This is a genomic window from Kerstersia gyiorum (genome assembly GCF_004216755.1).
Taxonomy (GTDB): domain Bacteria; phylum Pseudomonadota; class Gammaproteobacteria; order Burkholderiales; family Burkholderiaceae_B; genus Kerstersia; species Kerstersia gyiorum.
The window spans coordinates 171045-228715 of sequence record NZ_SGWZ01000001.1 but is presented as its reverse complement, the minus strand read 5'-3'; the positions used below and the strand labels follow the sequence as shown (position 1 = coordinate 228715).

At 63.9% G+C, this 57671-nt stretch carries 47 protein-coding genes (2 of these 47 cut by a window edge); 26 read left to right on the top strand and 21 right to left on the bottom strand.

Features of this window, described 5'->3' with window-relative positions; all coding sequences use genetic code 11:
* Positions 1-1102 carry the 5' portion of a DUF4139 domain-containing protein gene (locus EV679_RS01005; RefSeq protein ID WP_130486329.1) on the bottom strand. It extends 950 nt beyond the left edge of the window, so only the first 1102 of its 2052 coding nucleotides appear in the window; its start codon is at positions 1100-1102; its stop codon lies off the left edge, out of view.
* Between the two features lie 464 nt (positions 1103-1566).
* Entirely contained in the window at positions 1567-2517 is a 951-nt protein-coding gene (locus EV679_RS01000; protein WP_240733270.1) for a LysR family transcriptional regulator, read from the bottom strand.
* A 90-nt stretch (positions 2518-2607) separates the two neighbouring features.
* Between EV679_RS01000 and mdlC the strand changes: the two genes are divergently transcribed.
* The 7 genes from mdlC to EV679_RS00965 all read left to right on the top strand — a co-directional run bounded on the left by mdlC (position 2608) and on the right by EV679_RS00965 (position 10530).
* On the top strand, positions 2608-4221 hold the full coding sequence (gene mdlC / locus EV679_RS00995; protein ID WP_068373751.1) for a benzoylformate decarboxylase: 1614 nt from the start codon (positions 2608-2610) through the stop codon (positions 4219-4221).
* A 72-nt stretch (positions 4222-4293) separates the two neighbouring features.
* The gene (locus tag EV679_RS00990; protein WP_130486328.1) at positions 4294-5235 is read left to right on the top strand and encodes a ketopantoate reductase family protein; all 942 of its coding nucleotides are present in this window, start codon (positions 4294-4296) and stop codon (positions 5233-5235) included.
* Between the two features lie 40 nt (positions 5236-5275).
* The gene (locus tag EV679_RS00985; RefSeq protein WP_068373579.1) at positions 5276-5824 is read left to right on the top strand and encodes a TRAP transporter small permease; all 549 of its coding nucleotides are present in this window, start codon (positions 5276-5278) and stop codon (positions 5822-5824) included.
* Positions 5821-7149, top strand: a complete 1329-nt coding sequence (locus tag EV679_RS00980) for a TRAP transporter large permease (protein WP_068373582.1) — start codon at positions 5821-5823, stop codon at positions 7147-7149. Before EV679_RS00985 ends, EV679_RS00980 begins: the two co-directional genes overlap by 4 nt.
* Positions 7150-7202: 53 nt before the next feature.
* A complete protein-coding gene (locus EV679_RS00975; RefSeq protein WP_068373585.1) occupies positions 7203-8255 on the top strand; it encodes a TRAP transporter substrate-binding protein in 1053 nt (350 codons plus the stop codon).
* Between the two features lie 110 nt (positions 8256-8365).
* Positions 8366-9412, top strand: a complete 1047-nt coding sequence (locus tag EV679_RS00970; RefSeq protein ID WP_068373589.1) for a TRAP transporter substrate-binding protein — start codon at positions 8366-8368, stop codon at positions 9410-9412.
* The gene (locus EV679_RS00965) at positions 9409-10530 is read left to right on the top strand and encodes an alpha-hydroxy-acid oxidizing protein (protein ID WP_068373592.1); all 1122 of its coding nucleotides are present in this window, start codon (positions 9409-9411) and stop codon (positions 10528-10530) included. Before EV679_RS00970 ends, EV679_RS00965 begins: the two co-directional genes overlap by 4 nt.
* A gap of 88 nt (positions 10531-10618) precedes the next feature.
* Here EV679_RS00965 and EV679_RS00960 read toward each other — a convergent pair whose 3' ends face one another.
* The 5 genes from EV679_RS00960 to EV679_RS00940 all read right to left on the bottom strand — a co-directional run bounded on the left by EV679_RS00960 (position 10619) and on the right by EV679_RS00940 (position 14753).
* Complete coding sequence (locus EV679_RS00960) at positions 10619-11290, bottom strand: YiiX/YebB-like N1pC/P60 family cysteine hydrolase (protein ID WP_068373595.1); 672 nt, start codon at positions 11288-11290, stop codon at positions 10619-10621.
* A gap of 4 nt (positions 11291-11294) precedes the next feature.
* Positions 11295-11693, bottom strand: coding sequence for a DUF4878 domain-containing protein (locus EV679_RS00955; RefSeq protein WP_068373598.1), 399 nt, complete (start codon positions 11691-11693; stop codon positions 11295-11297).
* A 224-nt stretch (positions 11694-11917) separates the two neighbouring features.
* On the bottom strand, positions 11918-12340 hold the full coding sequence (locus EV679_RS00950; protein WP_068373601.1) for a nuclear transport factor 2 family protein: 423 nt from the start codon (positions 12338-12340) through the stop codon (positions 11918-11920).
* A gap of 251 nt (positions 12341-12591) precedes the next feature.
* Positions 12592-13758, bottom strand: a complete 1167-nt coding sequence (locus tag EV679_RS00945; RefSeq protein ID WP_068373754.1) for a methionine aminotransferase — start codon at positions 13756-13758, stop codon at positions 12592-12594.
* 191 nt (positions 13759-13949) lie between these two features.
* Positions 13950-14753, bottom strand: coding sequence for a helix-turn-helix transcriptional regulator (locus EV679_RS00940; RefSeq protein ID WP_130486327.1), 804 nt, complete (start codon positions 14751-14753; stop codon positions 13950-13952).
* Positions 14754-14985: 232 nt separating this feature from the next.
* On the opposite strand from EV679_RS00940, the gene EV679_RS00935 reads away from it, so the two are divergent.
* The 3 genes from EV679_RS00935 to EV679_RS00925 all read left to right on the top strand — a co-directional run bounded on the left by EV679_RS00935 (position 14986) and on the right by EV679_RS00925 (position 18532).
* Entirely contained in the window at positions 14986-15999 is a 1014-nt protein-coding gene (locus EV679_RS00935; RefSeq protein ID WP_130486326.1) for a PDR/VanB family oxidoreductase, read from the top strand.
* Between the two features lie 149 nt (positions 16000-16148).
* Complete coding sequence (locus EV679_RS00930; protein ID WP_068373610.1) at positions 16149-17270, top strand: aromatic ring-hydroxylating oxygenase subunit alpha; 1122 nt, start codon at positions 16149-16151, stop codon at positions 17268-17270.
* A 212-nt stretch (positions 17271-17482) separates the two neighbouring features.
* A complete protein-coding gene (locus EV679_RS00925) occupies positions 17483-18532 on the top strand; it encodes a TRAP transporter substrate-binding protein (protein WP_068373613.1) in 1050 nt (349 codons plus the stop codon).
* Between the two features lie 60 nt (positions 18533-18592).
* On the opposite strand, the gene bioD is transcribed toward EV679_RS00925, so the two are convergent.
* Positions 18593-19975: a dethiobiotin synthase gene (bioD, locus tag EV679_RS00920; RefSeq protein WP_242611430.1), complete on the bottom strand. Its 1383-nt coding sequence runs from the start codon at positions 19973-19975 to the stop codon at positions 18593-18595.
* Positions 19976-20778: 803 nt separating this feature from the next.
* The gene (gene bioF, locus EV679_RS00910) at positions 20779-21969 is read right to left on the bottom strand and encodes an 8-amino-7-oxononanoate synthase (protein WP_130486325.1); all 1191 of its coding nucleotides are present in this window, start codon (positions 21967-21969) and stop codon (positions 20779-20781) included.
* Between the two features lie 196 nt (positions 21970-22165).
* On the opposite strand from bioF, the gene EV679_RS00905 reads away from it, so the two are divergent.
* Entirely contained in the window at positions 22166-23440 is a 1275-nt protein-coding gene (locus EV679_RS00905; RefSeq protein WP_068373620.1) for an adenosylmethionine--8-amino-7-oxononanoate transaminase, read from the top strand.
* A gap of 42 nt (positions 23441-23482) precedes the next feature.
* On the opposite strand, the gene soxR is transcribed toward EV679_RS00905, so the two are convergent.
* The gene (gene soxR, locus EV679_RS00900; protein ID WP_068373623.1) at positions 23483-23944 is read right to left on the bottom strand and encodes a redox-sensitive transcriptional activator SoxR; all 462 of its coding nucleotides are present in this window, start codon (positions 23942-23944) and stop codon (positions 23483-23485) included.
* Positions 23945-24077: 133 nt separating this feature from the next.
* Between soxR and EV679_RS00895 the strand changes: the two genes are divergently transcribed.
* Genes EV679_RS00895 through EV679_RS00880 form a run of 4 tightly spaced genes read left to right on the top strand, consistent with a single transcriptional unit; the run spans position 24078 to position 30161 of the window.
* The gene (locus EV679_RS00895) at positions 24078-24509 is read left to right on the top strand and encodes a DoxX family protein (RefSeq protein WP_068373626.1); all 432 of its coding nucleotides are present in this window, start codon (positions 24078-24080) and stop codon (positions 24507-24509) included.
* A 26-nt stretch (positions 24510-24535) separates the two neighbouring features.
* A complete protein-coding gene (locus EV679_RS00890; protein WP_068373629.1) occupies positions 24536-25672 on the top strand; it encodes an efflux RND transporter periplasmic adaptor subunit in 1137 nt (378 codons plus the stop codon).
* Entirely contained in the window at positions 25669-28749 is a 3081-nt protein-coding gene (locus EV679_RS00885; RefSeq protein ID WP_068373631.1) for a MexW/MexI family multidrug efflux RND transporter permease subunit, read from the top strand. Before EV679_RS00890 ends, EV679_RS00885 begins: the two co-directional genes overlap by 4 nt.
* Positions 28750-28751: 2 nt before the next feature.
* Positions 28752-30161, top strand: a complete 1410-nt coding sequence (locus EV679_RS00880) for an efflux transporter outer membrane subunit (protein WP_278043804.1) — start codon at positions 28752-28754, stop codon at positions 30159-30161.
* 38 nt (positions 30162-30199) lie between these two features.
* Here EV679_RS00880 and EV679_RS00875 read toward each other — a convergent pair whose 3' ends face one another.
* Positions 30200-30991, bottom strand: coding sequence for a TetR/AcrR family transcriptional regulator (locus EV679_RS00875; RefSeq protein WP_130486323.1), 792 nt, complete (start codon positions 30989-30991; stop codon positions 30200-30202).
* A 295-nt stretch (positions 30992-31286) separates the two neighbouring features.
* Between EV679_RS00875 and EV679_RS00870 the strand changes: the two genes are divergently transcribed.
* Complete coding sequence (locus EV679_RS00870; protein WP_130486322.1) at positions 31287-32552, top strand: MFS transporter; 1266 nt, start codon at positions 31287-31289, stop codon at positions 32550-32552.
* Between the two features lie 133 nt (positions 32553-32685).
* Here EV679_RS00870 and mnmE read toward each other — a convergent pair whose 3' ends face one another.
* The 3 genes from mnmE to EV679_RS00855 form a co-directional block, all read right to left on the bottom strand.
* On the bottom strand, positions 32686-34113 hold the full coding sequence (gene mnmE, locus EV679_RS00865; RefSeq protein ID WP_130486321.1) for a tRNA uridine-5-carboxymethylaminomethyl(34) synthesis GTPase MnmE: 1428 nt from the start codon (positions 34111-34113) through the stop codon (positions 32686-32688).
* Positions 34114-34604: 491 nt separating this feature from the next.
* Positions 34605-35096, bottom strand: a complete 492-nt coding sequence (locus EV679_RS00860; protein ID WP_242611429.1) for an SET domain-containing protein — start codon at positions 35094-35096, stop codon at positions 34605-34607.
* A 533-nt stretch (positions 35097-35629) separates the two neighbouring features.
* Positions 35630-38284 carry a DNA topoisomerase III gene (locus EV679_RS00855; protein ID WP_130486320.1) on the bottom strand — a complete coding sequence of 885 codons (2655 nt, stop codon included), beginning with the start codon at positions 38282-38284 and terminating at the stop codon, positions 35630-35632.
* A gap of 61 nt (positions 38285-38345) precedes the next feature.
* Between EV679_RS00855 and EV679_RS00850 the strand changes: the two genes are divergently transcribed.
* Positions 38346-41150: a GDYXXLXY domain-containing protein gene (locus tag EV679_RS00850; RefSeq protein ID WP_165389923.1), complete on the top strand. Its 2805-nt coding sequence runs from the start codon at positions 38346-38348 to the stop codon at positions 41148-41150.
* Between the two features lie 25 nt (positions 41151-41175).
* Here the strand turns inward: EV679_RS00850 and EV679_RS00845 are convergent, their stop codons facing one another.
* Positions 41176-42009 (bottom strand): bestrophin-like domain, encoded by an 834-nt coding sequence (locus EV679_RS00845; RefSeq protein ID WP_242611409.1) that lies wholly within the window; start codon positions 42007-42009, stop codon positions 41176-41178.
* 167 nt (positions 42010-42176) lie between these two features.
* Positions 42177-43163 carry a sugar-binding transcriptional regulator gene (locus tag EV679_RS00840; protein WP_130486318.1) on the bottom strand — a complete coding sequence of 329 codons (987 nt, stop codon included), beginning with the start codon at positions 43161-43163 and terminating at the stop codon, positions 42177-42179.
* Positions 43164-43346: 183 nt separating this feature from the next.
* Between EV679_RS00840 and EV679_RS00835 the strand changes: the two genes are divergently transcribed.
* The 6 genes from EV679_RS00835 to EV679_RS00810 all read left to right on the top strand — a co-directional run bounded on the left by EV679_RS00835 (position 43347) and on the right by EV679_RS00810 (position 49345).
* Positions 43347-44108 (top strand): 5'/3'-nucleotidase SurE, encoded by a 762-nt coding sequence (locus EV679_RS00835; protein WP_127772890.1) that lies wholly within the window; start codon positions 43347-43349, stop codon positions 44106-44108.
* Positions 44105-45190: an ABC transporter ATP-binding protein gene (locus tag EV679_RS00830; RefSeq protein WP_130486317.1), complete on the top strand. Its 1086-nt coding sequence runs from the start codon at positions 44105-44107 to the stop codon at positions 45188-45190. Before EV679_RS00835 ends, EV679_RS00830 begins: the two co-directional genes overlap by 4 nt.
* A gap of 56 nt (positions 45191-45246) precedes the next feature.
* Positions 45247-46545, top strand: a complete 1299-nt coding sequence (locus EV679_RS00825; RefSeq protein ID WP_130486316.1) for an ABC transporter substrate-binding protein — start codon at positions 45247-45249, stop codon at positions 46543-46545.
* A 123-nt stretch (positions 46546-46668) separates the two neighbouring features.
* On the top strand, positions 46669-47544 hold the full coding sequence (locus EV679_RS00820; protein WP_130486315.1) for a carbohydrate ABC transporter permease: 876 nt from the start codon (positions 46669-46671) through the stop codon (positions 47542-47544).
* Between the two features lie 2 nt (positions 47545-47546).
* On the top strand, positions 47547-48440 hold the full coding sequence (locus tag EV679_RS00815) for a carbohydrate ABC transporter permease (protein ID WP_130486314.1): 894 nt from the start codon (positions 47547-47549) through the stop codon (positions 48438-48440).
* 44 nt (positions 48441-48484) lie between these two features.
* A complete protein-coding gene (locus tag EV679_RS00810) occupies positions 48485-49345 on the top strand; it encodes a metallophosphoesterase (protein WP_130486313.1) in 861 nt (286 codons plus the stop codon).
* A gap of 105 nt (positions 49346-49450) precedes the next feature.
* On the opposite strand, the gene gluQRS is transcribed toward EV679_RS00810, so the two are convergent.
* Both gluQRS and EV679_RS00800 read right to left on the bottom strand, forming a co-directional pair.
* Positions 49451-50356, bottom strand: coding sequence for a tRNA glutamyl-Q(34) synthetase GluQRS (gene gluQRS, locus EV679_RS00805; protein WP_130486312.1), 906 nt, complete (start codon positions 50354-50356; stop codon positions 49451-49453).
* 88 nt (positions 50357-50444) lie between these two features.
* On the bottom strand, positions 50445-50903 hold the full coding sequence (locus tag EV679_RS00800) for a Smg family protein (protein ID WP_068373711.1): 459 nt from the start codon (positions 50901-50903) through the stop codon (positions 50445-50447).
* Positions 50904-51238: 335 nt separating this feature from the next.
* On the opposite strand from EV679_RS00800, the gene EV679_RS00795 reads away from it, so the two are divergent.
* The gene (locus tag EV679_RS00795) at positions 51239-52432 is read left to right on the top strand and encodes an acetylornithine transaminase (RefSeq protein ID WP_068373780.1); all 1194 of its coding nucleotides are present in this window, start codon (positions 51239-51241) and stop codon (positions 52430-52432) included.
* 290 nt (positions 52433-52722) lie between these two features.
* Here the strand turns inward: EV679_RS00795 and aceK are convergent, their stop codons facing one another.
* Complete coding sequence (aceK, locus tag EV679_RS00790; protein WP_130486311.1) at positions 52723-54570, bottom strand: bifunctional isocitrate dehydrogenase kinase/phosphatase; 1848 nt, start codon at positions 54568-54570, stop codon at positions 52723-52725.
* A 240-nt stretch (positions 54571-54810) separates the two neighbouring features.
* Positions 54811-55191, bottom strand: coding sequence for a MerR family transcriptional regulator (locus EV679_RS00785; protein ID WP_068373717.1), 381 nt, complete (start codon positions 55189-55191; stop codon positions 54811-54813).
* A gap of 223 nt (positions 55192-55414) precedes the next feature.
* Here EV679_RS00785 and EV679_RS00780 point away from each other — a divergent pair, with 223 nt between their 5' ends.
* Positions 55415-56479, top strand: a complete 1065-nt coding sequence (locus EV679_RS00780) for an MBL fold metallo-hydrolase (RefSeq protein WP_068373720.1) — start codon at positions 55415-55417, stop codon at positions 56477-56479.
* A gap of 63 nt (positions 56480-56542) precedes the next feature.
* Here the strand turns inward: EV679_RS00780 and EV679_RS00775 are convergent, their stop codons facing one another.
* Positions 56543-56932: a helix-turn-helix domain-containing protein gene (locus EV679_RS00775; protein WP_068373723.1), complete on the bottom strand. Its 390-nt coding sequence runs from the start codon at positions 56930-56932 to the stop codon at positions 56543-56545.
* A gap of 310 nt (positions 56933-57242) precedes the next feature.
* Here EV679_RS00775 and metC point away from each other — a divergent pair, with 310 nt between their 5' ends.
* Positions 57243-57671 carry the 5' portion of a cystathionine beta-lyase gene (gene metC, locus EV679_RS00770; RefSeq protein WP_068373783.1) on the top strand. It continues 732 nt past the right edge of the window, so the window shows 429 of its 1161 coding nt (coding positions 1-429); the start codon lies at positions 57243-57245; its stop codon lies beyond the right edge, outside the window.

The following is a 57671-nucleotide window of genomic DNA, read 5'->3' as shown; positions in this document are numbered from 1 at the left end:
CCTCATCGGCCTGCGACCCCATGGCCTCCATGGCGATCGGGGCAGGCATGGGTGGCGCGGCGCGGCGCTTTGCGCTGGCTGATGCCGGCGAGCCCATTGTCGCCATGGCTTCAAACGGGCGGACTGCCAGGTTATCCACAACCGGCCTGTCGCTGGCGCCAACCATGACCGGCACGTCAGGCCGTTGATTCCAGTACTGCTCGTGCAGGCGCTGGCTCAGCACCACCGGCGCTCCGGAAGTCAGCGTCACCTGGACTTGCTTCCAGTCTTCTCCGGTGGCATTTTCAAGAATGGCCCATCCTTGCAGGCGTGCCTGTTTGCCACCGTCCGATTGCAGGCGGTACGAGGTTTTCCAAACAGGCGCGGCCACCACATAGGACAGATCGATAACGCGTGCCTGACCAGGTTTCAGCGCCAGGGAAAGCGTTCGGTTATCGTCCAGTTTCTGCCGCGCCATGACCTGGCTGACCTGCTGCAGTTGCGCTCGCACCTTGTCATCCTGAACCGCCAGGACGCTGTCTGCACCGAGTTTCAGGCTTTGCACCTGCCCGCGGCTGTCCAGGACCGACAGCAGGTATTCCTGTTGCCGCCGGGAATCATCCCCCGAATCAGCAGGTTCGGTGGCCACGCCCAGCACTGTGCCTTCCACACTGCGTCCACCAGACGTCGCCTGCACCGGAATGCCTTGCAAGGCCGCAGCCAGGCGTGGAATGGAACTCAGATCGTCCGCGCTGAAGGGCAAGGAACGGAATGTTTCCTCGCTGGCGCTCAGGCCGTCGAGCGCAATACTGGACAAACCGCCCTGGCTATCCTTGACCAGCAGGCTTTTCAGGATGTCATTGACCTGCGACAGGGGGACTTCCATGCTGGCACGGCCTTGCTCATCGACCGGAATCCGGCGCTGTATTTCGGCAACGCCGCCAGAAGACAGGGTAATGGCGTGGATGCCATCGGTCACGCTGCCTTGTTCCTGCGCATGGACGCCTGCCGTGCAGAAGGTTGCCAGCAGCACCAGCCAGACGCTTCTTGTCCAGGTGGACGGCTGGGCGGTCATGGGTGCGGTGCCAGCACCGGAGGCAACAGGGTGCGCGGGTTTGATCATGGCTTAGGGCTCCATTTGAGCGATATCCGTCAAGCAAGACGGCAGGCAACGCTGAAAACCGCTAAACATTACCACCGATGGATATCAACGATGAGTAAGGGCTTGCAACGTCTGTGTCCGGGAATCAGAAGGCCGGTAACAAAAGCAGGGAGACCGGGTACATCAATGCCTGGGGGAAAACCGCCGGACGGACCCAACGGTTTTTTTTCAGTGTGTTTATATCTTTTATATATATAAAGACTGGTAATGGATAAGCCCTGTGGGTAAGTCCCTGTTTCCGGGAAAACCCTTATCCGTCAATCGATTGCCGTGTATTTTTGCTGTGCACAGTTTTTGTACGGAGCAAGGATGAAAAGTGGACAGAAATGCAATGCCGCCGGGATCGATGGCTTGTGCACCATCGATTCACAGCTTATGCACTGGCATTTCACCGGTAACGAAGGCGTTTCGGCCCGGTACCGGCATCATGGCTCCCTGGCGTCGGCGCCGTTGCGCTGGCGCGCCGAGTTCGAGGGCGTCAATTCCATGTTCAGCAGCAGATGGCGGGCCCAGGCCAGCATGGGTTTGTGGGCGTGGCGGCGGCTCCAGTGCAGGGCGACATTGAAATGCCGCAAGGGCAGTTTCGGATCGATGATGGCGCAGTGATCGTATTCCGACAGGGCACGGGCGATTTCGTGCGGCATGATGACGGCCAGATCGGTATTGCGCATGATGCCGGGCAGCGCCAGGAAGTTCGAGGCCATCAGCCTTACCCGGTGGGTAAGCTTTAGGACCTGGAGGATGCGCAGGGTTTCCGTATGTGACCGGACGGCGACGAATTCCAGGTTGGGCAGGCGTTCCTGCCAGTCGGCCGGGCTGTGGCACACGTTGCACAGCGGGTGATTGCGGCGCAGCAACAGGCGATAGCGGTCTACCAGGAAGTCCTGGGTCTCGGTGCCAGATACCTCGGGCAGGAAGCCGAGTGCGAAATGCAGGCGTCCGTCATCCAGCGCTTCGGTGATGCTGGCCTGTGGATACGTCCGGGCTTCGACGCGCATTCCTGGCGCATGCCGGTGCAGGCTGGCCATGATGGAAGGCAGGAAACGGGCCTCGCCGATATCGGTCAGGTGCAGGTTCAGGCATTCGGTGGAGGATGCCGGATCAAAGCTTTCGCCGTCGCGGACGGCGGCTTCCAGCAGTGCCAGGCCGCTTTGTACCGATTGTGCCAGCCGGTTGGCGCGTTCCGTCGGTCGGACGCCGCCGCTGATGCGTTCGAACAGCGGGTCGCGCAGCAGCAAGCGCAGACGAGTGAGCGCCTGGCTGGTGGAGGGTTGCGACAGGCCTAGCTGCAGGGCTGCGCGGCTGACGCTGCGTGTGCGGTAAATGGCGTCGAAGACGCGCAGCAGGTTCAGGTCTATGTCGTTGATATTGGGCATACCAATATTAGATATTAGTCTCATGTTATTGAGCAATAAGTATCTGCTGCCTAGACTGGCTTCAATCAACCTATGGAGCGACTGATTGCCATGCACAGCCATTCATCCCCCGATTCCCCGCGTCCCACGGTCCGTGATGCGGTGTTTCGCCTGTTCCGCGAATTCGGCATAGACACTGTATTCGGTAATCCCGGTTCCACCGAGCTGGCGATGTTCCGGGATTTCCCCGAGGATTTCCGTTATGTCCTGGGCTTGCAGGAATCCGTGGTGGTCGGCATGGCGGATGGCTATGCCCAGGCCAGCGGCAATGCGGCGCTGGTCAACCTGCATTCGGCTGTCGGTGTCGGCCATGCCATGGGCAATATCTTCACTGCATTCCGCAACCAGACGCCCATGGTGATCACCGTGGGGCAGCAGGCCCGTTCCATGTTGCCCTTTGATCCCTTCCTGGGTTCCACGCAACCGACGCTATTGCCGCAGCCGTATGTGAAATGGGCGTGTGAACCGGCCCGGGGCGAGGATGTGCCCTGGGCCATGGCGCGCGCCTATCGTATCGCCATGCAGGCGCCACGTGGCCCGGTGCTGGTGTCGGTGCCGGCCGATGATTGGGACCTGCCCTCCGAATGGGTGCCGCCGCGGCATGTATCGCCTTCGCGCGCGCCGGTCGAGGGAGACATCGACCGCCTGGCACAGGCCCTGGACGCCGCACGCTGTGTGAAGATCGTCGTGGGCGCAGGCGTGGACAGGGACCGTGCGGTGGAAAAGCTGGTGTCACTGGCCGAGCGCCATCAGGCGCAAGTCTATGTGGCGCCGATGTCCGCGCGTTGCAGCTTCCCTGAGCGCCACCCGTTGTTTGCCGGGTTTCTGCCGGCCATCCGCGAACAGATCGTCGAACGCCTCGATGGGGCCGATCTGGTGCTGGTACTGGGCGCCCCGGCGTTCAGCTACCACGTGGAAGGCAACGGCCCGCACGTGCCGGAAGGCGCCGCGTTGTGGCAGGTAGTGGACAATCCCGACGTATCGGCCTGGACGCCGCTGGGCAATGCGATTGTCTCCAGCCTGGATCTGGCCCTGGACGCCCTGCTGGCCCGCTCGGCGCCTCCCGCCCGCAGCGTGCCGGCCCCCTTCCCGTCCGCACCGGCAGTCGAGCCCAGCTTGCCGCTGTCCACCGCCTATGCCCTGCAGGCCCTGGACCGCGTGCGGCCGCAAGGCATTGCGGTGGTTGAGGAAGCGCCCGGCGCCCGCAGCCTGATCCAGCGTTATTTGCCCATGTCGGGCGCCAATAGCTTTTACACCATGGCCAGCGGCGGCCTGGGCTACAGCATGCCAGCCAGCGTCGGCGTGGCGCTGGCGCAGCGCAAGGCGGGCCGCAATGACCGTGTGATTGCCCTGATTGGGGACGGCTCCAGCATGTACTCGATCCAGGCGCTTTGGACCGCTGCACAGTTGCAGCTGCCGATCAGCTTCATCATTCTCAATAACCGCCGCTATGCCGCGTTGCAGGACTTCGCGCCGGTATTTGCCTATCCGCCGGGCGTGAAGCCCGAGGGTACCGATTTGCCCGACCTGGATTTCGTGCGCCTGGCGCAAGGCCAGGGCCTGACGCAGGCCAGCCGTGTCGAAACCGCAGAAGCGCTGGAGCAGGCCCTGCCCGGCCTGCTCTCGGCTGAAGGACCGAACTTGCTGGAAATCGTGGTGAAGTAGGCCTGGCGGGCGGTAGTCATACCGCCCTGCTGCCGGGAGCGAGGAGAGGAAGACAAAAATGGGAAGACAAAAATGAAAATAACCATATTGGGCGCCGGTGCCATGGGCGCGCTGTTCGGCGGGCAACTGGCCGAGGCCGGCCATGAGGTCGTGTTGCTGGACGTCGATGAATCCCGTATCCAGGCCATCCAGACCGACGGTCTGGTGCTGGAAACTGGCAGCGGCAGACGCACCGTCCGTCTGCCCATTATGCGTCCCGAGCAGGCCAGCGGCGCCCCTGATTGGCTCCTGGTGTTTACCAAATCCCTGCATACCGAGGCCGCGCTGGCCGGTGTCCGTCACTTGATCGGACAGCAGACGCACCTGCTCAGTTTGCAGAATGGCCTGGGCAACGCCGAAAAGCTGGCGCAGGCCGCTGATGCCGGCCGCGTCGCGCATGGCATGACGACCGTGCCCGCCGATGTGGCCGCGCCGGGCGTGGTGCGCTCGCACGGGCGCGGCTATGTGCGCTGCATGATGGCGGACGGCCATGCCAGTGCGGAGCTGGAAGCCCTGGCGGAAGCCATGCGCGGCGCTGGCCTGGATTGCAGCGTGACGCCGGACGTGCTGGTGGATATCTGGGAAAAAGTGGCCTTCAATGCCGCCATGAACAGCATGTGTGCGCTGGCGGGCTGCCCGGTGGATGGCCTGGCCGCACTGCCCGAAGGCGTGGCGCTGGTACACGATACGGCCGCCGAGGTACTGGCCGTGGCGCGGGCGCAGGGAGTGGCCGTCAACGAACCGCGCGTGGCGGCCCTGATGGACCATGCCATGGCCCACCACACGGGGCACCAGCCATCCATGCTGCAGGACCGCCTGGCGGGCCGCCCCACGGAAATCGACGCGATCAACGGCGCGGTCTGCCGAGTGGCGCGCAAGCTCGATATCCCCGTGCCTCGCAATGAAACCCTGTGGACACTGGTGCGGCTGGCTGACCAGCACGGCATCCTGCAGGCGGAGAAGGCACAGGCCTGATCTTCGCCGGTGCTGAAAAATAAAAACAGAGGAGACAGGCATGGCTGAAACCATGGTGGACGACGACAGCGGCGTTGCTGTCGAAATGGGCAGGGCTGGCAAGGCGCTGCTTTGGGTGTGCAAGCTGGCGGCGGCGATCGGCGGGTTGCTGTTCGTGGTGCTGGTGGTTGTATCGGTGATCTCCATCGTCGGGCGCAAACTGTTTTCCGCACCGGTGCCGGGCGACATGGAAATCCTGCAACTGGTAGCGGCGGCTGCGGCCGCGAATTTCTTTGCCTATTGCCATCTGATCCATGGCGACCTGAAGGTGGACCTCTTCACCGCTGCGCTGCCGCGCCGCTGGATACACCTGCTTGAAACCCTGGGCTCGCTGGCGGTGGCGGCGTTTGGCGCGATCCTGGCCTGGCGCATAGGCGCGGGCGCGGCGTCCACGCTGGAATCTGGCGAAACCTCGGCCATCCTGGCCTGGCCGGTGGGCTGGTTCCAGGCCGCCATGGTGCCGGGTTTTGCGTTGCTGGCGTTGTCCGGGTTGTATCTGGCGGGCCGCAACCTGTCCGCCTGCCTGTCGTCGCAAGGGGAAGGAAAATGAGCGGTATCAGCATAGGCATGTGGATTTTCGCGGGCGTGTTCCTGTTGATGGGCCTGCGTATCCCTATCGGCGTTGCCATGTTCATTGGCGGTTCGGTCGGCTATGTGTACCTGCTCGACTGGAATACGCTGCCCTGGCTCAACATGCTGAAGTCGATTCCGTTCGCCAGGCTGTCCAACTACGATCTGGTCGTGATTCCGCTGTTCCTGCTGATGGGGCAGTTCGCCATTCATGGCGGCCTGAGCCGGAATCTGTTCAGCTGTGTGGCTGCCTTCATCGGGCACCGGCGTGGCGGCATGGCCATGGCGGCACTGGGCGCGAGCACCGGTTTCGGCGCAATCTGCGGGTCTTCGGTGGCGACGGCTGCCACCATGAGCCAGGTGGCCCTGCCTGAACTGCGCCGCTACGGCTACGACGGCGGTTTCGCCACCGGTACGCTTGCCGCCGGCGGCACGCTGGGCATCCTGATCCCGCCTTCGGTGCCGCTGATCATCTACGCCATCCTGACCCAGGAATCCATAGGCAAGCTATTCGTTGCCAGTGTCATGCCAGCCGTGGTGGCATTGGCTGGCTATTTCCTGGTCATTCTGCTGCAAGTCTATCGCCGCCCTGAAATCGGCCCGGCCGGTCCGCGCGTACCCTGGACCAGCCGCCTGCGCGCGCTGCTGGACGTGTTGCCGGTGGCCCTGGTTTTCCTGGTGGTGATCGTCGGCATCTATGGCGGTTGGGCGACGCCTACCGAAGCGGCGGCCATCGGCGCCGGCGCCTGCGGCATCCTGGCCGTGTTGCTGGGTGGCTTGCGCTGGCGCGGGCTGTTGCACTGCGTGCTGGGCACCGCATCCGGTTCAGCCATGATCCTGCTGGTATTGCTGGGGGCCGATGTGCTCAATACGGCGCTGGCGCTGTCGCAGATGCCGGCCGAGCTGGCCGATTGGGTATTGAGCAGCGGCGCCCAGCCCTGGGTGGTACTGGCCATGATCCTGTTGATCTACGTGGTGCTGGGTTGCGTCATGGATTCGCTGGCGATGATCCTGCTGACCGTGCCTATTTTCTATCCCATCATCATGGGTCTGGATTTCGGCATGCCTGACGCGGACAAGTCCATCTGGTTCGGGATACTGGCCCTGATGGTGGTCGAGATCGGGCTGGTGACGCCACCCGTAGGCATGAACGTATTCATTGTCAACCGTATGGCCAAGGGCGTATCGCTGATGGAAACCTATCGGGGCGTCATGCCGTTCCTGATGACTGACTTGTTGCGCATCATCCTGCTGGCTGCGGTGCCTGGCATTACCCTGGCCCTGGTGCATGGCATGAGCGGCTAGCCGGTGCCGGGCACGATGAGACGGAAAAAAATTATTCACAGAGGAGACCTACCATGAAGACCTTGCATTGCCTGCTTGCCGCCGCCGCGCTGGCGACCGCACTGCCGGCCGCTGCTGCCAAGCCCGTTGTGTTGCGCGTGCATCACTTCCTGGCTGCGAATTCCAATGCCCAGGTAAACATCATCGAGCCCTGGTGCAAGCGTATCGAGGAGCAGTCACAGCAGCGCATGCGCTGCCAGATCTACCCGGCCGCGCAGTTGGGCGGCACGCCCGCGCAGTTCTTCGACCAGGCTCGCGACGGCGTGGTGGATATCGTGTGGGCGATCCCGACTTACGCCTCGGGCCGTTTCACCAAGACCGAAGTCTTCGAGCTGCCCTGGATCACTGATAACGCCGAAGCCGGCAGCAAGGCATTCTGGCGCTATGTCGATGAGTATGCCCAGGACGAATACAAGGGTGTCAAACCCCTGTTCGTTCACCTGCATGACGGCACCCTGCTGCACTTTGCCGGCAAGGAACCCAAGACCCTGGAGGAACTCAAGGGCCTGAAGGTGCGTGTTCCTACCCGCATCAATTCCACCATGATCGGCCTGTTGGGCGCGGTGCCGGTGCAAATGCCGTTGCCGCAGGTGCCGGAATCGGTGGCCAAGGGGGTGATCGATGGCGCCACCGTGCCATGGGAAGGTATGCCCGCCATCAAGCTGAGCGAAATTGCCAAGTGGCACCTGGATGTTCCGGAAGGCATGCCGCGCATGTCGAATACCACCTTTCTGTTTGGCATGAACCAGGCGAAGTACGACAGCCTGCCGGATGACCTGAAGGCGGTCATCGATGCCAACAGCGGCCTGGAGGCATCAGGCTGGGCCGGCCGCGCCGGTTTCGACGAGCAGCTCCAGCGCTTCCAGGACGAAGCGATCGGCTATGGCGGCACGATCTATCACATCACGCCGGAAGAGTACCAGCGCTGGGTTGAGGCTACCGCGCCCATCGTCGATGAATGGAAGAAGGAAGTCGCGGCCAAGGGCGCTGACGGACAGCAGCTGTACGAAGCCGCGCGCGCCCTGGTGGCGGAGTATGCGAAGGCCCCGGCGGCAGGCCAGCAGTAGGCAGCTTGACGGCGGCTGGCAATCAACGGCGCTGGCAGCGATGCCTGCCGGCGCCGTGCAGGAAAACCAAATAAAAAATACATGCCTGGAGACAGGCCGAGGAGACAAGAATGCGTATTTCAACCCTGGCGTTGCTGTTCCCCGCCCTGCTGGCCGCAGGCGTTGTTCAGGCAGCAGACAAGCCCATCACGCTGCGTGTGCAGCACCCCCTGCCATCGACGTCCAGCGCACAGAAGAATCTGATTGAACCGTGGTGCGCAAAGATCCGCGAAGAATCCGCCAACCGTCTGCAATGCCAGATTTACCCGGCGATGCAGCTAGGCGGCACGCCCGCGCAATTGATCGATCAGGTGCGCGACGGCGTGGTGGATGTCATCTGGACGACCGCAACCTATGCTTCAGGCCGCTATACCAAATCCGAAGTGTTCGAACTGCCCTGGGTGACGCGTTCGGCAGAGGCCAGCAGCAAGGCGCTGTGGACTTACGTGCAGGACAACGCCACTGACGAGTTCAAGGGTGTACGACCGGTTTTCCTGCACTTGCATGAAGGCGCACTGCTGCACTTTGCCGATGGCCGCAAGCCGCAGAAGCTCGAAGATCTACAATCGCTCAAGTTGCGTGCGCCGACCCGGCTGAATTCGCGCAGCATTGAAGCGCTGGGGGCGACGCCGGTGCAGATGCCGATGGCGGCGGTGCCGGAATCCATGGCCAAGAAGGTCATCGATGGCATTCTGGTGCCCTGGGAAAGTGCGCCGGCGATCCGCCTGCAGGAACTGGCGAAGTACCATGTAGACGTGCCCGAAGGCCAGCCCCGCCTGTCCAACACCATTTTCCTGTTCGGGATGAACCCGGCCAAATACGACAGCCTGCCGGACGACCTGAAGGCGGTCATCGATGCCAATAGCGGCCTGGAAGCGTCCGGCTGGGCCGGCCGGACGGCCTTCGACGATCTCAGCGGGGTCTATCGCGACCAGATTGTCGCCGCAGGCGGTGAAATCTATCATTTGCCCCAGGCCGAGTATGAACGCTGGGTGGCGGCAACCGAACCGGTGCAGGAAACCTGGTTCAAGGAAGTTGCCGCCAAGGGAGGCGATGGCCCGGCGCTGCTGCGCCAGGCCCGCGAACTGGTTGAACGCTATGAGGCAGAACGGCAATGAATATCGCCGCATTGAGGGAAAAGGCCAGGCGACGCCTGCCCCGCGCCATCTTTGATTATGTGGATGGCGGCGCCGAGGACGAGCAGACCCTGGCGGATAATCTGGCGTCGTTTTCCGGCTGGCGCTTCGTGCCCAGCCGGTTGACCGACTTGCGTGCCATGCGCCTGGATACCCGCTTGCTTGGGGGGCCGGCGGAGTTTCCGGCGGCCGTCGCGCCGACCGGACTCAACGGCCTGCTGTGGCCGGGCGGCGATATCGCCCTGGCGCGCGCGGCGCAGCGCGCCGGCATTCCCTTTATGCTCTCCACCGCCTCCAACGCTTCCCTGGAAGACGTGGCGCGGCAGGCGCAGGGACGGCTCTGGTTCCAGCTTTATGTGGTTGAACAGACACTGGCGCTGTCCCTGGTGCAGCGCGCCCGCGAGGCGGATTACGAGTGCCTGGCGGTGACGGTGGACGTGGTGGCCAACGGCAAGCGCGAGCGCGACGTGCGCAATGGCTTTCGCATGCCGCCTCGCTATACCCCGGCCATGGTGCTCGATGGCCTGATGCATCCGGGCTGGACGTGGAACTATCTGCGCCATGGCATGCCGGCACTGGGCAATTTCCAGACGCCGGAAGCGCAATCGCCTCAAGCCCGCGCCGCCCTGCTGCGGCGTTCCATGGATGCCGGGTTTTCCTGGGAGGCGCTGGATGCCGTGCGCCAGGCCTGGCCCCGGAAGTTGATCGTCAAGGGGGTGCTGGACCCTCAGGATGTGCTGCGCTGCCGCGCCATGGGGGTGGATGCCGTCGTGCTTTCCAACCATGGCGGGCGCCAGCTCGACAGTGCGTGGACGGGCATGGAAGCTTTGGCAGCCTTGCAGGGCATGGACCTGCAAGGCTGCGAAGTCATGGTAGATGGCGGCGTGCGGCGCGGCTCGCACCTGGCGAAGGCCGTGGCGCTGGGCGCCAGCGGCGTCCTGCTGGGCCGAGCCGTGCTCTATGGCCTGGCCAGCGGCGGCGAGGCAGGCGCATTCGAAGCCTTGCAGATACTGCGCGACGAGTACCTGGGCACCCTGACTCATCTTGGATGCGAGAGTACGGCGGCGCTGGATAAAGGTTTCGTGGCAGCACGTGGCTGATGCGGCCTGGGTGCCTGGTTGGGTTGCCAGACCCAGGGGCAGCCTGATGACGCGGGCTGGCAATGTGCCCAGCCCGGCAGGGTGCGCCTCAGTGGCTGGTAACTGCCTGGGTTGAGGGGACGAAGGTTGCCAGCGCAGGCGCGGCGCCCGTATCTGCCGTCACCGGTGCGTCAGCCAGCGGGCGCAGGTGCGGCGATGCCGCCAATCGCCCGGGCAGCAGGTACTGGCCCTGCATCAGCGGGATGGCCAACGGCGTGAATTCGACTTCCAGGTCCAGCCCGGCATCCTGCCAGGCCTGCCACACCAGGGTGGTGCAATAGGTGCCGGCCGGGTCGGCGATCCGGAACGGTTTGCCCAGCCCGGCACGGGCGGCTGCTACAGCCTGGGCGCGTTGCCTGGCATCCGTGCCGTCCACGTGATACACGACATGGCGGCGGGACAGCTTGGGGTCGGTAAAGAATTCCAGCGGGTCGATGACGACACCGTCTGGGCGTCCCGGGACTTCTGAGGGCGTGGCATGCAGCACTTGCCAGTTGCCGGGTTCACCCAGCAGCATGCCAACGTGGCTGAAGCCGCCGCCGTCCACCGTCATGACAGCGTCGCTGACGGGTTCGGTGCCTTCACGGAAAATCAGGTCGCCAGCGCGGGCGTCAGGCGGCAAGGCGCTGCTGCCGCCCGCCAGTGCGGCAGCAGACAACAATGCGCCCGCCCATGCAAGGCACAGGCGGGCGATCCGGGTAGTCGACGTGCGGGCCGTCACCGACTTACTTCAGGCTGATCTTCCAATCGCCGCCTTCCTTGACCAGGTTGTTGTTGGACGTGGAGTCCTTGCCGTTGCCGAATACCAGCTTGGTACGCACGACGGCGGTGTTGTTGGCTTCGTCGATCTGGACTTCGACGATTTCTACCTTATCCAGGCCGTCATTGGCAGCAACGCGCTGTTGCATTTCACCGACGATCATCTGGATCTTGCCCTTGGCCATGGTCATTTCGGAGGCGGGCACTTCGGCCAGGGCGATTTGCTTGGTGGCCAGTTCCACGTCACCCTTGGCCGCAGCCTTGTAGAAGGTTTCAACGACGGATTCAGGCTTGCCGCCGGAGCAGGCGGCCAACATGAGGGCGAAGAACAGGGCAAAGAATGCAGACAGGCGTGAACGAAGCATGACGGAAATCCTGTGAAATCATGAATGAGATTTATTTTTGGTGCGGCCCATTGTAGCGTCGCGTGGCGCAACGGGCGCCCGGCCTGCGTTTCAGGGCAGGCCGGGGCAAGGTATTGTAGGTTTATGAGTACCTTCGTACGTATGCGGCAAGGTATCAAGTCGCTACAGGGGGCGGCGGGGAGCGTACTTCGCCAGCACAGGCATGAACGGCCTGCCGGACCTTGCTACTGTGTGGCGGAACGTGAGGGTGATTTTTCCCAGAGGAGAATTTTCCAAACGTGGTTCTGTTCATGGAGCCGCATGTCCTCGAGGCTGGTCTTGCCGTTCTTGAAGACGAGTTCCGCCTGGACGTTGGCTTGTGTGCCCTGGTGTGTCAGCCTGCTTTGCAGGATACGCACGTTTTCCAGACCCTGGTTGGCTTGTATGCCGGTGTGCATTTCCTCAATGGCGGCACGTTGCTTATTGCGTTCCGTGGAGTCCCCGGGGTGGATGACCTGCTCCAGCGCCAAGGCGGTATTGCCATCGGCGATGGCTTGATAAAACAACTGGACCGTGCCGTTGGGCGTGTTGTTGGAGTATGTCATGCAAGCCGACAGCAAGGTGGCGAGCATGACCATCAGGCAGGCAGTCAGGCGGATGGGATGCATGGTTTCTCCTGAAGCGTCATGTTGCGTGTCTGGATGGGGGCCGAATTGCGTTTGGTGGGCCGCGCAGAAGATAAAACCCGGACGGCACGGCTCTGAGTATGCCGGGCCGCGTGGCGGCCGCCAATACCTGAGATCATGGAGTGACAGCCGTTGCGGATTGCAGTAGGCGGTTGCAATGGTCCTTGCACCAGCGTTGCCAGGCATGTTGGGCGATGGCGCCGGGGAGCCAGGGACAGGCAATGGGTGACGGTTCAGACGTCTTGCAGGCGTTCCAGCGCTTGCGCCAGGGTGGGCGTCTTTTTGGCGAAGCAGAAGCGCACGATACCGTGATTGGATGCCGGTGCCTGCGGGTTCTGGTAGAAAGCGGCCACCGGAATCACAGTGACGCCATGCTCGCGCGTCAGCCAGATGGAAAAGTCGGATTCGTTCAGGTCGGACACCTGGTCATACTGCGCCAGCAGGAAAAAGGTGCCGGCGCTGGGCAGGGGCCGGAAGCGGGTCTGTGCCAGGCCTTGTGCGAGGAAATCGCGTTTTTCCTGGTAGAAGGCGCTCAGGCCCGAGTAGGTTTCGGGCCGGCCCACGAAGTCGGCATACGCATGCTGCATGGGCGTGGGCGAGGTGAAAACCATGAATTGGTGCACCTTGCGAAATTCCTGCATCAGTGCGGCGGGCGCCAGGCAATAGCCCAGTTTCCAGCCGGTCGTGTGATAGGTCTTGCCAAAGGAAGACACGATGAACGAGCGTGCGGCCAGGGCGGGCCGCGTTGCCATGCTCAGGTGGGGGCGTTCATCGAACAGAATGTGTTCGTACACCTCGTCGGACAGGATCAGCAGGCCGTGCTGGCTGACCAGGGCTTCCAGTGCATCCAGGTCGCCGGCTTCCAGTACGGTGGCGGTTGGGTTGTGTGGCGAGTTGATGATGAGGAGCCGGGTGCGTGGAGTGATGGCCTCGCGCACGGCATCCCAATCGAACCGGAAATACGGGTCGCTGTCTGTGGGTGCGCGCATGGCGACGGCGACGGGCGTGGCCCCGGCCAGGCGGATGGCCGGCCGGTAGGAGTCATAGCCCGGTTCGATCACGATGACCTCATCTCCGGCCCCGGCGGAACAGAAGATGGCGGCCATCAGGGCTTGCGTGGCGCCACTGGTGACGGTGATCTCGGTGCCGGCGTCGTAGGTGTGGCCGTAGAGGGCCGCGACCTTGGCGGAAATGGCGGCCCGCAGGGCGGGTAGGCCTGGCATGGGCGGATACTGGTTCAGGCCGAGGGCCATGGCCTCGGTGACCTTCTGGCACAGCGCCGGATCGGGGTCGAAGTCAGGAAAGCCCTGGCCCAGGTTGATCGACCCGGTCTCGACGGCGAGCTGGCTCATGGTGGTGAAGATGGTGGTGCCGACGTCCGGCAGCTTGGACTGGATCATGTTGGTGTCATTCAAGGGTTCCCGCCGCACAAGTGCGGTGTCCGCATCATGCAGGCACGCCGGCAGGCCGCCCGGCCGGAACGGCGGGCCAGGCTGCAATCATAAACAGTCTGCTTATTACTGGCGGCAATGGCAGCATGACTGCTGGCAGTAAGGGGGGCAGGATGGTGCGGCAGGGGCTGGCTGGCACCTCAGGCGGTGCCAGCCGGCGTACAGGGGGGAGTGACCAGCGCGAAGAGCTGGCTGCGGAAATTGATGTTCAAGCGCAGGAAGGCCCGGTTGCGATAGGTTTTGACGGTGGTTTCCTTGATGCCCAGGGCGGCGCCGATGCCGGCATGCGTCAGGCCGCGCAACAGCAGCAGGCAGACTTCCAGTTCTTTTTCCGTCAGTTGCGGAGCGGCGCGCAGCAGGGTCGCCCGCCAGCTTTCTGCGGGGACTTCCTGCCGTTGCAGGGCCAGGTGCCCGCGCACCAGTTGCAGCAGCGCCGGCGTGAGCTGTTCGAACGCCTGGATTTCATGGTCGCGGAAATAGCCGGCATCGCGGTGACGGTAGAGGTTCAGCATCAACGGCGCGCCCTGGTCATCCCAGGACAGGCTGCACAGGCGTTCGCTCATGTCATGGCGCTGGTAGATCTCCTGGCGGTACGGCGAAAAGCTGATGTCCTCGGCCAGCAGGTGGCCGATCAGGGGGCGCTCCATGGGCGGGTGGCTCTGCATGCGGCTGGCCAGTTCGTCATGGTTGTGAAAGCGTTGCGAGTAGTCGTCCCAGCAGCGCCAGACCAGCCGCCGGTCGCGATGGCGCGAACCGGCCAGCAGCAGGCTGGGGTGCCCGGCGGCAATGCGCAGGACGTTGAAATGCTGGGAATTGACCCAGTGCGCCAGGCTGTCCAGCAAGGAGGCCGGGAATTGCTCGCTGCCCATGGCGCGGGTCAGGCTGACGATGCGTTGCAGGTCGGGCTGTGGCGAGGCGTTGGACGTATTCCAGATACTGATCATGGCTGACGCTCTCGATTCGATAAGAGCCCTATTCTCCGCGCTCTTGCGCCCGCTGCCAATCAAGGTTTGTCCGATCCCGGGGCGCACGGTCCGGCGCTGTCCTCTTCAGGGATGACAGCACTTCCGCAGCGGATCGGTAATCTGTCTGCCAGAGACAAAAGCCGCCGGCTGCCATGGCGCAATGGCAGCGGTGCTTACGCAGGTAGAACAATCAGCAGCAGGTAGAACAATCATGACCCACGCGCCCCACTCCATGCTCTTGCGGGTCAGCCGCGTCACGGCCGAAGCCAAGGACGTGCTGGCCGTCGAACTGGTCGATCCGTCTGGTGCGGCGCTGCCGGCGTTTGCACCGGGCGCGCATCTGGAAATGCACTTGGATAACGGCATGATCCGCCATTATTCCTTGCTCAATGACAGCAGTGAACGCCAGCGCTATGTCGTGGGCGTGGGGCTGGCGCCCGACAGCCGTGGCGGTTCGCGCTTTATCCACGGTTCGCTGCGCGAAGGCGATAGCATCAAGGTGCTTGGTCCGCACAACCACTTTGCGCTGGATGAACAGGCGGGAGGTTATTGCCTGGTAGCCGGCGGAATCGGCGTGACGCCGATTCTGGCCATGGCGCGCTGGGCGGAACGTCAGGGCCGCCCCTGGCGTGTGATCTACACAGCCAGGGGGCGGCACCGCGCTGCTTTCTACGAAGACCTGCTGGCGCTGGACCAGGGGCGCGGCCGGGTGCAACTGCATTTCAACGACGAGCAAGCCGGCCGGTTGCTGGCAGTGGAAGCACTGGCGGCATCGCTGGGGCCGGATGAACATCTTTACTGCTGTGGCCCGGACCCCTTGATGCAGGCAGTCAGGCAGGCCACGGCGGACCAGGCTGCACGGGTGCATTTCGAGTGGTTTGCCGCACCTACCAGCGCGCCGGGCGCCACGGCGGGCAATCCAGAGGGTAAGCATGCGGGCCCCGGCACCGGGGATGGCGGCGGTTTCCAGGTCATTCTGCGCCAGAGCGGGCAAACGCTATGGGTGAGCGAGGAACAGAGCATTCTGGAGGCCATGGAAGACGCTGGCCTGTCGCCCGCCTTTTCGTGCCGTGCCGGCATCTGCCGCTCATGCGAGACCCGAGTGCATGCCGGCACGCCGGATCACCGTGACATGGTGCTCTCGGATGAAGAAAAACAGGCCAACACCACCATGCTGATCTGCTGTTCGCGGGCATTGACACCCGCGCTGGAACTGGAGCTGTAGCCCTGCCAGGTTTCCGTGGCTATGCCAGGGAAAATGCCGTCATCAGGGATTTGGCACACAGGCTTATACATAGGTTATCAACAGGTTTTCGGGCGCTTGTTGCCGGGTGCGTCCAGGCACAGGCCGTCCGCCGGAAAGAGGAGACACAAATGACCCTGCCGACTTCGAACATCATCGTCAATTCCCGCAAGGCTTCGGCGCAGATGGCAACGCGCCATACGCCGTTTATCTTCAATGAGTGGTATGTCGCGGCGTTCTCCGGAGATGTTGGGCGCGAGTTGATGGCGCGTACCATTCTGGGCAAGCGCCTGGTGCTCTACCGCACGCAGGCGGGCCAGGCCGTGGCCATGGAAGACCGCTGTGCGCACCGCTCGTTTCCGTTGTCGCGCAGCTGGCTCGATGGCGACACTATCGTTTGCGGTTATCACGGTTTCCGCTATGACGGGCAGGGCAACCTGATCGAAACCCCTTCGCAGAAGACCTGTCCGCGCGGCATCGGCATACGGTCCTATCCCATCGTGGAAAAAGGGCCGCTGCTGTGGATCTGGATGGGCGATCCGGCACTGGCCGACGAAAGCCGGCTGCCTCATCAGCCCTGGATAGAAAACCCGGATTGGGAATGCAGCTCGGGCTATTTCCATCATCCGGGCAATTACATCAGCATGCATGAAAACCTGCTGGACCTGACTCACCTGCAATTCCTGCATGCCAATACCATCGGCACCCCGGATTACGCCAGCGCGCCCTTTGAGCTCGACCTGAAGCAAGAGGGCTATTACAGGCTGCTGCGGCGCATCGTGCCTACCACGCTGTCGCCCGTATGGGGCAATACCACCGGCATTACCGGCCCGACAGCGGCGCGCATTGTGACATCCGAGTTCCTGTCGCCTGGCCTGCACCGTGTCAGCGTGACGTTCTACGACACGGCCCTGCCCGAGGAAACCCGGCCGGTCTTTCATATCCATACCGCGCACATCATCACGCCGGAAACCGACCACAGCATGCACTATCACATCGTGCACGGCCGCGATTTCGCCCAGGCCGACAAGGCCCTGGGTGAATTCATGCACGAGCAACTGTTCGCCGCCTTCAACGAAGACGTGGAAGGCCTGGGGGCGCTGGAAGCCGTGATCGACGACGTGGACGAGAGCCACTATGAAATCTCGGTGGCCAGCGACGCCCCGGCCGTCGCCATGCGCATCTACATCAAGAAGCGCGCCGACCGCGAAGCAGAAGAACGCCTGGCGCGGCTCACGGGCGTGACAGCCTGACGGCGCCAGGCAAGTGGCCGTGGCGGCGCCGGCCAGCCCGGTCATTGCCGCCAGCGCCAGTCGGCGCGCGCCTTGATGGATTGATTGGCACTAATTATCCATAGCGCTACCAACAGCTTATCCACAAGGATATGCATTTCATATCAACAAGGGTGTCCACAGAGATACCCACAACCTGCCGCTAGGCATGGAAAAAAGACCGGAGACCAATCATGCGTCGTCTATCCCAGGTATTGACCCCTATCGCCCTGTCGCTCGCCTGTATGGCGCCCATGGCAAGCCAGGCACAGGATAAATTCGTCCTGCGCGTTTCGCATTTCCTGCCGGCGACTTCCAATGCCCAGGTCAATGTCATCCAGCCCTGGTGCGACACCCTGGCACGGGAATCGCAGCAGCGCCTGACCTGTCAGATCTATCCGTCCATGCAGCTGGGCGGCACGCCTGCGCAGTTGGCGGACCAGGTGCGGCGCGGCGCGGCCGATGTGGTGTGGACGGCGCCGGGCTATTCAACCGGACGCTTTCCGCGCAGCGAAGCCGTGGAACTGCCTTTCATGCTGCCGGCACAAGGAGAGCTGGGCTCGAAAATCATCTGGGAATTCTATGAACGTGCCCTGAGGGACGATTTCAAGGACTACCACGTCCTGGCGTTGCACAGCGATGGCGGCATGCAGCTGCACAATGCCAGCAAACCGGTGACGACACTGGAGGCCTTCAAGGGCGTCAAGCTGCGGGCCTCCACTCGCATGACGGCACGCCTGCTGGACAGCCTGGGCGCGACGCCGGTCAGCATGCCGCCGGCGCAACTGACGGAAGCCCTGTCCAAGGGGGTGGTCGATGGTGCGTTGGTGGGCTGGGAAGTGCTGCCTGCGCTCAAGCTCGATGAAGTCACGCGCTACCACTCCGAACCTGCTGCGGACCAGCCCATTTTCTCCACCACGCTGCTCAGCTTGCTGATGAACAAAAAGCGTTATGAATCCCTGCCGGATGACCTGCGCGAAATCGTCGACCGTAACAGCGGCCTGGCCTTGTCGATGAGCATGGGCGCGAACTGGGAACGTTCCGCCAATGCGGCGCGGGAACAGGTGCGTACGCAAGGCGCGCAGGTGGCGGAGATCGGCACGGTGGAATACCGGAAAATGCGCGATGCCGGCCAGGTATTGACCGACACCTGGATTGCCGAGGCTGCTGACAAGAAACTGGATGGCGCCGCGCTGGCGGCGGCATTGAAGGACATTGCCCAGGCGAATGGCTTGAAGTATTGAGGATGTCCCGCCTGCATGAAAACGATACGTGCCTTTCGCTTAACGGCAGGCACGTGTTCGCTATTGTTCCAGGCAGGTTTCCAGCGACGGCATACGCACAGCCAGCGCCTGCACGGTCGCCGGGTCCAGCTTCTCGTAGTGCGGGAATTCCGCCAGCACCCTGACTTTGCCGAAGGTTTCGATGGCCTGACGGTTGCCGGGGGACGGCGGCCCGTTCATGATGACGCCCAGGACCGGCACGCGGCGTGCCGCCAGTGCTTGCAGGCTAAGCAGCGTGTGGTTGATGGTGCCCAGGCCGCTGCGGGCGACCAGCACGACGGGCAGGCCGAAGCGGACGATCAGGTCCAGCATCGTGTGCCGGTTATCCACAGGCACCAGCAGTCCGCCCGCGCCTTCGACGACGAGCGGCGCGGTGGCGGCAGGCAACTGCAGGGTTTCTATGTCCACGCAGGTGTTTTCCTGCAGGGCGGCAGCCCAGGGGGATAGCGGCGCTTGCAGGGTGTAACCCGGCGCGTGTACCCGATCCGGTGCAAGCGCGGCCAGGCGGGTGACGGTGTCGGTGTCGCCGCTTTCCTCTGCCAGTCCGGTTTGCAGGGGCTTCCAGTAGCCGGCCTGCCATGCCTGTGCCAAGACGGCACAGGCCAGTGTCTTGCCCACGCCGGTATCCGTGCCCGTGACGAATACGCCGGCAGGCGGCCGGCGCCAGGCGCCGTAGGCAATTTCGTAGCTCACGTGTGTGTATTCCTTGTCGAAACGGGTGATGACCGCGCGCAGCTGGCGTGGCGATAGGGGAACATGGCCGGCGGCAGGAATATCGGCGCCGATGGCTTTCAGCCCGCGCACAAAAGCCAGGCCGCCGGCCTGCGGGGCGTGCAGGGTTTCGGTCTCTGCCCGGCCGCTGAAAGGCAGGTAACGGCCCAGTTGCTCCGGCAGTGGATAACTTCGTGTGCCGGCCTGCCATCCCAGCTGTTCATGGGCATCTCGCCATTCACGGAAAGTGCCATCGGCCAGGGTGCTGAACGCCAGCCATCCGCCGGGCGCGAGCAGGTTGGCCAGGCGTGCCAGGCCGGCATCGAGGTCATTGAACCATTGCACGGCCAGGCTGGAACAGATCAGGTCGTAGGGGCCGTCCAGGTGTCCAGGGTGTTCACCGTCCAGTACGCGGAAATCGGCATAACCTGCTGGAAAGTGGCTCTGCGCCTGGCTCAGCATGGCCGGGGAAATGTCTGTCACGGTCCAGTTCGCAGGGCCAAGCAGGCGTGTCAGTTCCCGCGTCAGCAGGCCGGTGCCACAGCCGATTTCCAGAATCCGGGGGCGTGGTGGCAGTGGCAGCGTGGCAATGCGGCGGGCCGGTTCCAGGGCGGCGTGCTCTTGAACCCAGGCGTGCCGGTCATAGCGGGCGGAGCTGGAACCGAAGCGTCCGGCGATTTCCTGCTTGTGGATAAGATTGTGAGTAACGGTGCTTCGATGGGGCGGATTCCATTGATTTTCCGGGCCCTGGGCTGGCATGGCTGGATGGATGGACAGTATGAACTCCACAATCCGTTCGGCACACCAGGCGCTGTCTGTCAGGGGCAGCAAATGTCCGCCTGGATGCCAATGCGTGTCGGGAATGGCCAGGGCCTGCGACATCGGCGCGGGAACCAGCGGGTCGCTTTGTCCGGCCAGCAGGCGAACCGGCAGGGTCAGGCCGGCCAGCGCCGCGCGTTCATCATGGTCACGCAGTGCACGCAACCCTGTGGCAAGTGCGGCGGGCTCGGGCGACCGGGTACAGGCGGGCGCGCCGCAGCGGGCACGGAAGTCATTGACAACTTCCCCGGGCGTTTCAGCCAGTTTGTCGAGCATGCGCGTCAGCAGGCGCGGCGGTGTGCCACTAGGGTGGTCCGGGCTGCGGCAGAAGCGCGCAAAGCCGTTGATCATGACCAGCCCGGCGCAGCGTGGCGGCAGCCTGCCCAGCAGTTGCATGGCGCCCAGGGAGTGTCCGATGGCAATCACCGGGCCCGCATGTGCGGGCCAGTGGCCGGATGGCGGTGCAGGGAGTATACCGGGCTGGGCCGGTGCACCGAAATAGCCGGCATCCAGCACTTGCTGCGGGTAACTGGGCAAGTGGAGGGTCAGGTGGGCGCGTACTTCATCCCAGAACGATGCGTCGAAGGCCCAGCCATGGACGAACAGCAGGGTAAGGCCGTGTGCGGCCGGCGCGCCTGCCGGGGCTGTTGGCCGGGTGGCGGAGGTGTCGTGCATGTTCAACCCCGGCCCGGTGCTTGCGCCATGGTACGCCGCAAGGCGTCAGCCAGCAGGTGGATATCCTGCTCGCCGTGGGCGGCGGACAATACCAGGCGCAGCCTGCTGGTACCAGCAGGCACCGTCGGTGGCCGGATGGCGATGGCCAGGCAGCCCTGCTGCAGCAGGCTGTCGCTCAAGGCCAGGGCGCGGCCGGCATCGCCGACGATGGCTGGAATGATCTGCGTGCTGGAATTGCCGCAATCCAGGCCCAGTTCGTGCAGCACGCTGCGGATTTCCGCGGCGTGCGCGTGCAGTTGTTGCCGTTCGGCGTCCATGGCGGGCACCAGTTCGAGCGCGGCATCCATTGCGCCCAGCACGGCGGGCGGCAAAGCCGTGGTGTATATCAGCCCGGAACAGGTATTCACGAGGTAGTCGCATAGGGTGCGCGAGCCTGCGATATAGGCGCCAAAGCCGCCCAGCGCTTTACTGAAGGTGCCCATGGCGAGATCCACGCCGGGCACGCCACAGGAAAGGCCCATGCCGTGCCGGCCGAGCACGCCCGTGGCATGCGCTTCGTCCAGGTAGAGGAAGGCGTCATAGCGGTGCGCCAGCGCGGCGAGCGCGGGCACATCGGACTGGTCGCCATCCATGCTGAATACGCTTTCCGTCACGATGAAGCGTGTGCCGGGTTCGCCAACGCGCATCTGCAGCAGGCTTTCCAGGTGGGCCAGATCGTTGTGGCGGTAGCGTATCTGGCGCACGCCGGCGGCCTGGCATCCCATGTGCAGGCTGGCGTGATTGAGGCGGTCGCAGAAAACAAGCGGCGGATGCCTGCCATCTGCCGCGGCAAACAGCGCGGGCAGGATGGCGGCGTTGGCCTGCCAGCCCGAGGCCAGCAGCAAGGCGGCTTCCGTGCCCTTGAGCGCGGCCAGGCGCGTTTCCACTTGTTGGTGTATCTCCAGCGTGCCGCAGACCAGACGCGATGCCTGGGCGCCTGTGCCCCATGTCGCAGTCCAGGCCCGGGCACGGTAGGCCAAGAGCGGGTGGCGCGCCAGGCCCAGGTAGTCATTACCGGAGAAGTTCACCAACATGCGGCCGTCGCGCTGGATATGGCCGGCAGGCGCGGGACCGCACGGCCGCAACTGCCGCAAGGTATGGCTGGCGCGTGCACGGTCCAGGTGTGGTTGCAGCAGGTGGTCTATTTTTGACATTAATTAGGAGAAGAAGAATGCATTTTGGCTACATATTGATGCGGCCGAAGATGTGGGTACACTCGCCGGGCCGCATTTTTCCGCATTTTAGTCAGGAAAATCGGAATGGCAATCGTCGTTCAAAATGCGTTAATTGACTTTTATCACGTTGCCAAAATCACTCATTTATCTTTAATTGTTATAAGGTGCGAATCGCATGGACGCATATTCCAGTGACTGGGCGGCACAGGGGCAGCGGCATATCTGGCTGCCCTACACGCAGATGCAGACCGCAACGCCACCGTTGCCGGTGGTGCGTACCGCCGGCAGCCGGATCGAACTGGCGGATGGGCGCACGCTGATAGATGGCGTGGCTTCCTGGTGGACGGCCTGCCATGGATACAACCATCCCCATATCGCGGATGCCGTGCGGTGCCAGCTAGATACCATGCCGCATGTGATGTTCGGGGGCCTGGTGCATGAACCGGCACTGCGGCTGGCAAGCCGATTGGCCACCATGCTGGGGGGCGACCTGGAGCGGGTGTTCTATACCGACTCGGGTTCCGTGGCGGTGGAAGTGGCGATGAAAATGGCGGTGCAGTACTGGCTCAATCAGGGCGAGCATGGCCGTACGCGTTTTCTGGCGTTCCGTGGCGGCTACCACGGCGATACCCTGGGCACGATGGCCGTGTGCGATCCGGAAGAAGGTATGCATGCTCGTTTTGCGGGCATGCTGATCGGGCACGATATCGTCGCCCTGCCCGGCGATGACGAGGCCGAAGCCGCACTGGACGATTATCTGGCGCGCCATGTCCACGAGCTGGCGGGCATCCTGGTGGAGCCGCTGGTGCAGGGGGCCGGCGGCATGCTGATGCATGACTCGTCCGTATTGCAGCGCTTGCGGCGGCTGGCCGATCGACATGGCCTGCTGCTGATCTTCGATGAAATTTTTACCGGCTTTGGGCGTACCGGCACCATGTTCGCGTTCCAGCAGGCGGGTGTCCGGCCGGACATTGTCACCCTGTCCAAGGCACTGACCGGCGGTACCCTGCCGCTGGCGGCAACCGTGGCCAGCCGGCGTATCTTCGAGGGCTTTCTGTCGGACGACCCAGGCCATGCGCTCATGCACGGCCCGACATTCATGGGCAATGCGCTTGCCTGCGCGGCGGCCAACGCCTCGTTGGACCTGTTCGAGCAGGAGCCGCGCCTGGCGCAGGTGGCGGCGATTGAAGGGGTGCTACGCGCCCGGTTGATGCCCTTGGCGGCGCTGCCCTGGGTCGCGGACGTGCGTGTGCTGGGCGCCATCGGCGTGGTGGAACTGCGGCAGGTCGATGACCGCGAAGCGCTCAAGCGCCGCTTTGCCGACGCCGGCGTCTGGATACGTCCGTTCGGGCGCATTGCCTATGTGACGCCGGCATTTACGATTGCGCCGGATGAACTGGCATTCCTGCTTGATGCCATGGGCACGGTGCTGGCAGCGGGCCAGCCCTGAACCTTGCAGTGCTCAACGGGCGGCTGCCAGGCCGCCCGTCGTTCAGGGCCGTTCCAGAATGCGTGGCCCTGCCCCTTCCTGGCCCAGGATATCGCCAGGATTGCGCAGCGGACAGTCCTCCATGGACAGGCAGCCACAGCCGATACAGCCGTCCAGCTCGTCGCGCAGCCGCTGCAGGCGGGTAATGCGCTCATCGAGGCTGATGCGCCAGAGCGACGACATCTCATGCCACTGTTTTGCGCTCAATTTGCTGTCGGCCGGATAGCGGCATAGCGCATCCTTGATTTCTTCCAGAGGAATGCCGGCGCGCTGCGCCACTTTGATGATGGCGATGCGGCGCAGCACGACCGACGGGAAACGGCGTTGGTTGCCGCTGCTGCGACTGCTCGCGATCAAGCCCTTGGACTCGTAGAAATGGATGGTCGACACCGGCACGCCGCTGCGGTGCGCGACTTCGCCCACGGTCAGCGGGCGAGAAAAATCAATGGGTTGCTGCGTCGCCATGATGCTTGACCTCAAGTTAAGTTGAGGTTTTATAGTCCAGCTCAACCTCCAATGCAAGTCTGCATTGTTCTTGTTCTCCCATCTGTCATGAGCCGGGCAGCGCTTGCCGGCTCGATCTTCTGGAGTCACGCGCATGCGCAATTTTGTCGATAACGCTTTGGATAGCAAATGGCTCTGGTTGCTTGCCCGCATCCTGCTGATTGTTGTGTTTCTGTCGTCGGGGCTGGCCAAGCTCATCGACTTCCAGGGGGGGCTGGCGGAAATGCGCGCCGCCGGCCTGGAACCGGTCCTGTTCTTCAACATCGCCACGGCGGCAGTGCTGCTGGGCGGTTCCTTGCTGATCGTGCTGGATCGCGCGCTCTGGTTGGGTGCGGGGGCGCTGGCGGTCTTCATGGTGCTGGCAGTGGTGATCGTGCACCGCTTCTGGGCCTTGCCGGAAGCCCAGGCCCAGGTGGCGCTGTTCTGGGCGCTGGAACATACCTCGGTGGTGGGCGGGCTGATCGCCGCCGCCATTGCCAGCCGGCTGCGTCAGCGGCTGGCCGTCAGCCCCTCGCGGCTGCGCTAGAACCCTGATGCGGGAGTCATGGAATCATGAAAAAGAATAATGGTTTTTGGGGTATGGCCGCGGTATCGGTTGCCGTGGCTGCGTTGGCACTGGTGGTGCTGCTGTTGACCGACCGTTCCAGCGCCCAGGCGGGCGGCGCCTGGCCGGCCACCAAGGTGGCGCTGGCGCAGGCGGAACGTATCGCGGCGCCCCGGGCGCTGCATGGCGTGGGGGCGCTGGAAGCGGCGCGCCAGGTGAGCCTGGCGGCGGAAGTGTCGGGCCGTGTGACGCGCATCGCGTTCGAGTCGGGGCAGTCGGTCAAGGCTGGCCAATTGTTGGTACAGATCAATGATGCGCCTGAACAGGCCGAGCGTCTGCGTTTGCAGGCCCAGTTGCGCAATGCCGAAACGGTGCTGGCGCGCACCCGCGTATTGCGTGCCGACAAGGTAGCGACGCAGGAGCAGCTCGACAATGCCACGGCAGCCAGGGATATGGCGCGGGGCGAACTGCGCCGTGTTGAGGCCGTGATCGCGCAGAAGGCCGTGCGCGCGCCCTTCGATGGCGTGGTCGGCATACGCCGCATCCACGAGGGCCAGTACCTGAATGCCGGCGATGCCATTGCCAGCCTGGTGGATGCTCGCACCATGCATGTGAATTTTTCGCTGGATGAGCAGGCTGTGCGTCATCTGCATGTCGGCCAGCCGGTTGCCCTGCAGCTGGACGCCTGGCCCGACCAGGCGTTCGAGGCTCGCATCACAGCCATCGACCCGATGATAGGCGAGTCGCGCACGGTGCAGGTGCAGGCCAGCCTGCCTAATGAAACCGGTGTCCTGCGCGCCGGCATGTTCGCTGGCATACAGGTGCAGCGGCCTCAGCCGGAAGTGGTGCTGGCCGTACCCGAGACCGCAGTGACCTACAGCGCCTACGGCCAGACCGTGTTCGTGGCCAGGTCCGAAGAAGATAAAGGGCTGATCGTGCGCCGTGTGTCGGTGAAGACGGGCGAACGCTGGGATGGCCGCGTAGAAGTGGAGTCCGGGCTGGCCGAAGGTGACCAGGTGGTGGTGTCCGGCCAGATCAAGCTGAGCGATGGCATGCAGGTGGAAGCCGTGGCCAACGATGCGTTGCGTGATGCTGGGCAGCCCGGCAGCGCCGCCGCCGGAACGGCGGGGGGAGCCGGGGCATGAAATTCACCGATGTGTTTGTGCGCCGCCCCGTGCTGGCGCTGGTGGTCAGCTGCCTGATCGTATTGCTGGGGTTGTTTGCGCTGGGCAAGTTGCCCATCCGCCAGTACCCCTTGCTGGAAAGCTCGACCGTGACGGTCAGCACCGAATACCCTGGCGCGTCGGCAGAGCTGATGCAGGGTTTCGTCACCCAGCCCATCGCCCAGGCGGTTTCCTCGGTGGAGGGCATAGATTACCTGTCTTCCTCATCCATGCAGGGGCGCAGCGTGGTGACGCTGCGCATGGAGCTCAACCGTGACTCCACCCGGGCATTGACGGAAACCATGGCCAAGATCAACCAGGTGCGCTACCGCCTGCCGGACCAGGCCTATGATCCGGTGGTCGAGCTGTCGGCCGGGGATTCGACTGCCGTGGCCTATGTCGGCTTTTCCAGCGACAGCCTGTCCACCCCGGAGCTTACGGATTATCTTTCACGCGTGGTCGAGCCGCTGTTCTCCGGTATTGACGGCGTTGCCAAGGTGCAGACCTTCGGCGGCCAGAAGTTGGCCATGCGCCTGTGGCTGGATAGTGAAAAACTGGCGGGTCGCGGCCTGACGGCCAGCGATGTCGCCGATGCCGTGCGGCGCAACAATTACCAGGCGGCGCCTGGGCAGGTGCGCGGCCAGTACGTGGTATCCAATGTGAGGGTCAATACCGACCTGGGCAGCGTCGAGGAATTCCGCGACCTGGTGATTCGCAACGACGGTAACGGGCTGGTGCGCCTGCGTGACGTCGGCACGGTGGAACTGGGTGCGGCCGCCACCGAAACCAGCGCGCGCATGGACAGCGTGAACGCCGTGCACCTGGGCCTGTTTTCTACGCCGGCAGGCAACCCGCTGGTGATTGTCGACGGCATCCGCCAACTGTTGCCGGAAATCGAGAAAACCTTGCCGCCAGGCGTGCATGTCGAACTGGCTTTCGAAACCGCGCGCTTCATCGAGGCGTCCATCAGCGAAGTGATGCATACGTTGTTGGAAGCGGTGCTGATCGTGGTGGTGGTGATCTGGCTGTGTCTGGGTTCCTTGCGCAGCGTCGTCATCCCGGTGGTGGCCATTCCGCTCTCCATGCTGGGGGCGGCAGGCTTGATGCTGGCTTTCGGCTTCAGCATCAACCTGCTGACGCTGCTGGCGATGGTGCTGGCGATCGGCCTGGTGGTGGATGATGCAATCGTTGTCGTGGAAAACGTGCATCGCCATATCGAGGAAGGCAAAAGTCCGGTGGCGGCTGCGTTGGTGGGCGCGCGGGAAATCGCCGGGCCGGTGGTTGCCATGACGCTGACGCTGGCTGCCGTCTATGCGCCCATCGGCCTGATGGGCGGCCTGACCGGGGCGCTGTTTCGCGAGTTTGCGCTGACGCTGGCCGGAGCGGTCATTGTTTCCGGCGTGGTGGCGTTGACTCTTTCACCGGTGATGAGTTCGCTGTTGCTGCCTGCAGGGCAGCAGGACGGCCGCCTGGCGCGCATGGCAGAGCATGTGTTCAGCGGCCTGGCGCGGCGCTACGGCTTTGTCCTGGCGTTCTCCCTGCGGCAGCGCTGGCTGAGCGGTGGCTTTGCGCTGTTGGTTTGCCTGGCACTGCCGTTCCTGTACCAGATGCCGCAGCGCGAACTGGCGCCGGCTGAAGACCAGGCGGCCGTGCTGACTGCCATCAAGGCGCCCCAGCACGCCAGCCTGGAGTATGCCGAACGTTTCGCCGAAAAACTCGAAGGCGTCATGCTGGGCATCCCGGAAACCACGGGCACCTGGATCATCAATGGTACCGACGGCCCGTCGTCCAGCTTTGGCGGCATCAACCTGTCTCTTTGGGGCGACCGCGAGCGTTCGGCGGCGCAGGTGCAGGCCGATCTGCAGCAGGCTGTCAGCAATGTCGAAGGCAGCAGCATTTTTGTCTTCCAGCTGGCGCCCCTGCCGGGTTCCAGTGGTGGCCTGCCGGTGCAGATGGTGTTGCGTAGCGCGCAGGATTATCCGGTGCTGTACCAGACGATGGAAGAACTCAAGCAGCGTGCGCGGGCCAGCGGATTGTTCGTCGTGGTCGACAGTGACCTGGAATACAACAACCCGGTCACCCAGGTGCGCATCGACCGCGCCAAGGCGGCCAGCCTGGGCATACGCATGCAGGATATCGGCGATTCGCTGGGCGTGCTGCTGGGGGAAAACTACCTTAACCGCTTCGGGTTGCAAGGCCGTTCCTACGATGTCATTCCGCAGAGCGTACGCGAACAGCGCCTGACCCCGCAGGCCCTGGCGCGCCAGTATGTACGCACGGAACAGGGAACGCTGGTGCCGCTGTCCACGGTCGTGACGCTGGAAATGGCGGTAGAGCCCAATCGCCTGCCGCAATTCGATCAGCAGAACGCGGCCACCCTGCAGGCCATTCCCGCGCCGGGCGTGTCCCTGGGGCAGGCGGTGGCCTTTCTGGAGCAGGCGGCGGCGGAACTGCCGCCGGGTTTCAGCCACGACTGGCAATCGGAATCGCGCCAATACGTCCATGAAGGCAATGCCCTGCTGTTCGCGTTCCTGGCGGCGCTGGTGGTGATCTACCTGGTGCTGGCGGCGCAGTACGAAAGCCTGGTCGATCCTCTCATCATCCTGATCACCGTGCCGCTGTCGATCTGCGGCGCCCTGCTGCCGTTGGCGCTGGGCTGGGCCACGCTGAACATCTACACCCAGATCGGCCTGGTGACGCTGATCGGGCTGATCAGCAAGCACGGCATCCTGATGGTCGAGTTCGCCAACGAACTGCAGGTGCGCGAGCAACTGGATCGTTCCACCGCCATTGTGCGCGCGGCGAAGATCCGCCTGCGGCCGGTGCTGATGACCACTGCGGCCATGGCCTTTGGCGTGGTGCCGCTGCTGTTTGCCAGCGGTGCAGGTGCCAACAGCCGTTTCGGGCTGGGCGTGGTGATTGTGTGCGGCATGTTGATCGGTACGGTGTTCACGCTGTTTGTGCTGCCGACGATCTACACCCTGCTGGCGCGCGACCACCGGGTGCAAACGGTGCGCAGCCGGCAACTGATTGAGGCCGAAAAGGCGCTGGAGGCATGACCATGGAACAACGCTTTGCGCGCGGGCTGGTGCTGGGGGCGCTGGCCCTGCTGGGTGGCTGCATGGTCGGCCCGCGCTATGAAACCCCGGAACAGCCGCCGATCGCGCTGGCCAGTGCGCAGGCGGCCGGTTTTACTGCGCCTGATGCCGTTTTGCCGGCTCGCTGGTGGACCCTGTTTGACGATCCTGTCCTGGAGCAGTGGATAGATGCCGCACTGGCACGCAACCACGACATTCGGCAGGCCCAGGCTTCGTGGTATGCCGCCCGGGCGGTGTTTGATGAACGCCGCCTGGATCGGACGCCGGGTATCACTGCCAGCGCTGGCTATGAGCGCGGCATTCAGCAGCAAATGGGTGCTGATGGCGAGCCGGCACGCATGTTGTCGGAATCCTGGCGAGCAGGTTTCGACATGCAATGGGAAATCGACCTGTTCGGCCGGCTGGAGCGCCTGCAGCAGGCTGCGTTGGCGCGCGCCGATGCCGCCCAGGCGGAACTGACGCTGATGCGCCTGAGCATTGCGGCGGAGGTGGCTCGTACTTATTTCGAAGCGCAAGGGTTGCAGCGCCAGATAGCCGTGACTGAGCAGGAAATTGCCAACTGGGACGAAACCGTGCGCCTGACCGACGCCATGGTGCGCGCTGGCAGCGGCCTGCCCGAAGACCTGGAAAACGCCAAGAGCCAGAAGTTGCGCAGCGTGGCAGCGCTGGCGCCATTGGACACGGCCTTGCAGCAGGCTCATTTCCGGTTGGATGTCTTGGCGGGAGAACGGCCGGGACAAGGCCTGGGCGTACCGGGTGAACGGACGGCGGGCATCTGGGTCAGGCAGTTGCCGCTGGGCGACGTGGATACGTTGATCCGGCGTCGTCCGGATGTGGTGCGGGCGGAACGCCAGCTGGCAGCCAGTGTCGAGGATGTCGGAGCGGCCACGGCCGAGCTTTACCCGCGCCTGGACCTGGGCGGCTTCATCGGTTTCTTTGCCTTGCGGGATGGTGACCTGGGCAGCGCGTCGCGGGCGTTTCAGCTGGCGCCGGGCTTGAGCTGGCCGGCCTTGCGCCTGGGCAATGCGCGGGCGCGGCTGCGGGGTGCAGAAGCCCTTTCCGAAGGCGCGCAGGCACGCTACGAACAGGCCGTGCTGCAAGCCCAGGAAGAAGTCGAAAATGCCGTGACACGCTTGTCTGACAACCAGCGCAGGATGGCGGCCTTGCTGCAATCGGCGCGGCATGCCGAAGCGGCGTTCGATATCGCGGACAAGCGCTATCGCGCGGGTGCTGGCGCCTACCTGGCAGTGCTGGAGAACCAGCGTGCGCTGTTCCAGGCCAGGCAGGCAATCGCCGAGGCTGAAACCGCTTCCTTTGTGGATGTGGTGGCGGTCTACAAGGCGCTGGGCTGGGGGGCAGGAGACGTGCTGTAGGCGATTGCCGGCCGGGTGCAAACGCCAGGCGTCTGGCGTCAGTCCTCTTTCTTTGCTCTTGCGGGCCCTGGGCTGGCACGCCGCCGCCTGGCGGCCGTGGCTGGCTTGGCGGGCGTGCCGTCTGCCGGTTTTTGGCCTGGTTTATTGCCCCGTTCTGGGCTTGGCTCAGGGTCTGGTCCGTGGGCTTGCCCCTGCCCTTTGTCTTGCCCCGTCGCCAGGCCGGCCGGCTGCGCCAGCAGGCCCCACAGATAATCCAGCAGTTCTGTGTCGCTGGGCATGGCGGCACCGGTTACGGCCAGCGCATCGGACGCTTCCACATCGCTGTGCAGGAAATACTGCACCAAGCCCCCCATGGTCACCAGCAGCAGTCCGGGCGGCACGTCGTCGCGCAGGACGCCGGCTGCTTGCGCCGCCTGCACCACCGGCACGAACAACTGGTTCAATTGTTGCGAGCGCGATTTGCGCTCTTGCCGGGGAGCGCCCAGCACACGCCAGAGCTGGAAACGCAGGGATTGCGGATGGGCGCGCCAATAACGCATGTAGGCCGCCAGCATCTGTTGCATGCTTGCGCCGGTGTCTTGTTGCGGGTGTGCCAGCGCGGCCTGCAGGGCCTCGATGAATTCATCGGATATGCGTTGGCCCACCAGGTTCCACAGGCTTTCCTTGTCCTTGAAATGGTGGTGGATCAGCGCGGCGGAAACCCCGGCCTCGGCGGCGATCTCGCGGGTGGTGGCGCCATCGAAACCGTGCTTGGCGAAAACGGTTAACGCGGCGGCCACAATGCGGTCACGGGCATCGACAGTGGTATAGACCTTGCGGAGTTCGGGCATAGGGATCATTCCTGCGGAAAGCATGGCCGGTGCCATTGCCGCCAGGGCAAGCCGCCCGGCCGGATGGCCGCAGCAGGCCGGCTGCGCTGCGCCAGAGGGCGGCCGGCATGGGTTCGGGGCTGTGTTGCCCAAGCTGCTAATCATAGTGGAGGAAACGTCATTGTCACAGCGTGGCATTGACGTTCTGATTAGTCAGTTGATAGACTGATCAAATGATCAGCATCGCTTGCGGTGCTGCATCGCCTCGGCGCTCGCCGGGTTCTCCTCGTATCCCTTCATTTCCTCCACAGGCAACATGACATCCCAACAACACCCGGCGCGGGCGGATACGCCATCGCAGCGGCAGGTTTCGCGCGCCCTACTCAGTATTTACCTGGCGCTTTTCGCTGCCGCCACCGGCATGTCCTGCGTATTCGCCATCCTGCCTGCGACCGGGCGCGGGCTGGGCCTGAGCGAAACGCAACTGGGCTGGGTGGTGGCGCCGGCTGCGCTGGCGTTCGTACTGTTCGGGCCGGTCTGGGGCAAGCTTGGGCAATACCTCTCAGCCAAGGCCATCTGCACCGGTTCGCTGTTGACCATGGTGGTCTTCAACCTGCTGTTCGGCTACACCATGTCCTGGCGCGGCGAAGGCATCATCTCGTTGTCTGCCTGCTTTGCCATGCTCGTCTTCAGCCGCTTGATGCTGTCGCCGTTCTCGGCTGCGTTGCTGCCCACTGCCCAGGCCTATATCGCCCGCGTTACCGAAGGGGCGGCGCGTTCGCGGGCGCTGGCGGGCATGGGGGCCAGCTTCGCACTGGGCCTGGTGGCTTCGCCTGGCCTGGCGGCGGTGGCCACCAGCGCCGGCCTGCTGATGCCTTTCTATGTCGTGGCTGTGTTGCTGCTGGTTGCGGCAGGCGCCTGCTGGCTATTCCTGCCGTCGGCCGCAGAAATGGCCAGGCATGGCGCGGACCATCCGCATGCGGCCAGCCATGCCGCGCAGCACGCGCGCACTGCCTGGGCCGATATCTGGCAGCCGCTGGCGGTATTGGTCCTGCTTTACGTCATCTACGGCATCCTGATGCAGGTCACCGGCTTCAGGATGCAGGATCAATTTCACCTGCAGGCCACGCAGGCGACGCAATATGCCGGCACCGCCCTGATGGCGACGGCCGTCACACTGGTCGGCGCGCAAATGGCACTCTCGAAAATCTCCATCCCCGACCCCCGCGTCCAGCGCCGCCTGGTGCTCGTCGGTGGCCTGCTGGGCGCGTGCGGGCTAGGCTTGTTGATCACTGATGCCGGCTTTGCGCTGCAACTGGTCGGCATGGGCCTCTTCGGGCTCAGCCTGGGCACCTTCCTGCCCTTCCTGCTCAGCCTGCTGACGCACCGGGCCCAGCACGCCGGAGACCAGGCCCGCGTCGGCGGCCTGAGCGGTGCTGCGCAGGGCCTGGGCATGATGATAGGCCCGCTGCTGGGCGCATCCAGCTACCGCATGAGCATGCACACGCCCTACTGGATCGCGACGGCAGCCATCGTCCTGGCCAGCGTGATCTATGCGCAGACTAGCCGGGTGCGGGGGTGATGGGGATTGTGGCGGTGTTTGGCTGAGGGGACAGACGTAGCGGGTACAGCCGGCCTGTGCGGGCCGGGTAGGCCGAGGGCCTGCGGGAACGACGAGCGTGCCGCCGCGCTGTTCCTGTCACTGTGAGTCTGGCTCACTTCCCGATGCAGAAGCTGGAAAAAATCATCCCCAGCAGATCATCGCTGCTGACCTTGCCAGTGATTTCACCCAGCGCTTCATGTGCCAGCCGGAGTTCCTCGGCGAACAGGTCCAGGACGGTGTCGTTTTGGGCGGCGTGCAGGGCTGCCATTTCCAGGTGGGCGCTGGCGAGGTTCAGGGCTTCGACGTGGCGGGCGCGGGCAAGCCAGGGGGAGGCTTCGCCCGGGGTCCAGCCGGCGAGTTGCAGCAGTTGCTGCCGCAGCGCGTCCAGGCCGTCGCCACGCTTGGCGGAGATGCCGATGGTGGTCAGGGCATGGCGTGTGTGTTCCAAACCGGCCACGGGCTGATCCTGGGCGCTTGCCGCCGTGGCTGGCTGCCAGGCCGTGCCGGTGTCTTTTTCCACCAGGTCGATTTTGTTGAAGACTTGCAGCACCGGTACGCCCGGGCGGCAGTGTGCCAGGATGCGGGCGCTGATGGCCTGTACCGGCAGGCGGGCGTCCTGCAGGTGCAGGACGATGTCGGCGTTGGCGATTTCGTTCCAGCTGCGCTCGATGCCCAGGCTTTCGACGATGTCGTCGGTGTCGCGCAGGCCAGCGGTGTCGATGATGTGCAGCGGGACGCCGTCCAGGTGGATTTCCTGGGTGACTTTGTCGCGCGTGGTGCCGGCGATGGGCGTGACGATGGCGATGTCTTCGCCTGCCAGGGCATTGAGCAGGCTGGATTTGCCGACGTTGGGTTCTCCTGCCAGCACGACTTTCAGGCCGTCGCGCAGGGCCACGCCCTGGCGGGTTTTGGCAAGGATGTCCGCCAGTTCTTCGCGCAGGCCGGTCAGGGTGGCGGCCGCCTGGTATTTTTCCAGGAAGTCGATTTCTTCTTCGGGGAAGTCCAGCGTGGCTTCGACCAGAATGCGCAGGTGGATGATGCGTTCCGCCAGGTCGTTGACTTTGGCCGAGAATACCCCTGACAAGGATGCCACAGCGCTGCGGGCAGCGGCTTCCGAGCTGGCGTCGATCAGGTCGGCGACGGCTTCGGCTTGCGCCAGGTCCAGCCGGCCATTGAGGAAGGCGCGCTGGGTGAATTCACCGGGTGCAGCGAGCCGCAGTCCGTGCGTCCGCCCTGCTTCCAGGCAGCGTTGCAGCAGCCGGCGCAGGACGGCCGGGCCGCCGTGGCCCTGCAATTCCAGCACGTCTTCGCCGGTGTAGGAGTGTGGCGCCGGAAAGTGGATGGCGATGCCTTCGTCGATGGCGCTGCCGTCGTTATCCCGGAAGGGCAGGAAATGTGCATGGCGCGGTTTGAGTTCCTGGCCCAGCAATGCCTGGACGAGCGGGCCGAGCGCCTCCCCGGACAGGCGGATGATGCCAATGCCGGCGCGGCCGGGCGCGGTGGCGATGGCGACTATGGGCTTGGCATCGAGGATGGACATGGCAATAAGCTGTGGATAACTCTGTTGATAAAACACTGGATACGAGAACGGGCCGGGGATGGCAGGTCCGGTGCCGCTGGCGGGCGGTTACGGCGGCATTCCTTGCGAGGAAGGCGACCAGCCGCCTGCCTGCGGTGGCAGGCCCGCGCCTGCGTCAGTGAGGGCCAGCATTGGCGGGGCTGGACATGGCTGCCGCGCAGGACGGTCAGCACGCATCGTACCCGGCAAACGCTGCTTGTGCATCTCCAGGCTATGGCGGGCTGCTGGACGACGCAGGAAGGCCGCATCAGGCCGCTTGTGGATACTTTTGTGGACGACACGGCGCAATTCCCGCCGGTGAAGGTCAGTCTGGGGCAGTCAGGGGCGGCAAGAGCTGGTTGCGGCCGCAAAGGTTGCGGCAAATCAGCCAGCCTGATCTGGTCGAAAGACTCCTGGCCGAACGAGTGCCGGGCGGGGAGTTTGCGACCGGGATGAAACCGGTGCACCAGGCGCTATGTCGCCGCCTTGGCCTTCTTGTCCGCCAGACTGGCGCTTTTCTTGCGGCGTTTGGCCGGTGGCGGGGCCAGCATGGTGCCCCGGCATTCCGGGGCGCCGCACAGGCAGCGATACTGTTCCTTGAGCTTGCGAGTTTGCCGGCCGTCTATTACCAGGCCGTAATCGTAGTTCAGTTCTTCGCCCGCACGGATGTCACGCAGGGCGACAATGTAGATCCGTTTGCCGTGCCGGCCTTCCTGGGTTTCGCAATTGGGGGCGCAGGCATGGTTGATCCAGCGCGAATCATTGCCATCGACACCGCCGTCGATCACGATGCCGCTGCTCAGGGCGAAAAAAAAGGTATGGAAAGGGTCGTCGGGATTGACGGGGTGGCGGCGGTCCGCTTCGTCCTGGTCGATGCGCTCGCCCAGGTATTCGAGAATCCTGGTTCCGGCAGGGATGTCTCTGGCGGCGAATACGCCCTTGCCATGTACCGGAGAGTCCGCCAGGCGGTGCCAGGCGGGTTCTCCGGAGCCCGTCCGGCCAGCGGTACGTACAGCGGCAGGGGTATCCAGGCGCTTGTCCTTGGCTGGGGAACGGGGTTTGCTACTCACGCAATCTGGCCGCTTTTGCCGTTCAGGCTGCCCGGCTGCTGGGCATGTTGCTGCCCGTCTTGCGGCGTTTCATTACGAGGATTACAGGGAACAAACTCACGGCGGCTAGGACGCCAGCCCAGGGAGGTACGCGACGGCGCGCGGTGCTGAATCATGATGATGAGGAACGTGAAAGACAGGCAGTGCCCGACCGGGCGAATTATAGGCCTGCGTTTTTGCACTTGCAGCATTCACTGCCCACAGGGAGTCAGACCGTTCCGAAAAGGCAACAGATCCCCTGCCGGGTGAGGCTGGGGCGCGTGCCATGACCAATGAGGGCCGGGAGTTGTGCTATCGCGCTGCTGGATCAGTGTCAGGCAGCACATAAAGAAGGGCGTGGAAAATTGTTCCACGCCCTTCTTGCGCAACTAGCGGCGACTCCGCCGTGTTTACTCGTCCGCAGCGCCCTTCTTGCTCGCAGTCTTGCGGGCTGTCTTGGTAGCGGCTTTGGCCGGGGTCTTCTTTGCCGCTGTCTTGGTCACAGACTTCGTAGCCGTCTTGGTTGCCGCCTTGGTGGCAGTTTTGGCTGCCGTTTTGGTGGTCTTCCCGGCAGTTTTGGCCGCCGTTTTGCCAGCCGCCTTGCCCCCCTTTTCGGGGCGCGGCTCGAACTCGAAGCCAACCTTGCCATCAGGTTGCAGCACCAGGTAAGCCTTGAACTTGCGGTTGGTCCGGCTGGAAACGAAGCCGTCCAGCAGGTCCGTCCGGCCGTCGCGCAGCAGCTTGGCGACCTGCTCGCGGGAAATCTCCTGCTGCAGTATCACCTTGCCGCAGCGGAAATCCGCCGTGTTCTTGTTCGGCCCCACGGCGTGTTCGCTCACGTAATGCATGCCGTGCTCGTACACCTTGCCGCCACTGATGGGGCTGACGCCAAGCGGTTCCTGCTGTGAAAAATCGGTTTCTTCTTCGTCATCGTCGTCGTTCTGGCCGAAATCGAAATTCAGCTTGAACTCGTCGTCGATGCGCAGGATGGCCGCGAATGGGCGCCCCATCTTGCTGATAAAGCCTTGCAGCGGTCCGATTTCGCGCTTTTCCAGCAGGGTTTCCACTTCCGGCAGCTCGAACGTTCGTCCGCCAGGATGCTTGCTGATGGAAAAATCGCACTGCGTGCAGGCAAAGCGCCGGTAGTTTTCCTTCACGACGCTGCCGCATTTCGGGCAAGGTGTCTTCAGTGTGGCGTAATCACCCGGCACGGTGTCGCGTTCGTATTCCTTGGCGCGCTTGACGATTACTTGCGTCATCTGCGCGATCTCGCGCATGAAGGCATCGCGGTCCAGCTTGCGCTGTTCGATCTGCTTGAGCTTGTGTTCCCATTCGCCAGTCAGTTCCGGCGAGGTCAGTTCCCGTACGTCCAGGCCGGCCAGCAGAGTCATCAGCTGGCGTGCCTTGGCGGTGGGAATCAGGTCGCGGCCTTCGCGGCGCAGATAGCTTTCGTTGAGCAGGCCTTCGATGATCGCGGCCCGCGTGGCAGGCGTGCCCAGGCCGCGTTCGGACATGGCCTCGCGCAGTTCTTCGTCGTCGACCAGCTTGCCCGCGCCTTCCATGGCCGACAGCAGCGTGGCTTCGTTGTAGCGTGCCGGGGGCTTGGTTGCCAGGCCGACGGCTTCCACGTCTTCGGTACGGACCTTCTCGCCGTCTGCGACTGCCACCAGGTTGGCGTCATCGCCCTGGGCCTGGCGGCCGTACAGCACCAGCCAGCCGGGCTGCACCAGCACCTTGCCTTCGGTCTTGAAGCGGTGGCCGTTGACTTCGGTCAGGCGGGTCGTCACGCGGTATTCGGCGGCCGGGAAGAAGACCGCCAGGAAGCGGCGCACCACCAGGTCGTAGATTTTGGCTTCGGCTTCGCTCAGTTCACGCGGTACTTGCAGTGTCGGGATGATGGCGAAGTGGTCCGACACTTTCTTGTTGTCGAAAATGCGGCGGTTCGGGCGTATCCAGCCTTCTTCCAGGATGCGGCGGGCATGCGGATGCACGCCGGCGGCAGCGGATTCGCCTTGCGACAGCGCACCCACGACGTCGCGGCTGGTGGCCACGTAGTCTTCCGGCAGATAGCGTGAATCGGTACGCGGGTAGGTCAGCGCCTTGTGGCGTTCGTACAGTGATTGCGCCAGTGACAGCGTGGCCTTGGCGGAAAAGCCGAAGCGCGAGTTGGCTTCGCGCTGCAGCGAGGTCAGGTCAAACAGCGCGGGCGACAGCTGCGTGCTGGGACGCGACTCTTCCGTGACCGTGCCGGGCTGCTCGCGGCAAGCCGCCACCACGCTTTGCGCGGCGGCCAGCGACCACAGGCGCGATTCGCGTTTTTCCGGGTCGCGTTCGTCTTTCTTGAAATCAGGGTCTATCCAGCGGCCTTCGTACAGGCCGGCGGCGGCAACGAATTGCGCGCGCACTTCCCAATAATCGCGGGAAACGAAGCGGCGGATGCGTTCCTCGCGCTCTGCAACGATGGCCAGGGTCGGCGTCTGCACGCGGCCCACGGGTGTCTTGAAGAAGCCGCCATCCTTGCTGTTGAAGGCCGTCATGGCGCGCGTGCCGTTGATACCCACCAGCCAGTCGGCCTCGGCGCGCGAACGCGCAGCGGCTTCCAGCGGTTGCAGGTCTTCGTCGTCGCGCAGGTTCTCGAAGGCTTCGCGGATGGCGGCTTGCGTCATCGACTGCAGCCAGAGCCGCTTGATCGGTTTCTTGGTGCCGGCGTACTGGGTGATGTAGCGGAAGATCAGCTCACCCTCGCGTCCCGCGTCACAGGCGTTGATGATGTCGACCACATCCTTGCGCTTGATCAGCCGCACCAGCATCTTCAAGCGCTCCGTCGACTTCTTGTCGGCCGGGGCGAGTTCGAACTGTGGTGGAATGACAGGCAGATGGGTAAAGCTCCATTTGCCCCGTACCGGATCATTGGGCGCGACCAGGCCCAGCAGATGCCCGATGCTGGAACTCAGCACGTAACGATCGCTTTCGAAATAATCGCCCTCACGCTTGAAACCGCCGAGGGCGCGTGAGATATCAAGGGCTACCGAGGGTTTCTCGGCAATAATCAGCGTTTTTTCCATGTGTTTCCAAGGAGCGCCTGGCGCCAGGTTGCGGGGAATCATACGGTTGGAGAATCAAGACATGCAAGCGATCAGCCAGGATGAAGTTGGCACGGCAGGCTCGAATTGGCGGAATTTGCTGTCCTCGCAGGCGCTTTGGCTGGGGGCGATCCTCCTTGCCAGCGGGTTGATTTGTCTGCTGGCCGCCAATTGGACTTCCCTCGGAAAGTGGACACGTCTGGTGGGCCTGCAAGTGTTGCTGATTGCAACCGTCGGTCTGGCATTCTGGGATGTCAGGCGGCGCGGGACGAAGGGTAACCTGTTCCTGGCAATAATGATTCTGGCAGCCGTGGGGGTTGGCGCCTTGTTGGGCCTGGTCGGCCAGACCTACCAGACTGGCGCGCAGGGCTGGCAGTTGTTTGCCTGGTGGACCCTGCTGCTGCTGCCCTGGGCGTTGGCGGCGCGGCGGCCGGGCCTGTGGCTGTTCTGGCTGGCCCTCATGAATATCGCCCTGGCGCTCTGGCTGGCGGTAGGCCATAGCTTCCTGGGGGTCAATTACCTGCGTGGCAGCCTGGGCACGTGGCAACAGGCGCTGCCCAATCTGCTGTGCCTGGTGCTCTGGCATGGGTATGGCGAGCGCGTCGGTGCATATGGCAAGGCGGGCATGCGCTTGCTGACTGCGCTGGCGCTCTGGCCCCTGGCGATGGAAGTCGGGTATTGCATCATGGATTTCAGCGGGTACAGCGAACCCATGGGGCCGCTGCTGATCCTGGGGGTCATCTGGCTCGTGGCGTCAGTAGTACTGTGGCGGCGTTCCAGCCGTTCCGGGCACGAGGATTTGTGGGTGCTGGCCATTGTGGGCATCGGCGCCATCGGCGTGAGCCTGGCCTTCTTCCAGTCGGTGCTGAACGATTCGGGCTCCCTGGAAGCCCTGCTGAGCGTGTTGAGCTTCGTCGTGCTGATTGAGGCGGCATGGGTGGCATGGCGGATTTTGCGACTGCACGAGAAAATCACCGGCAAGGCCACTGGCAGTGCGGAAGACATCCCCTTGTCCGTGCAGATCGTGCAGGGTTTCGGTGCCTGGCTGGTGACCCTGTTCGGCATTGGCCTGCTGCTGTTGCTGGGCGTGGTGGAAAGCGAAGAAGGTGCGCTGGTCTTCGGCATTGTGCTGATGCTGGTGTCTGTCCTGATCCTGCGGCTCAGGCAGGCGGCGGAAAAGGCCAGCGCCAGCACGGAAAATGTGGCCCTGAAACAGGCCGCGCCAGGCAGCCAGCTTGCCAATATGGTCGAGCAGATTGGTGTTGCGGCAGGCGTGGCGGGCATGGGATTTGTCGGTTTCGGCCTGGTGATGCTGCTGGAGGAACCCTATAGCTATCTGCTGCTGGGGCTGGCGGCCGTCGTGCTTTACGGCGCCGGAACGGGGCGCATCATCCGCTTCGTTGCTGCCCTGGTGCAGGCAGGCTGCCTGATGGTGGTCGTGCGCTGGCTGTTCTGGGTGAAGCTCCAGGGCGGGGATGCACTGGGCGACATGATCTGGTGGCAGATGGAACAGGGCTGGCATGACCTGCTGCCCATGGTGCCGGATGTCTGGCTGCTGACGGTTGGGGCATTGCTGGCATTCGTGCTGGCCTATGGGCAGCAACGAAAAACCTGGCTGTTGCCGGGCGCGCTGGCCTGGATGCTGGTGGCCCAGGGTGCCATTTTCGGCATGGGCAGCGTCGCGGTGCAGAATTTGCCCGCGCTGCTGCGCCAGGATGTGATGTTTGGCAGCTTTGCCCTGCTGTATGCGATTTTGCCTGCTGCCGTGGCCCTGATGGTGTTGCGCAGTCTGCCGCAGCAGCCCTCGCTGGTTTGGCGCGCAGGCCTGACGGCAATGACTTTGCTGGTGTCGTTGGTCTGCCTGTCGGCGCCGGCCGTCCTGATTGCCATGGTCTGGGTCTGGCTGGGCATCGGGTTGCAGCGTCGCTGGTTGCGGGTTTTCGGGACGCTGGCCTTGTTGTGGGGCCTGTTCGATTACTACTACAGCCTACATATTCCGCTGCTGGAGAAAGCGCAATGGCTGCTGGTGGGCGGGTGCCTGGCGCTGGCTGTGTCGGCTGTGCTGGCGCGCAGCCATAAGCGGCACATGGGTGGTTCGCAGGCGGTAGGTGCCGGCCAGCGAGCGGTTGGTACGCGGGGTGCCCAGGCCGGGTTGGCGGGTGGTTTGCTGGCGGTGCTGGTCGTGGCCAATGCAGGTGTGTTGCGCTATGAAAACATTCTGGCCCACGGCAAGCCGTTGCTGCTCGAACTGGCGCCGGTGGACCCGCGCGCCCTGCTGCAGGGCGATTACATGGATCTGGCTTATGCTGCGGATCGCACTTTGCGCTGGGGGGAAGAGGCCAGCGCTGGTGGCTATGCGGTATTTGCGGCGGGCCTGGAGCAGCCGGCCGAGGTGCTGCGGGTGCAAGCGCACGCGCAACCTCAGGCCAGCGACGAAGTGGTCGTTCCCTTGCGCACAGGTTCATGGGATAACGTCAGCCTGGCGCTGACGGGGGCGTATTTCTTTGCCGAAGGGCTGGAGCCTTATTTCTCGCCCGCGCGCTACGGCGAGTTCCGGGTCGATGAATCCGGCCGCTCGGTGCTGCTGCAATTGCGGGATGCCGACATGCAGCCCATGGCGGCCAGTGGGGACACATCCCCGGTCGGCAGCCGCGAGGCCCCGCCGACTCCCCGGCCGGCTCCCGTCAATGACCTGTCCGGCGCAGCGGATGCCGCACCCGAACTGGCGCCGCCTTCTGCCCGGGAGTTGTCTCCGAAGGAAGAGGCTGAAGTGCGGGCCATCGCGGCTCAGGCGGCTGCCTCGGCCGCTGCCGCCAGTGAGGCGGCAGAAGCCGCCACGAACGAGTAAAGAGCAGGCGGCTGGCCGTTGTTGTTCAGGGTGCCAGGCCCCCGTGGGCCAGCGTGACCTTGATGGCCTGGAGATTGTCGGGGGCGACCTGGATCATGCCCCTGCCGGGTACGTCGATTTCCGCGATCAGGAATAAGGCCAGTGCGGTGATGACGGGAAAGGTGAGGATCAGCAGATTGCTGCCCTGCTTGCCGCGTATGTTGTAGCCGATCATGAAGTTCGAGCACAGGCCGAACAGCAGCAGGATCGCCCAGGCGGCATTGGGCACCTGGCGCCGCCAGCTGGACATGGTTTTCTGCTGGGCGGTATAGAGGTTGTTGCTGGCGTCCAGCGCTGTCTTGATGATGGTGTTCGGGTTCGCCAGCGCAATTTTGCTGATCAGCGTCCACATGCGGGTTTGCAGCTGGATAGCTTGCAGGCGCAGATCGGCGCGCAGCGCATTGTCGTTGGTTTCGAAAAACTGGATGCGCAGCTCCAGGTAATGCCTCAGCATCTGCTCGGCCTGCTCCTGTGTCGATTCTTCCAGCAACGTCGTGTGCTGCAGCGCATTGCCGATGGCAATGGCCTCGTTTTCCTCTGCGGACACGCGCAGGTTGTAGCCGTTGATGGCGAAGGTCAGGATGAAGCCGATCAGCAGGGCAAACAGCGACAGGGCGGCGCCGAGCACGACTTTCAGTTCGTCATCAGAGGTGTTGCTGTGCTTGAAGCGGCGGCCCCAGGTGTATTTTCCCAGGAAAGCCGCCAGCGTCAGGCTGGCCAGCAGGGCGACCAGGGTCGTCCAGGAATAGATGTCGATGTCGAGCAGGTCGGCGTGCATGTGGCGGCAGGAAAAGGTGGCTGGACGTAGGTCTGGTGGCATGGCGGGTTGGTGCCGGACAGCATCCCTACAGGTAATCGGGGTATTTTAGGTCGGCCGGCGCCAAATAAGCGTAACGCCAGGTGTGGCGCCGCCGCGACGCCCTGCCTGCTGTCTGCGATCTGTCAAGCAACTGCTGGTGTGTCGCCCATCCGCCGCCAAACCGCCACCTAACCTCCGCCTGCAAGCCGCAGCATGGCGCGTGCCGCCGTTTCATCCACGATCAGCACATGGGCCTGGGTGGCCGCGATGCCGGCGATCATGGCCTGGGCCTTGCGGGCGCCACAGGACGAAATGACGATGCGGGGAACGGGGGCGAGGCTGGCCGGATGGATGGCCATGACGCGCTGATTGGCCGGATGGTCTATGACCTGGCCGGAGGCATCCACGAAATGGCACAGCACGTCGCCAACCGCCCCGGCAGCCTTCAGGTTGTCCGCCGTGTTCCAGCCGAGCAGACCGCGCCGGAAGATGGAAGCCTGGCGGCTCAGGTCGCCGACGCTCAGCAGCACGAGGTCGAGTTGCCGCGCCCGGGTCTGCAGCTTGGCCATTTCATCTATTTGCCAGAGCGCCTGCGCCAGCGCAGGGTCGGGCACGAATACCGGCGCAGTGATCTGGTACAGCTCGGTGCGGTAGAAATGCGCCAGCTGCCAGGCCACGGCCGACGGGCTGTCCACGCCAGCATGAGTCACCTCGCCCAACAGGGAGACGACGGTGGCGTCGCGCACATGGCGCCAGGCCAGCGAGCGTATCGCGTGGTGCAGCGTGGCACCCCAGCCCACGCCTATGGAAATGCCGTCGGTCATCTGGTCAGACAGATAGCGGCCGGTGGCATGTGCCACGGCCTTGATGGACAGGCTTTCCGACAGCCCGGATACCGGCACGACAATGGCCTGCTGCAGGCGGAAGCGGGCCATCAGGGCCTGTTCCAGTTGCAGCATGTCGCTGCCCCGGCCATTGATGGAAACCTGCACCAGCCCTTCTTCGCGCGCTGCAGCCAGCAGGCGCAGGACTTTGCTGCGGTTCAGCCCCAGCTGGCGGGCGACTTCTTCCTGGGTGAGCTGTTCGACATGGTAGAGCCAGGCCGCGCGCAGCTTCACGTCGTGGGTATCGGGTGCAAGGAAGTCGCTGGCGGAAAGGGGGCTGGCTTCTGACATCGGGGAGGTGGATAGGAAAAGGAACGGAAGCGCGCAGGATAACCCGCCGAATATGTCATTTTCCATCACGTCCCGGGTGTGATGAGAAATGAATAAATGTCATTTTAAGGAAACTTTTGTTCAATAGACTTGCTCGCAAGGCCGGGATGTTCCCCGGAAAATCCACAGAAAAAAAGCGGATATATGCGAGTTCTCATTTCCAACGACGATGGTATCGACGCGCCTGGCCTGGCGCTGCTGGAACGTGCGGCCCTGCTGCTGACCGATGACGTCTGGGTGGTCGCGCCGGACGGCAACCGCAGCGGTTATGGCCATGGTATTACCCTGCGTCGCAGTTTCGAAGTTACGCAGCGCTCGCCGCGCCGCTATGCATGCAGCGGCACGCCTGCCGATTGTGTGATTGCCGGCGTGTCCTGGCTATTCCGTGGCGACCGCCAGCCGGACCTGGTGCTGTCCGGGATCAATGAGGGTCGTAACGTGGCCGAGGATGTTGCGTATTCCGGCACCATGGCGGTTGCACGGGAGGCCGCACTGTGCGGGATTCCCGCCGTGGCTTTTTCCCGTCCGCGGGACAGTGGCGGCGATGAAGATGGCGAGCGCTGGCTGGCCGGGCGTTTGCAGGGTTTCTGGCAGGCCCGCGAACAGTGGGCGCGCGACGGCCACTGGCTCAACGTCAATCTGCCGCGCCGCCTGCCGGCATCGTTGCGCGCGGCGCGGCGCGGCAGTGACAAGGTCGCCACGCAGGTCATCATCCACTCCGAACGCGAGCGCGAGCATGCGCTGATCGAGCCGCTGGCCCTGCGCAACTATCTGGCGGGCGACGGCGACGAGAACGCGTTGATCGACGCTGGCTACGCCACGGTGACCTGCCTGAACTGGCATGGCCATTCGCAGGTGCCGGCCGATATCCTGCATGAAGACGGTGCGCTGGAGCAAATCCGATGAGCGCCCTGTCGATCCAGTCGCTGATGCGCGGTTGGGGCGGCGATCTGGCAGTGAACGACGTTTCCTTCGAGGTGCCGGCGGGCAGCATGACCGTGCTGCTCGGGCCGTCGGGCTGCGGCAAGTCCACCACCTTGCGCCTGCTGGCCGGGCTGGAGAAGCCGGATAGCGGCCGCATATTGCTCGGCGGGCGCGATGTGACGAACTTGCCGCCGGCGGCGCGCGGTTTGTCCATGGTGTTCCAGAACTACGCCTTGCTGCCCCATCTTAGCGTGGCGGAAAACATCGTTTTCGGTCTGAAGATCCGGCGCGTGCCGGCCGCCGAACGGGCCCGGCGCCTGCGCCATGCGGCAGATGTGCTGGGCCTGCAGGACCTGCTGTTGCGCAAGCCCGGGCAGTTGTCCGGCGGACAGCAGCAGCGTGTGGCGCTGGGGCGGGCCATCGTGGCGCGTTCCTCGGTTTGCCTGATGGATGAGCCGCTGTCCAACCTGGATGCGCAGCTGCGTCATGAAATGCGGCGTGAAATCCGTGGCTTGCAGCAGCGCCTGGGCATGACCATGGTGTACGTCACCCATGACCAGACCGAAGCGATGAGCATGGCTGACCAGGTCATCCTGATGCGGGCCGGGCGCATCGAGCAGCAGGCTGCGCCCAGCGAGCTCTACCACCGACCGGCCACGCATTTCGCTGCCAGGTTCATCGGGGTGCCGCCCATGAACCTGGTGCCGCTGGAAACACGGGCGGCGGGTGCCGTGCTGCCGGGAACGGATATCTGCCTGTGGCCCGGACGCGTGGCGCAGCCAGTGACCCTGGGGCTGCGGCCGGAAGACATCAGCCTGGGTGTCATGGGTGGTGTACCGGCAGTGCTGGAGCATGTGGAGTATCACGGTGCCGACCATATCCTGAGTTGCCGCATCGGTTCGGCCACGCTGGCAGTCAGGCATGACAGCCAGTTCTTTGGCAAGCCCGGCGACCAGGTCATGTTGTCCTGGCCCGAGCAGGCCTGCCATTTCTTCAACGGTGCCACCGGCCAGCGGCTGGCGGTGCCGGGTGTTCTGGACATGCGGCAGTCGCTGGCGGCCTGAGTGGCTGGCCACGGCGCCCTTGCCGGTTTTTCCCTCAACGTTCCCCTGGATACGTAATGATTCTGCATACCTTGAAAAAGCACGCTGGCGCAGCCGGGCTGGCATTGGCCGCCCTGACGGCGGGGACCTCGGCAATGGCCGAACCCGTGGATGTTTCGTTCTACTTTCCCGTGGCCATTGGCGGCCCGGTGACGAAGATCATTGATGACATGGTGGCGGATTTCCAGGCCGAGCATCCCGATATTCGCGTGCAGGCCGTGTATTCCGGCACCTATAACGAAACGGCGGCCAAATCGCTGACGGCGGCGCGCAGCGGTAAGCCACCGGCAGCTGCCATCATGCTGTCGACGGAGATGTACACGCTGCGCGACCAGGATGTGCTGGTGCCTATCGAGTCCCTGGTGAAGACGGATGAAGACCGGGCCTGGCTGCAGGGTTTTTTCCCGGGTTTCATGCGCAATAGCCAGAGCGACGGGCAGACCTGGGGCATTCCGTTCCAGCGCTCGACCTCGGTGTTCTTCTGGAACAAGGATGCCTTCCGCGAAGCGGGGCTGGACCCCGAGCGTGGCCCGCAGACCTGGGATGAAGTGATCGAATACGCTGGCAAGCTGACCAGGAAGGATGAAAAGGGCAATGTGGTGCGCTGGGGCATGCAGGTGCCCTCGTCGCTGACGGCCTATTGGCTGTTGCAGGGCTATGTGGCGCAGAACGGTGGAAAGATCGCCAGCGAAGACGGCACGCAGACCTACTTCAATTCCCCTGAAGTGGTCGAGGCCATGCAGTTCTGGGTGGATCTGGGCAGCAAGCACAAGGTGATGCGGCCCGGCGCCATCGAATGGGCGACCACACCCAAGGATTTCTTTGAAGGCCGTACGGCCATGATGACCACCACCACGGGCAACCTGACCAACGTACGCACCAATGCGCCCTTCCCCTTCGGCGTGGCCATGCTGCCGGCAGGCAAGCAGCGCGGCACCCCGACCGGCGGCGGCAATATCTACCTGTTCAAGGATGCTACGCCCGAGCAGCAGCAGGCGGCCTTCACCCTGGCGAAGTGGCTGACATCGGCTGAACGCGCTGCCGAATGGGGGATTCGCACCGGTTATGTGGCAGTACGCCCGGATGCCTGGGAAACCCCGGCCATGAAGGCTTACGTGGCGGAGTTTCCGGCAGCCGCAGTGGCCCGCGATCAGTTGCAATATGCCGTGGCGGAGCTGTCCACGCATGACAACCAGCGCGTGGCGCGCCTGATCGACGACAACATCGAAGCAGCGCTGATCGGCCGCAAGACGGCGCAGCAGGCCATGGATGACGCGCAGGCCGAATCCGAACGCATCCTGCGCCGTTATCGCTGAACCGGGCTGCGCGGCTGCCTGGCGGCCGGCACGGTGGGCATCGGGCTGCCTTCCCCAGGGATGGCGGCCCGGCCTGCGAGCCTGCCGCATTGCCCCGGCTAAGCTCATCTGGAAACTCTCAACATGAATCTGCGCTTTGCTCCTGTCCAGGGATGGCTGCTGCTCTTGCCGGCTGTCGTGCTGCTGGTGGCGTTTACGCATTACCCGGCGGTTGCCACGTTTTTCCACAGCTTCTTCAGTACGCCGGTGGGCGCGCGGCCAGCCGTTTTCGTTGGCCTGGAAAACTATGCGGTCATGCTGGACGACCCGGTATTCTTGACCTCGCTCTGGAACAGCGCCATCTATGCGCTCGTCACGGTGCCGGCCGCCATCGTGCTGGCACTGGGCCTGGCGCTGATCGTCAACAGCGGCATGCGCGGCAAGGCCTGGATGCGGCTGTCGTTTTTCCTGCCGACGATGCTGCCCTTGATTGCCGTTGCCAACATCTGGCTGTTCTTCTACACCCCGGACTACGGCTTGCTCGACCAATTGCGTTCGCTGGCCGGCCTGACCGGCAAAAACTGGTTGGGCGACCCGTCCACGGCGCTGGCGTGCCTCATGGTGCTGGCAGTCTGGAAGGAGGCCGGTTTCTTCATGATCTTCTACCTGGCTGCCCTGCAGCAGATGGACCCGGCATTGCGCGAGGCCGCCACGCTGGAAGGTGCCGGCCGCTGGACGTTCTTCCGCCGCGTGACCTGGCCGCTGCTGATGCCGACCACCCTGTTCGTGATGATCAATGCCCTCATCAACTCATTCCGGTTGATCGACCACGTGATCGTCATGACGCGCGGCGGCCCTGACAACGCCAGCAATCTGTTGCTGCATTACATCTACAACGTCGGTTTCAAGTACTGGGATACGGCCTATGCCTCGGCGCTGACGGTGGTGCTGCTGGCGCTGATGGCGATCCTGGCATTCGTGCAGTTCGCCTGGCTGGATAAAAAGGTGCATTACCAATGAAAATGAGCTCGCAATCCGGCGCTGGCATTGCCTTGGACAATGGCGCTGTGCACGCGGCGCGGCCAGGCTGGCTGGCGCGCCTGCCTGGCCTGCTGACGGCTTCCTGGCTGGAGACGGCCGGCGCCTGGCTGCTGGCGCTGCTGTGGCTGCTGCCGTTCGCCTATGCGGTCTGGACCGCCATCCACCCGGCAGCCTACGAAGTCCGTTTCAGCCTGGGCGCGCCGCTGACCCTGGAAAACTTCCGCGCTGCCTGGGAGGCTGCGCCGTTCGCCCGGTACATGGCGAATACCGCTGTACTGGTGACCGTCATCATGGCCGTGCAATTCGTGCTGTGCACGCTGGCTGCCTATGCGTTTGCGCGCTTCGAGTTTCCGGGCCGCAACCTGTTGTTCTACCTGGTGCTGCTGCAGCTCATGATCATGCCGGAAATGCTGATGGTGGAGAACTACCGCACGATCAGCAATATGGGCCTGCTGGATTCCCTGCTGGCCATCGGCATGCCCTATTTCGCCTCGGCGTTCGGCATCTTCCTGTTGCGCCAGACCTTCCTGGCCACGCCGCGCGCGCTGGAGGATGCCGCACGCATCGAAGGCGCCAGCACGCTGGGCATCCTCTGGCGCGTGTACGTGCCGCTGGCACGGCCGGTGTACGTGGCCTACGGCCTGGTTTCCATCAGCTACCACTGGAACAACCTGTTGTGGCCGCTGATCGTCACGAATTCGGTGTCTACCCGTCCGGTCACGGTGGGCCTGCAGGTGTTTGCCTCGCCGGATCAGGGCACCAGCTGGGCCATCATCTCCGCCGCGACCCTGCTGACATCGGCGCCACTGCTGGTGGCGTTCCTGCTGTTCCAGAAGCAGTTCATCCAGAGCTTCATGCGCGCCGGCATCAAATGAGCCAACCGCATTCCGCCATACCGTCCACCAGGGATTCTTTCCGCATGTCTTCCACCCCATCTTCCACGCCCATCACGTTCATCCATCTGACCGACCTGCATATCGGCGACCAGGGCGCCGATCCCGGCCTGAAATCCGATACCGCCAGCCGCCTGGCTGCCGTGGTCGACACCTTGCAGGCCATGCAGCCTGCGCCCGCATTCGTGCTGGTGAGCGGAGACCTCAGCAACCGGGGCGATGAGGCCAGCTACCGCAAACTGGCGGCGCTGATGGCACCCCTGCGCATGCCGGTGCTGTATGCGGCAGGCAACCATGATGACCGTGCCGCGTTGCGGTCCGTGCTGCAGTTGCCCCATGCCGAGCCGGGGGCTGCTGCCCCCTGTCATTACGACGCGGTGGTGGCTGGCGTGCACGTGATCGTGCTTGATACCAGCGTGCCCGGGAAGATAGGCGGCGCGCTGGATGACCAGCAGTTCGGCTGGCTGCGCGAGCGCCTCTACGCGCATCCCGGGCTGCCCTGCCTGCTGGTTGCGCATCATGCGCCCGCGCTGGACGAGCAGGACGAAAGCGGCGAATGGGAGACCCTCAGCCTGGCCGATACGCGCCGCCTGCGCGACTTGCTGCGCGAACGCCAGGCGACTGGCGCGTCGGTGGCGGGGATGTTTTGCGGCCATATCCACTATGACCGCGTTTCCAGCTGGTACGGCACGGTGCTGGCGGTTGCAACCGGCCTGCATCATGCCAAGGACATCCTGTGCCAGGACCACTTGAGCCTGGTGCAGGGGGCGGGTTTTGCCGTATGTACCTTGCGTGCATCCGGCCTGACGGTGGAATATGCGCCGTTGCCGGCGGTGCGTGACGAATTGCAGGCGATCAGTTGGGAGCGCCTGCGCGCCAGCAAATAGACCGGATGGCGAGGCTGCCGGGTGACCGGGTGGCTGGGTTTGTGGGGTTCAGGTGGCGAGGTGCATGGGCGGCTGTGAATTCAGCCCCCCTGGGCCGCTGCCGGTTCAGGCTGGAATCTGCCAGCGCGTCGCCCATTGTGCTGTGGCAATGGACCAGAAATCCGCCAGGCCGTTGGCGGCGAACCCGGCGAAGCCCAGGGCGCGCCATGCCTGCATCAGCGTTTCCAGCGGCTGGCTGAGGTCCAGCGCCGGCGCGTGGTTCTGCTTGGAAAGCTTGAGGCCGGTGGCCGGGTCCAGCACCAGCGGTACGTGCATGTAGCGTGGTGCCGGGTAGCCCAGCAAATGCGCCAGCATGATCTGGCGCGCCGTGCTGGTCAGCAGGTCGGCGCCGCGTACGATGTCTGTCACCCCCTGGTCGCCGTCATCGACGACGACGGCCAGTTGGTAGGCCCACAGGCCGTCGGCGCGCCGCAGCACGAAATCCCCAACCTCGGTTTCGACATTCTGCTGTTGCGGTCCCAGCCAGCGGTCATCGAAGGCGATCATGCCGGGGTCGACGCGCACGCGCCAGGCGCGGGCGCTGCGGCCAGGGGCCAGGCCGTGGCGGCACATGCCCAGGTAGGGGCGTTCACCATTGTCTTCCAGGCGGCCGGCGGCACTGGCTGCTGCGGCGATTTCGCGTCGGGTGCAGCCGCAGGGGTAGAGTCTGCCGTCCGCACGCAGGCACGTCAGGGCATCCAGGTAGGCGGCTTCGCGCCGGGATTGCCACATGACTTCACCCTCCCAGTGCATGCCCAGGGACTGCAATTGCTGCATGATGCAGGTGGCTGCGCCCTCAACCATGCGGGGCGTGTCCACGTCTTCGATGCGCAGCAGCCAGCGCCCGCGATGTGCACGGGCATCCAGCCAGCTGGCCATGGCAGCCACCAGGGAGCCGGCGTGCAGCGGGCCGCTGGGGCTGGGGGCGAAGCGGCCGACATAGGCGGCCGGGGCAGCGTGGCGCGAGGTCATGGGAGAAAAGCCAGGCTTGTGGGCGGCAGGCAGGCGTGGGGCGGGTTCAACGCAGGCTGGCCGGGCGCGCCGGCCGCTGGCGGGCGGGTCAGTGCAGCAGGCGGGCGTCGCCCTGCTCCAGCAGTTCTTCGAGGATGAAACGGTCGATTTCTGCTTCCTGGCTCCACAGCACCATCAGCGCGATGATCTTGATGGTTTCCAGCGAAACGGGGGTTTCCGAGCACACCATGGCCCGGTCGATGACGATTTCGCGCAAGGCTGCCGGCAGCACGCCGGCGCTTTCCAGGAATGCGATGAAGCCGATGGCCTGGGTGCCCAGTGCCTGGTATTCCGATTCACTGTAGATGCGGGCGCCCGTGATGGGGCCATCCGTCAGGCCGACACAGCGGGCGGTGCTTTCCGCCAGGCCGCCCAGCCAGCCCAAGGCTTCGTCGATATCCTCATCTTCGAAACCGGCTGCCGCCAGGCGGCGCGCCAGTACATCTGCGGCAGGACAGGCCTGGGGGGTGTAGTAGTTTTCGAACAGATAAACCAGTATGTCGTACATGAGCAGCGTAGTTCGCCTGTAGGGGTCCGGATTCGAGCCGTTATGGCCATGGTGGCGGCAGCCGCCGTTTTCCGTAATCGTATAGGCCAAGCCTTGGAGCCAGTTTACTCCAAGAGACGCCGCAGCATACCAGTAGCGGTATTTCCAGAGTCGCAGGCGGGGGCAGGTTTTGCCTGGCATGCGATGCCGGCGGGCGGGGGCAGAGCCGCGCCGGCGCTCGGGCCGGCCCTTGTTTGACAGAATGTCGGATATCGGTGGCGCTTGTCGCAAAAAAGCCCGGTAAATGCGGCATACTGTCGGCTCCCTTTTACAACTTTTTGCGGCAGGTGGCCGAAATGGAATTTTCTCAGTTCAGAGTGCAGGCAGTCATGGAAATCACGCAGCGTCCCGAACTCGTCTTCGTGCGAGGCGAAGGGTCGTGGCTGGAGGACCATGCCGGCAAGCGATATCTGGACTTCGTTCAGGGCTGGGCGGTCAATGCGCTGGGCCACAATCCCGAACCCATCCGTGCAGCGCTGCACCAGCAGGTTGACCGCCTGATCAATCCGTCGCCGGCGTTCTACAACGAACCGTCGATCGCGCTGGCCGACCGCCTGACCGATGCCTCGTGTTTTGACAAGGTCTTCTTCGCCAACAGCGGCGCAGAGGCCAACGAAGGGGCGATCAAGCTGGCCCGCCGCTATGGCCAGATCCATCGCAATGGCGCCTACAAGATCATCACCTTCACCAATGCCTTCCATGGCCGCACGTTGGCGACCATGTCGGCATCGGGCAAGCCAGGCTGGGATACGCTGTTCGCGCCCCAGGTTGATGGTTTCCCCAAGGCAACCTACAACGATATCGCTTCTGTCGAGGCGCTGATCGACGACCAGACCATCGCCGTGATGCTTGAACCCGTTCAGGGAGAGGCGGGCGTGGTGCCGGCGACCGACGAGTTCCTGCAGCAGCTGCGCGAACTGACCCGCAAGCACGGCCTGCTGCTCATCGTCGATGAAGTGCAGACCGGCATGGGGCGTACCGGCAAGATGTTCGCCTACCAGCACGCCGGCATCGAGCCGGACATCATGACGCTGGGCAAGGGCATTGGCGGCGGCGTGCCGCTGTCGGCACTGCTGGCGCGCGAGGAAGTCAGCTGCTTCCGTCCGGGCGACCAGGGCGGCACCTATAACGGCAACCCGTTGATGACGGCGGTGGGCGTTGCGGTCTTTGATACCCTGGCGGCGCCGGGCTTTCTGGAAAACGTCGTCAAGTTGGGCGAGCTGCTGGCCCAGCGTTCGCTGGCGTTTTCGGCCAAGTGGGGCATGCAGGGCGAACGCGGCCGTGGCCTGCTGCGTGCGCTGGTCCTGGATCGCGAAGACGGCGGCCAGATCGTCGAAGCTGCCAGGGACCTGGCGCCGGTTGGCCTGCTGGTCAATTCCCCGCGCCCCAACCTGCTGCGCTTCATGCCTGCGCTGAACGTGACGCCGGAAGAAATCGACATTCAGTTCGAATTGCTCGACCAGGCTTTCCGCCAGGTACGCGGCGCCTGATGCGCCCTGGCCCCCTCTGCTGGTGACAGCAAAAGGGGGCGTTGTTCATCCGCCAGCCGGACGGGAGTCCCGCTGGCGTTTATTTTGTCGCCGGGCCGCCCCAAGACAAAAAAGCCCCCTTGGGGGGCAGCAAGCCGAAGGCGCGGCGTGGGGGCGTTTTTTGTTGGCGCCTGCAGCTAGCGGGGTGCAAACGGCAGTCTGGCCTGGCAGACACATGGCATGGTTTTCGGCCAGATTGGTGTCAACGACGACGCTGGGGGAAGCAGGACTGGGCGTAGGCGCCTGGCTGTTCAACGCTGTTGTGCCAGGCCGTCGCCGGTGGGCGAGGTATGGCTGGGAAAGCGTATGCCGGGGTCGTAGGGGAAGATGTCGGCAATGCCGCCGCGTGCAATGCGCGCCTGGCAGTCGCGCCACCATTCGGGCCTTAGTAACTCGGCATGTTTGGCGGCAAAGGGTTCGCGCAGGGCCGGATCGCTGAACAGAAAGTGTTCGAACTCTTCCGGGAAGACGTCATTGGGGCCGGTGGCGTACCAGGTTTCCGCACTCATTTCCGCATCGTCGTCGGGCGCTTCGGGAATATGGCGGAAATTCATTTCCGCCATGGACTGGATTTCGTCGTAATCATAGAAAACCACCCGGCCCAGGCGGGTGACGCCAAAATTCTTGAACAGCATATCGCCGGGGAAAAGATTGGTGGCGGCCAGTTCGCGAATGGCATCGCCATATTCCGCCAGGGCCGCGGCGCGTGCCTGGGGGCCAGCCTGCCAGAGGTAGATATTGAGCGGCGTCATGCGCCGCTCGATGTAGACATGCCGGAAGACCAGCGTATCCCCCTGCTCTTCCAGCTGCGACGGGATGTGCGTGCGCAGGGCCTGTAACAGAGCGTCGGAAAATCGGTGGCGCGGCAAGGCGACCTGTGAATATTCCCAGGTATCTGCCATGCGTCCGGCGCGGTCATGCAGTTTGACCTGCTGGTACTTGCGGCGCACGATGGCGGCGCTCATGCGGTCCTTCTCTATGCGGTCGCGGATGATCTTGAAGACATAGGGGTAGGACGGCAGCGTGAACACGAACATGACCATGCCGGGAATGCCCGCAGCGGTTTCAAACTGGTCGCCGGAGTGCGCCAGGTGTTGCAGGAAATCCCGGTAGAACAGCGTCTTGCCCTGCTTCTGCAGCCCGATCATGGTGTAGAGCTCGGCCAGCGGCTTGCGCGGCAGCAGCGTGGCAAGAAAGCGCACGGTGGCGGATGGCGCTTCCATGTCTACCAGGAAATAGGTGCGTGCAAAGCTGAAAACCCGGCTGAGCGCATCCTGGCCATGCAACAGGGCATCGGCATGGATCTGGCCGGACGGCAGGCGCAGCAGCGGAATGCAGAACGGGTGGATGGCGCCCTGATTGACCAGGCGGCCCACCAGGTAGGCGCCCTTGTTGCGGAAAAACAGGGTGGCGTGCACATGGACCTGGCAGTCTTGCCCCAGGCGCGGGCCATGGCCCTTGGGAAGCGCCTGGCGCAGCAGTCCGACCGCGGCGCGTGCGAGCAGGCGCACGTCGCGTGGCAGGTCTTCAAAGGGCGCTGCCAGCCCGAAATCCCCCAACATGCGCCTGAGCGTGGCGCGCAGCCCGGTGCGCGTGGGGTAATAGGCGCGGAAGGCGGGTCGCTGCCCTTCCAGGTATTCGGTAGCGACTGCCGGGCGCACGAACAGGCAGGCGTTGTTGAAATATTCGCGCCGCAGTACGCGGCAGGAGACGGAATTGAAGAAAGTCTCGGCGCATTCGGGCTGCGAGTGCTCGTCGAGCAGTGCGACGAATTCCTGCTTGATGGCCTGCCAATGTGGGCTTGGGTCGGCATCACCGCCCTGCCGGGCCAGTCGGCTGGCCAGCGCGCTGGCGCATTCACGCACACGCTGGTCGTAGTAGTCGATGCGTTCGCGCGACAGCTGCTGCATGCCACGCCAGTCCCCTGCCTCGAACAGCGCCTTGGCACGTTGCGCGCTGTAGCGGAACAGGGCGTAGTGCCGGTCAAAACCCTGCAGGATGCTGGCCGCCGCCTGGCGTGCAGGCAAGGGCCGGGCCAGGGGCTCGACGCGCAGCGCGGTGTCGCTGGCGGGAAAGGCGGTGTTGCGGGTGCTGGACATCGTGGCCGGGCTCCTGGCTGCCGTAATACTGCCTGTTTTGCGGCCAGGAGCAGGTTTGCGCAGCAGTTCCAGAGGCACCGTGGCTGATGTGACGCGGGGCTTGCCTGTCGCCTGTCCCGGTGTTTTTCGGGGTGATTTCAGCGGGTGTCCTGGGGTTTCCTGGCCCTGGTTTTCAGCATTATTCTGCCGTAAAACGGCAAGCGCCGAACTTCCGTTAACGTAAACGAATGAAATTGACGGTCAATCTTCAGGATTAAGTTTATTTAGGCAGTCCTGAATTTGTTCTTCAACTCTGGCCAGCATAAGGTCGATTTCCTGGCGTTGCGAAAGCAGGAATTGGCGATGGATTTCCAGCTTGTTGGCGCAGGCGCGGATCTGCGCCTGGGTGCTGTCGGGGCCGGTGTAGATATCCAGCAGGCCGCGGATGTCGTCCAGCGCCAGGCCTACCGCGCGGGCGCGCAGCGTCAGCACCAGCCTGGCGCGGTCGCGTGCGCCATAGATGCGGTGGCGGCCATGGCGCGCAGGCGCAAGAATGCCCTTGTCTTCATAGAACCTGAGCGTGCGCGGCGTGATGCCGAACTCGCTGGAAAGTTCGGAAATACTCCAATTGGGTGCGGGCATGGCAAGAAAACTTTAATTTCCGTTTACGTCAACGTAAGGTATAGTAACCCGGATTTCCTGTCTGATTTGATGTCTGTGCTGTCTGCCGTATCCGCCGTTGCCGGAGCGCCAGCCACGCTCCGGGCCTGTTTTTGCCGTCTTCATGGCTGCGCAGCGCCGGGCGCCGGGTGGCACACTGGCGGCGGACCTGCGGGAGGCAGTCTGGATGCTTCCCGGAGTCCCGATGAATAAGAATGAAATGGCGCTGTCCTATCCCTGGAACGACGCATTGCCGGAACCAGGCCGGGCCATGACGCTGTTGGATGGCGTGAAATGGGTGCGCCTGCCCCTGCCCTTTGCACTGGATCACGTCAATGTCTGGCTATTGCGCGACACGGTCGATGGCCGCGAGGGCTGGATGGTGGTGGATTGCGGCATTGCCCGCAAGGAAGTGCAGGCCCAGTGGGAATCCATCTTCGAGCATGAACTGGAGGGCTTGCCTGTCCTGCGCGTGCTGGTGACACATATGCATCCGGACCACGTGGGGCTGGCTGATTGGCTGTGCACCCGCTGGAATGCGCGCCTGCTGATGAGCATGAGCGAATACACCCAGGCAGTGATTGCCTCAGGACGGCGCGACGCCAGTGCTGGCGCGGGCGGCGAAGCTGCGGCTGCGCATTTCCGGCGTAACGGGCTGTGCGACGAGGGCGCGCTGGCGCAGGTGCGCGAGCGCTCGGGCTATTACGTCAACATGGTGCCTTCGGTACCGGGCACCATGTATCGCTTGCTGGGCGGCGATACGCTGCGCATCGGCGGACGTGACTGGCTGCAGATTGTCGGCTACGGCCATGCGCCCGAACACATAGGCCTGTATTGTGCAGAACTGGACTTGCTGATTTCCGGCGACATGGTGCTGCCGCGCATTTCCACCAATGTCAGCGTATTCGATTTCGAGCCCGAGGCTGATTCGTTGCGCCTGTATCTGCAGTCGCTGGACGCCTATCGTGACATGCCGGAAGAGACGCTGGTGCTGCCATCGCACGGCAAGCCGTTCCGTGGCTTGCACGAGCGCATACGCCAGCAGCGCGAGCATCACCGCGACCGGCTGCAGGAAGTGATGGATGCCTGTACGGCAGCGCCCTGCAGCGCAGCGGATATCGTGCCCATCATGTTCCACCGCAAGCTGGACCTGCACCAGCTCACGTTTGCGCTGGGCGAAGCGCTGGCGCACTTGCACATGCTATGGCACGGCGGCCAGCTGGTACGCCGCCTGGATGACAACGGCGTGTTCCGCTTCGCGCCGGCCTGAACAGGCGTTACATCACCCGCGAGCCGTCACATGAGGGCCAAGCCGCAGGCGCAGATCTGCGGCTTAGCCTTTGTGCTGGGTGCGCGCCAGGGTCTTGATCAGTTCCAGGGCCACGCGCTGGTTGTCTGGGGTCAGGTTGCGGAACCAGCGCCGCAGTTCCATGTAGTCGTCGCCGCCAGTGCCTTCATGACTCTGGCCGTAGTGGCGCAGAGCGTGGTCGTTGTCTGCCACGGACTGCACGGCAGGCTCATGTTGCGAAACGCCGGAAAACAGTTCGCCTATGCCAACCTGCAGGCTGCTGGCGAGACGGCCGAGCATGTCCAGCGAGGGCGTGCGCTCGTCGTTTTCTATACGGGAAACGGTACTTGCGGCGGTGTCCAGTTCCAGGGCGAGTTCTTCTTGTGTCAGCCCGCGTTCACGCCGGAGTTTCCGTATTTTTTCACCTATTTTCATGTAGCCATTTTCCGGGCCGTTTTGCCTATGGGGCAAAGCCTTTAAGGCACAAATATCGGGCTTTCATTTGCCTGAATGGCATGCTGCATCAAGATGAAAAGTCATATGGCGGCTTGCCAGTGTGGCATGGGCGCTTCCTGCCGCCTGCCGGGGTGCACGCAGGCAGCAGGCACGCGATAATGGCAGGGATACCACGGTTTGTGCCGTCGCTTTTCCTGGAGCTTCATGTATGTCCAAATCCGCCAGTGCCGCATCGGAAGACACCGCTGCGGCGACCCTCGCCCCTGAGTGCAGTGTACGCACCCGCCTGATGCATATAGGCAGCGCGCCCTTTGATGCGGATGGCGTGGCACCTGTCAGCCTGCCGGCCATGCGCACCAGCACCGTGCGCTTTGCTGATCTCGCGGCGCTGGAAAATGCCCAGCGCCGCAAGGCCGCCGGCGAGCGCGCCATCACTTATGGCCGTTCCGGCATGGAAACGCACCGCGCGCTGGAAGATGCATTCGTGGCTCTGGAAGGCGGCAGCCATTGCGTGCTGGCGCCCTCCGGGCTGGCGGCGCTGACGCTGGTGTTCTTCAGCTTGCTGGGCGCAGGCGATCATGCGTTGGTCGTGGATAGCGTGTACGGGCCTGTGCGCCATTTCGATAATATGCTGTTGAAGAAAATGGGGGTGGAGATCACATATTTCACCCCCGGCGTGGATGATCTCGAGAGCCTGATCCGTCCCAATACCCGCCTG

Excerpts from the sequence above, each read along its gene's own strand:
- EV679_RS01000 (WP_240733270.1), bottom strand. The coding sequence starts at position 2,517 with ATGCCCAATATCAACGACATAGACCTGAACCTGCTGCGCGTCTTCGAC.
- mdlC (WP_068373751.1), top strand. The coding sequence starts at position 2,608 with ATGCACAGCCATTCATCCCCCGATTCCCCGCGTCCCACGGTCCGTGAT.
- EV679_RS00990 (WP_130486328.1), top strand. The coding sequence starts at position 4,294 with ATGAAAATAACCATATTGGGCGCCGGTGCCATGGGCGCGCTGTTCGGC.
- EV679_RS00985 (WP_068373579.1), top strand. The coding sequence starts at position 5,276 with ATGGCTGAAACCATGGTGGACGACGACAGCGGCGTTGCTGTCGAAATG.
- EV679_RS00980 (WP_068373582.1), top strand. The coding sequence starts at position 5,821 with ATGAGCGGTATCAGCATAGGCATGTGGATTTTCGCGGGCGTGTTCCTG.
- EV679_RS00975 (WP_068373585.1), top strand. The coding sequence starts at position 7,203 with ATGAAGACCTTGCATTGCCTGCTTGCCGCCGCCGCGCTGGCGACCGCA.
- EV679_RS00970 (WP_068373589.1), top strand. The coding sequence starts at position 8,366 with ATGCGTATTTCAACCCTGGCGTTGCTGTTCCCCGCCCTGCTGGCCGCA.
- EV679_RS00965 (WP_068373592.1), top strand. The coding sequence starts at position 9,409 with ATGAATATCGCCGCATTGAGGGAAAAGGCCAGGCGACGCCTGCCCCGC.
- EV679_RS00955 (WP_068373598.1), bottom strand. The coding sequence starts at position 11,693 with ATGCTTCGTTCACGCCTGTCTGCATTCTTTGCCCTGTTCTTCGCCCTC.
- EV679_RS00950 (WP_068373601.1), bottom strand. The coding sequence starts at position 12,340 with ATGCATCCCATCCGCCTGACTGCCTGCCTGATGGTCATGCTCGCCACC.
- EV679_RS00945 (WP_068373754.1), bottom strand. The coding sequence starts at position 13,758 with ATGATCCAGTCCAAGCTGCCGGACGTCGGCACCACCATCTTCACCACC.
- EV679_RS00940 (WP_130486327.1), bottom strand. The coding sequence starts at position 14,753 with ATGATCAGTATCTGGAATACGTCCAACGCCTCGCCACAGCCCGACCTG.
- EV679_RS00935 (WP_130486326.1), top strand. The coding sequence starts at position 14,986 with ATGACCCACGCGCCCCACTCCATGCTCTTGCGGGTCAGCCGCGTCACG.
- EV679_RS00930 (WP_068373610.1), top strand. The coding sequence starts at position 16,149 with ATGACCCTGCCGACTTCGAACATCATCGTCAATTCCCGCAAGGCTTCG.
- EV679_RS00925 (WP_068373613.1), top strand. The coding sequence starts at position 17,483 with ATGCGTCGTCTATCCCAGGTATTGACCCCTATCGCCCTGTCGCTCGCC.
- bioF (WP_130486325.1), bottom strand. The coding sequence starts at position 21,969 with ATGTCAAAAATAGACCACCTGCTGCAACCACACCTGGACCGTGCACGC.
- EV679_RS00905 (WP_068373620.1), top strand. The coding sequence starts at position 22,166 with ATGGACGCATATTCCAGTGACTGGGCGGCACAGGGGCAGCGGCATATC.
- soxR (WP_068373623.1), bottom strand. The coding sequence starts at position 23,944 with ATGGCGACGCAGCAACCCATTGATTTTTCTCGCCCGCTGACCGTGGGC.
- EV679_RS00895 (WP_068373626.1), top strand. The coding sequence starts at position 24,078 with ATGCGCAATTTTGTCGATAACGCTTTGGATAGCAAATGGCTCTGGTTG.
- EV679_RS00890 (WP_068373629.1), top strand. The coding sequence starts at position 24,536 with ATGAAAAAGAATAATGGTTTTTGGGGTATGGCCGCGGTATCGGTTGCC.
- EV679_RS00885 (WP_068373631.1), top strand. The coding sequence starts at position 25,669 with ATGAAATTCACCGATGTGTTTGTGCGCCGCCCCGTGCTGGCGCTGGTG.
- EV679_RS00880 (WP_278043804.1), top strand. The coding sequence starts at position 28,752 with ATGGAACAACGCTTTGCGCGCGGGCTGGTGCTGGGGGCGCTGGCCCTG.
- EV679_RS00875 (WP_130486323.1), bottom strand. The coding sequence starts at position 30,991 with ATGCCCGAACTCCGCAAGGTCTATACCACTGTCGATGCCCGTGACCGC.
- EV679_RS00870 (WP_130486322.1), top strand. The coding sequence starts at position 31,287 with ATGACATCCCAACAACACCCGGCGCGGGCGGATACGCCATCGCAGCGG.
- mnmE (WP_130486321.1), bottom strand. The coding sequence starts at position 34,113 with ATGTCCATCCTCGATGCCAAGCCCATAGTCGCCATCGCCACCGCGCCC.
- EV679_RS00855 (WP_130486320.1), bottom strand. The coding sequence starts at position 38,284 with ATGGAAAAAACGCTGATTATTGCCGAGAAACCCTCGGTAGCCCTTGAT.
- EV679_RS00850 (WP_165389923.1), top strand. The coding sequence starts at position 38,346 with ATGCAAGCGATCAGCCAGGATGAAGTTGGCACGGCAGGCTCGAATTGG.
- EV679_RS00845 (WP_242611409.1), bottom strand. The coding sequence starts at position 42,009 with ATGCCACCAGACCTACGTCCAGCCACCTTTTCCTGCCGCCACATGCAC.
- EV679_RS00840 (WP_130486318.1), bottom strand. The coding sequence starts at position 43,163 with ATGTCAGAAGCCAGCCCCCTTTCCGCCAGCGACTTCCTTGCACCCGAT.
- EV679_RS00835 (WP_127772890.1), top strand. The coding sequence starts at position 43,347 with ATGCGAGTTCTCATTTCCAACGACGATGGTATCGACGCGCCTGGCCTG.
- EV679_RS00830 (WP_130486317.1), top strand. The coding sequence starts at position 44,105 with ATGAGCGCCCTGTCGATCCAGTCGCTGATGCGCGGTTGGGGCGGCGAT.
- EV679_RS00825 (WP_130486316.1), top strand. The coding sequence starts at position 45,247 with ATGATTCTGCATACCTTGAAAAAGCACGCTGGCGCAGCCGGGCTGGCA.
- EV679_RS00820 (WP_130486315.1), top strand. The coding sequence starts at position 46,669 with ATGAATCTGCGCTTTGCTCCTGTCCAGGGATGGCTGCTGCTCTTGCCG.
- EV679_RS00815 (WP_130486314.1), top strand. The coding sequence starts at position 47,547 with ATGAGCTCGCAATCCGGCGCTGGCATTGCCTTGGACAATGGCGCTGTG.
- EV679_RS00810 (WP_130486313.1), top strand. The coding sequence starts at position 48,485 with ATGTCTTCCACCCCATCTTCCACGCCCATCACGTTCATCCATCTGACC.
- gluQRS (WP_130486312.1), bottom strand. The coding sequence starts at position 50,356 with ATGACCTCGCGCCACGCTGCCCCGGCCGCCTATGTCGGCCGCTTCGCC.
- EV679_RS00800 (WP_068373711.1), bottom strand. The coding sequence starts at position 50,903 with ATGTACGACATACTGGTTTATCTGTTCGAAAACTACTACACCCCCCAG.
- EV679_RS00795 (WP_068373780.1), top strand. The coding sequence starts at position 51,239 with ATGGAATTTTCTCAGTTCAGAGTGCAGGCAGTCATGGAAATCACGCAG.
- aceK (WP_130486311.1), bottom strand. The coding sequence starts at position 54,570 with ATGTCCAGCACCCGCAACACCGCCTTTCCCGCCAGCGACACCGCGCTG.
- EV679_RS00785 (WP_068373717.1), bottom strand. The coding sequence starts at position 55,191 with ATGCCCGCACCCAATTGGAGTATTTCCGAACTTTCCAGCGAGTTCGGC.
- EV679_RS00780 (WP_068373720.1), top strand. The coding sequence starts at position 55,415 with ATGAATAAGAATGAAATGGCGCTGTCCTATCCCTGGAACGACGCATTG.
- EV679_RS00775 (WP_068373723.1), bottom strand. The coding sequence starts at position 56,932 with ATGAAAATAGGTGAAAAAATACGGAAACTCCGGCGTGAACGCGGGCTG.